The 57,671-nt window shown below is 67.1% G+C and carries 51 protein-coding genes (2 of these 51 running past the window's edge); 31 read left to right on the forward strand and 20 right to left on the reverse strand.

The annotated features are described in order from the left end of the window. Positions 1 to 47 carry the start of an acyl-CoA dehydrogenase family protein gene (locus VZC37_RS03470; protein WP_330431696.1) on the reverse strand. 1,105 nt of this gene lie to the left of the window's left edge, so the window shows 47 of its 1,152 coding nt (coding positions 1-47); the start codon lies at positions 45 to 47; its stop codon lies beyond the left edge, outside the window. Between the two features lie 248 nt (positions 48 to 295). On the opposite strand from VZC37_RS03470, the gene VZC37_RS03475 reads away from it, so the two are divergent. The 3 genes from VZC37_RS03475 to VZC37_RS03485 are packed head-to-tail and all read left to right on the forward strand — an operon-like array spanning position 296 to position 3,294. Continuing rightward, positions 296 to 1,141 carry an HpcH/HpaI aldolase/citrate lyase family protein gene (locus VZC37_RS03475; RefSeq protein WP_330431008.1) on the forward strand — a complete coding sequence of 282 codons (846 nt, stop codon included), beginning with the start codon at positions 296 to 298 and terminating at the stop codon, positions 1,139 to 1,141. Continuing rightward, positions 1,138 to 2,136: a MaoC family dehydratase gene (locus VZC37_RS03480; RefSeq protein ID WP_330431009.1), complete on the forward strand. Its 999-nt coding sequence runs from the start codon at positions 1,138 to 1,140 to the stop codon at positions 2,134 to 2,136. The genes VZC37_RS03475 and VZC37_RS03480 overlap by 4 nt, the downstream gene beginning before the upstream one ends. Before the next feature lie 15 nt (positions 2,137 to 2,151). Continuing rightward, positions 2,152 to 3,294, forward strand: a complete 1,143-nt coding sequence (locus tag VZC37_RS03485) for a CoA transferase (RefSeq protein ID WP_330431010.1) — start codon at positions 2,152 to 2,154, stop codon at positions 3,292 to 3,294. A gap of 218 nt (positions 3,295 to 3,512) precedes the next feature. Here VZC37_RS03485 and VZC37_RS03490 read toward each other — a convergent pair whose 3' ends face one another. Next, complete coding sequence (locus VZC37_RS03490; protein WP_431309344.1) at positions 3,513 to 4,667, reverse strand: CaiB/BaiF CoA transferase family protein; 1,155 nt, start codon at positions 4,665 to 4,667, stop codon at positions 3,513 to 3,515. Between the two features lie 183 nt (positions 4,668 to 4,850). On the opposite strand from VZC37_RS03490, the gene VZC37_RS03495 reads away from it, so the two are divergent. Genes VZC37_RS03495 through VZC37_RS03510 form a run of 4 tightly spaced genes read left to right on the forward strand, consistent with a single transcriptional unit; the run spans position 4,851 to position 8,578 of the window. Continuing rightward, positions 4,851 to 5,948, forward strand: coding sequence for an MBL fold metallo-hydrolase (locus VZC37_RS03495; RefSeq protein ID WP_330431012.1), 1,098 nt, complete (start codon positions 4,851 to 4,853; stop codon positions 5,946 to 5,948). A gap of 2 nt (positions 5,949 to 5,950) precedes the next feature. Beyond that, entirely contained in the window at positions 5,951 to 6,712 is a 762-nt protein-coding gene (locus VZC37_RS03500) for a crotonase/enoyl-CoA hydratase family protein (protein WP_330431013.1), read from the forward strand. 30 nt (positions 6,713 to 6,742) lie between these two features. Next, positions 6,743 to 7,657 carry a LysR family transcriptional regulator gene (locus VZC37_RS03505; protein ID WP_330431014.1) on the forward strand — a complete coding sequence of 305 codons (915 nt, stop codon included), beginning with the start codon at positions 6,743 to 6,745 and terminating at the stop codon, positions 7,655 to 7,657. Between the two features lie 3 nt (positions 7,658 to 7,660). Continuing rightward, complete coding sequence (locus tag VZC37_RS03510; RefSeq protein ID WP_330431015.1) at positions 7,661 to 8,578, forward strand: LysR family transcriptional regulator; 918 nt, start codon at positions 7,661 to 7,663, stop codon at positions 8,576 to 8,578. 102 nt (positions 8,579 to 8,680) lie between these two features. On the opposite strand, the gene VZC37_RS03515 is transcribed toward VZC37_RS03510, so the two are convergent. Both VZC37_RS03515 and fabG read right to left on the reverse strand, forming a co-directional pair. Next, positions 8,681 to 9,904: an acetyl-CoA C-acetyltransferase gene (locus tag VZC37_RS03515; RefSeq protein WP_330431016.1), complete on the reverse strand. Its 1,224-nt coding sequence runs from the start codon at positions 9,902 to 9,904 to the stop codon at positions 8,681 to 8,683. 48 nt (positions 9,905 to 9,952) lie between these two features. After that, the gene (fabG, locus tag VZC37_RS03520; RefSeq protein WP_330431017.1) at positions 9,953 to 10,711 is read right to left on the reverse strand and encodes a 3-oxoacyl-ACP reductase FabG; all 759 of its coding nucleotides are present in this window, start codon (positions 10,709 to 10,711) and stop codon (positions 9,953 to 9,955) included. A 118-nt stretch (positions 10,712 to 10,829) separates the two neighbouring features. On the opposite strand from fabG, the gene VZC37_RS03525 reads away from it, so the two are divergent. Together VZC37_RS03525 and VZC37_RS03530 are read left to right on the forward strand one after the other, a co-directional pair. Beyond that, positions 10,830 to 12,023: an acyl-CoA dehydrogenase family protein gene (locus VZC37_RS03525; protein WP_431309314.1), complete on the forward strand. Its 1,194-nt coding sequence runs from the start codon at positions 10,830 to 10,832 to the stop codon at positions 12,021 to 12,023. A gap of 150 nt (positions 12,024 to 12,173) precedes the next feature. Beyond that, positions 12,174 to 13,424: an HNH endonuclease gene (locus VZC37_RS03530; RefSeq protein ID WP_330431019.1), complete on the forward strand. Its 1,251-nt coding sequence runs from the start codon at positions 12,174 to 12,176 to the stop codon at positions 13,422 to 13,424. Between the two features lie 304 nt (positions 13,425 to 13,728). Here VZC37_RS03530 and VZC37_RS03535 read toward each other — a convergent pair whose 3' ends face one another. Then, entirely contained in the window at positions 13,729 to 14,862 is a 1,134-nt protein-coding gene (locus VZC37_RS03535) for a thiolase family protein (RefSeq protein WP_330431020.1), read from the reverse strand. A gap of 325 nt (positions 14,863 to 15,187) precedes the next feature. On the opposite strand from VZC37_RS03535, the gene VZC37_RS03540 reads away from it, so the two are divergent. Both VZC37_RS03540 and VZC37_RS03545 read left to right on the forward strand, forming a co-directional pair. Further along, positions 15,188 to 16,384 (forward strand): acyl-CoA dehydrogenase family protein, encoded by a 1,197-nt coding sequence (locus tag VZC37_RS03540; protein ID WP_330431021.1) that lies wholly within the window; start codon positions 15,188 to 15,190, stop codon positions 16,382 to 16,384. Positions 16,385 to 16,448: 64 nt separating this feature from the next. Continuing rightward, positions 16,449 to 18,482 (forward strand): NAD(+) synthase, encoded by a 2,034-nt coding sequence (locus tag VZC37_RS03545; RefSeq protein WP_330431022.1) that lies wholly within the window; start codon positions 16,449 to 16,451, stop codon positions 18,480 to 18,482. A 33-nt stretch (positions 18,483 to 18,515) separates the two neighbouring features. Here VZC37_RS03545 and VZC37_RS03550 read toward each other — a convergent pair whose 3' ends face one another. Further along, positions 18,516 to 19,916, reverse strand: coding sequence for a WS/DGAT/MGAT family O-acyltransferase (locus VZC37_RS03550; RefSeq protein WP_330431023.1), 1,401 nt, complete (start codon positions 19,914 to 19,916; stop codon positions 18,516 to 18,518). 141 nt (positions 19,917 to 20,057) lie between these two features. Here VZC37_RS03550 and gad point away from each other — a divergent pair, with 141 nt between their 5' ends. The 7 genes from gad (at position 20,058) to VZC37_RS03585 (ending at position 28,018) form a co-directional block, all read left to right on the forward strand. Continuing rightward, positions 20,058 to 21,461, forward strand: a complete 1,404-nt coding sequence (gene gad / locus VZC37_RS03555; RefSeq protein WP_330431024.1) for a glutamate decarboxylase — start codon at positions 20,058 to 20,060, stop codon at positions 21,459 to 21,461. 56 nt (positions 21,462 to 21,517) lie between these two features. Further along, the gene (locus VZC37_RS03560; protein WP_330431025.1) at positions 21,518 to 22,030 is read left to right on the forward strand and encodes a nuclear transport factor 2 family protein; all 513 of its coding nucleotides are present in this window, start codon (positions 21,518 to 21,520) and stop codon (positions 22,028 to 22,030) included. A gap of 242 nt (positions 22,031 to 22,272) precedes the next feature. Beyond that, positions 22,273 to 23,265, forward strand: coding sequence for an acyl-ACP desaturase (locus tag VZC37_RS03565; protein WP_330431026.1), 993 nt, complete (start codon positions 22,273 to 22,275; stop codon positions 23,263 to 23,265). Between the two features lie 77 nt (positions 23,266 to 23,342). After that, positions 23,343 to 24,527, forward strand: coding sequence for a tRNA dihydrouridine synthase DusB (gene dusB / locus VZC37_RS03570; RefSeq protein WP_330431027.1), 1,185 nt, complete (start codon positions 23,343 to 23,345; stop codon positions 24,525 to 24,527). Positions 24,528 to 24,709: 182 nt separating this feature from the next. Then, positions 24,710 to 26,890: an LCP family protein gene (locus tag VZC37_RS03575; RefSeq protein WP_330431028.1), complete on the forward strand. Its 2,181-nt coding sequence runs from the start codon at positions 24,710 to 24,712 to the stop codon at positions 26,888 to 26,890. Between the two features lie 101 nt (positions 26,891 to 26,991). After that, positions 26,992 to 27,654 (forward strand): phosphate signaling complex protein PhoU, encoded by a 663-nt coding sequence (gene phoU / locus VZC37_RS03580; protein WP_330431029.1) that lies wholly within the window; start codon positions 26,992 to 26,994, stop codon positions 27,652 to 27,654. A gap of 169 nt (positions 27,655 to 27,823) precedes the next feature. Next, positions 27,824 to 28,018 carry a hypothetical protein gene (locus tag VZC37_RS03585; RefSeq protein ID WP_330431030.1) on the forward strand — a complete coding sequence of 65 codons (195 nt, stop codon included), beginning with the start codon at positions 27,824 to 27,826 and terminating at the stop codon, positions 28,016 to 28,018. A 102-nt stretch (positions 28,019 to 28,120) separates the two neighbouring features. Here the strand turns inward: VZC37_RS03585 and pstB are convergent, their stop codons facing one another. Genes pstB through pstS form a run of 4 tightly spaced genes read right to left on the reverse strand, consistent with a single transcriptional unit; the run spans position 28,121 to position 32,111 of the window. Further along, on the reverse strand, positions 28,121 to 28,897 hold the full coding sequence (gene pstB, locus VZC37_RS03590; RefSeq protein WP_330431031.1) for a phosphate ABC transporter ATP-binding protein PstB: 777 nt from the start codon (positions 28,895 to 28,897) through the stop codon (positions 28,121 to 28,123). Between the two features lie 36 nt (positions 28,898 to 28,933). After that, positions 28,934 to 29,860 carry a phosphate ABC transporter permease PstA gene (gene pstA, locus VZC37_RS03595; RefSeq protein ID WP_330431032.1) on the reverse strand — a complete coding sequence of 309 codons (927 nt, stop codon included), beginning with the start codon at positions 29,858 to 29,860 and terminating at the stop codon, positions 28,934 to 28,936. Next, on the reverse strand, positions 29,857 to 30,948 hold the full coding sequence (gene pstC / locus VZC37_RS03600; protein WP_330431033.1) for a phosphate ABC transporter permease subunit PstC: 1,092 nt from the start codon (positions 30,946 to 30,948) through the stop codon (positions 29,857 to 29,859). The genes pstA and pstC overlap by 4 nt, the downstream gene beginning before the upstream one ends. Positions 30,949 to 30,989: 41 nt before the next feature. After that, a complete protein-coding gene (gene pstS / locus VZC37_RS03605; protein ID WP_330431034.1) occupies positions 30,990 to 32,111 on the reverse strand; it encodes a phosphate ABC transporter substrate-binding protein PstS in 1,122 nt (373 codons plus the stop codon). Between the two features lie 409 nt (positions 32,112 to 32,520). Between pstS and VZC37_RS03610 the strand changes: the two genes are divergently transcribed. From VZC37_RS03610 to VZC37_RS03635, 6 genes are all read left to right on the forward strand, one after another. Next, positions 32,521 to 33,747, forward strand: a complete 1,227-nt coding sequence (locus VZC37_RS03610; RefSeq protein ID WP_330431035.1) for a hypothetical protein — start codon at positions 32,521 to 32,523, stop codon at positions 33,745 to 33,747. A 197-nt stretch (positions 33,748 to 33,944) separates the two neighbouring features. Next, entirely contained in the window at positions 33,945 to 34,781 is an 837-nt protein-coding gene (locus VZC37_RS03615; RefSeq protein WP_431309345.1) for a glycosyltransferase family 2 protein, read from the forward strand. Then, positions 34,781 to 35,995, forward strand: a complete 1,215-nt coding sequence (locus VZC37_RS03620) for a 4-hydroxybenzoate 3-monooxygenase (RefSeq protein ID WP_330431037.1) — start codon at positions 34,781 to 34,783, stop codon at positions 35,993 to 35,995. The genes VZC37_RS03615 and VZC37_RS03620 overlap by 1 nt, the downstream gene beginning before the upstream one ends. A 161-nt stretch (positions 35,996 to 36,156) precedes the next feature. After that, on the forward strand, positions 36,157 to 36,984 hold the full coding sequence (locus VZC37_RS03625) for a 2-amino-3,7-dideoxy-D-threo-hept-6-ulosonate synthase (RefSeq protein WP_330431697.1): 828 nt from the start codon (positions 36,157 to 36,159) through the stop codon (positions 36,982 to 36,984). 52 nt (positions 36,985 to 37,036) lie between these two features. Further along, complete coding sequence (locus VZC37_RS03630; protein ID WP_330431038.1) at positions 37,037 to 38,236, forward strand: 3-dehydroquinate synthase II family protein; 1,200 nt, start codon at positions 37,037 to 37,039, stop codon at positions 38,234 to 38,236. Positions 38,237 to 38,247: 11 nt separating this feature from the next. Then, positions 38,248 to 39,426 carry an LLM class flavin-dependent oxidoreductase gene (locus tag VZC37_RS03635; protein WP_330431698.1) on the forward strand — a complete coding sequence of 393 codons (1,179 nt, stop codon included), beginning with the start codon at positions 38,248 to 38,250 and terminating at the stop codon, positions 39,424 to 39,426. Positions 39,427 to 39,433: 7 nt separating this feature from the next. On the opposite strand, the gene VZC37_RS03640 is transcribed toward VZC37_RS03635, so the two are convergent. From VZC37_RS03640 to VZC37_RS03650, 3 genes are all read right to left on the reverse strand, one after another. Continuing rightward, complete coding sequence (locus tag VZC37_RS03640) at positions 39,434 to 40,387, reverse strand: endonuclease/exonuclease/phosphatase family protein (protein WP_330431039.1); 954 nt, start codon at positions 40,385 to 40,387, stop codon at positions 39,434 to 39,436. A 61-nt stretch (positions 40,388 to 40,448) separates the two neighbouring features. Then, positions 40,449 to 41,384, reverse strand: coding sequence for a mycothiol synthase (gene mshD / locus VZC37_RS03645; RefSeq protein ID WP_330431040.1), 936 nt, complete (start codon positions 41,382 to 41,384; stop codon positions 40,449 to 40,451). Further along, complete coding sequence (locus VZC37_RS03650) at positions 41,353 to 42,180, reverse strand: winged helix-turn-helix transcriptional regulator (RefSeq protein WP_330431041.1); 828 nt, start codon at positions 42,178 to 42,180, stop codon at positions 41,353 to 41,355. Before VZC37_RS03650 ends, mshD begins: the two co-directional genes overlap by 32 nt. A 146-nt stretch (positions 42,181 to 42,326) precedes the next feature. Here VZC37_RS03650 and VZC37_RS03655 point away from each other — a divergent pair, with 146 nt between their 5' ends. The 4 genes from VZC37_RS03655 (at position 42,327) to VZC37_RS03670 (ending at position 45,683) form a co-directional block, all read left to right on the forward strand. Continuing rightward, positions 42,327 to 43,238, forward strand: coding sequence for an LmeA family phospholipid-binding protein (locus VZC37_RS03655; RefSeq protein WP_330431042.1), 912 nt, complete (start codon positions 42,327 to 42,329; stop codon positions 43,236 to 43,238). A 356-nt stretch (positions 43,239 to 43,594) separates the two neighbouring features. Continuing rightward, on the forward strand, positions 43,595 to 44,434 hold the full coding sequence (locus VZC37_RS03660) for a sulfurtransferase (protein ID WP_330431043.1): 840 nt from the start codon (positions 43,595 to 43,597) through the stop codon (positions 44,432 to 44,434). A gap of 2 nt (positions 44,435 to 44,436) precedes the next feature. Continuing rightward, on the forward strand, positions 44,437 to 44,742 hold the full coding sequence (locus tag VZC37_RS03665; RefSeq protein WP_330431044.1) for a DUF1416 domain-containing protein: 306 nt from the start codon (positions 44,437 to 44,439) through the stop codon (positions 44,740 to 44,742). A gap of 275 nt (positions 44,743 to 45,017) precedes the next feature. After that, positions 45,018 to 45,683: a heme-binding beta-barrel domain-containing protein gene (locus tag VZC37_RS03670; RefSeq protein WP_330431045.1), complete on the forward strand. Its 666-nt coding sequence runs from the start codon at positions 45,018 to 45,020 to the stop codon at positions 45,681 to 45,683. 15 nt (positions 45,684 to 45,698) lie between these two features. Here VZC37_RS03670 and VZC37_RS03675 read toward each other — a convergent pair whose 3' ends face one another. The 6 genes from VZC37_RS03675 to VZC37_RS03700 all read right to left on the reverse strand — a co-directional run bounded on the left by VZC37_RS03675 (position 45,699) and on the right by VZC37_RS03700 (position 54,880). Continuing rightward, a complete protein-coding gene (locus VZC37_RS03675) occupies positions 45,699 to 47,021 on the reverse strand; it encodes a hypothetical protein (protein WP_330431046.1) in 1,323 nt (440 codons plus the stop codon). Positions 47,022 to 47,509: 488 nt separating this feature from the next. Beyond that, positions 47,510 to 49,324 (reverse strand): thiol reductant ABC exporter subunit CydC, encoded by a 1,815-nt coding sequence (cydC, locus tag VZC37_RS03680; RefSeq protein ID WP_330431047.1) that lies wholly within the window; start codon positions 49,322 to 49,324, stop codon positions 47,510 to 47,512. Further along, complete coding sequence (cydD, locus tag VZC37_RS03685; RefSeq protein ID WP_330431048.1) at positions 49,314 to 51,062, reverse strand: thiol reductant ABC exporter subunit CydD; 1,749 nt, start codon at positions 51,060 to 51,062, stop codon at positions 49,314 to 49,316. The genes cydC and cydD overlap by 11 nt, the downstream gene beginning before the upstream one ends. After that, a complete protein-coding gene (gene cydB, locus VZC37_RS03690; RefSeq protein WP_330431049.1) occupies positions 51,059 to 52,141 on the reverse strand; it encodes a cytochrome d ubiquinol oxidase subunit II in 1,083 nt (360 codons plus the stop codon). The genes cydD and cydB overlap by 4 nt, the downstream gene beginning before the upstream one ends. Before the next feature lie 11 nt (positions 52,142 to 52,152). After that, the gene (locus tag VZC37_RS03695) at positions 52,153 to 53,709 is read right to left on the reverse strand and encodes a cytochrome ubiquinol oxidase subunit I (RefSeq protein WP_330431050.1); all 1,557 of its coding nucleotides are present in this window, start codon (positions 53,707 to 53,709) and stop codon (positions 52,153 to 52,155) included. A 301-nt stretch (positions 53,710 to 54,010) separates the two neighbouring features. Continuing rightward, a complete protein-coding gene (locus VZC37_RS03700; RefSeq protein WP_330431051.1) occupies positions 54,011 to 54,880 on the reverse strand; it encodes an aminodeoxychorismate lyase in 870 nt (289 codons plus the stop codon). A 73-nt stretch (positions 54,881 to 54,953) separates the two neighbouring features. On the opposite strand from VZC37_RS03700, the gene ygfZ reads away from it, so the two are divergent. The 3 genes from ygfZ (at position 54,954) to VZC37_RS03715 (ending at position 57,153) form a co-directional block, all read left to right on the forward strand. Then, on the forward strand, positions 54,954 to 56,144 hold the full coding sequence (gene ygfZ / locus VZC37_RS03705) for a CAF17-like 4Fe-4S cluster assembly/insertion protein YgfZ (RefSeq protein ID WP_330431052.1): 1,191 nt from the start codon (positions 54,954 to 54,956) through the stop codon (positions 56,142 to 56,144). After that, the gene (locus VZC37_RS03710; protein WP_330431053.1) at positions 56,141 to 56,809 is read left to right on the forward strand and encodes an MOSC domain-containing protein; all 669 of its coding nucleotides are present in this window, start codon (positions 56,141 to 56,143) and stop codon (positions 56,807 to 56,809) included. The genes ygfZ and VZC37_RS03710 overlap by 4 nt, the downstream gene beginning before the upstream one ends. 167 nt (positions 56,810 to 56,976) lie before the next feature. Further along, a complete protein-coding gene (locus tag VZC37_RS03715) occupies positions 56,977 to 57,153 on the forward strand; it encodes a DUF3073 domain-containing protein (protein WP_330431054.1) in 177 nt (58 codons plus the stop codon). Positions 57,154 to 57,439: 286 nt separating this feature from the next. Here VZC37_RS03715 and purM read toward each other — a convergent pair whose 3' ends face one another. Continuing rightward, positions 57,440 to 57,671: the 3' end of a phosphoribosylformylglycinamidine cyclo-ligase gene (gene purM, locus VZC37_RS03720; RefSeq protein ID WP_330431055.1), read on the reverse strand. The gene runs 890 nt beyond the window's last position; only the last 232 of its 1,122 coding nucleotides appear in the window; the start codon falls outside the window, past its right edge; it ends in the stop codon at positions 57,440 to 57,442.

Below are 57,671 nucleotides of genomic sequence, written 5' to 3' on the forward strand. Positions count from 1 at the left end.
CGTACCGTCTCGACCAGGAACGATTCCTCGGCATTCAGATTGGTCATGATCACCTCGTCGTGTCGGCTCGGAAGCCACGGCCGCGCCAGTCCGGCCTTGATTTGTACGGCCATATTCGCGTCAGTGGCCACGCTTGTCAAGCACCCATTCGGGACTTCCCACTTCGCAATGCGTCTGGTAAGTGTCTAGGTGCGCAATATTTGGCCGCACATTTTGGCTGGACGCTGGCCGGACCACCGCCGCGGCCCACGGCATCGAACCCCGAGAACGGACAGAACATGAGAGCAGACAGACCATGAGGGCGGACAGACGACGCGCGGTGCTCGTCGCTCCCGCCTCCGACGACCGGAAGGCCCGTAAAGCGCTTTCCTCGGCCGCCGACGAGGTCGTACTCGACCTCGAGGACGCCGTCACCCCGGACCAGAAGAGCTCTGCACGTGCGGCCGCGGCCGACCTGGTGGCCGAATTCGGTTCGCAGCGGCCGGTGTCCATCCGGGTGAACGCCGTCGACACCGAATGGTTCGGCGACGACATCGCCGCCTGCGCCGCGATGGGACCACAACTGTGCACGGTGGTGCTTCCCAAGGCGGAGTCACCAGACCAGCTGACCGAAGCGGACACGGCGTTGCGCGGCTCGCCCATCGGACTGCAGATCCTGGTGGAGACGCCGACCGGGATACGCGACGTCGCGGATATCTGTGCCGCCACCGACCGCCTGGTCACGGTCGTGATCGGCTATGCGGATCTGGCTGCGACACTGGGCCGCTCGGCGTCGATGCCGCGATCTGGCTGGCATCCGATCCAGGACCGCGTACTGATCGCCGGCCGTGCCGCCGGTGTGGCGGTGGTGGACGGGCCGCATCTCACCATCGCCGACGACGACGGATTTCGCGAAGCCAAGACCTGGGTCCGGGACCTGGGCTTCGACGGCACGTGGGTGATCCATCCTGCCCAGATCGACTCGGCGCACGCGATCTTCACGCCGGAGGCCGATGACGTCGCAGACGCGCGACGGGTCATCGCGGCACTTTCCGACGCAGCCGCGCGCGGTGACGGTGCGGCGAAGCTCGACGGTCGGATGCTCGACGAGGCGATGGCCGTTTCCGCACGACGCGTCTTGGCGAAGGCGGGTCTCTCGTGAGCGCCGCCATCTCCGTCGGCGGTCCGTACTTCGACGAACTCACCGTCGGACAGCGTTTCTCCGACGCCCCGTCGGTGACGCTGACGTCCGGGATGGCTGCGGCCCATCAGGCGATCCTGGGCGACCGGATGCGTCTGTCCCTCGACGCCGAACTGGCACGACGCGTGACCGGAGGCTCCGAGGCGGTTGCCCATCCCGGACTGGTGTGCGACCTGGCCATCGGCCAGTCCACTCTGGCGACCCACCATGTGAAGGCCAATCTCTTCTATCGCGGGCTCCGCTTCCTGCACAGCCCGCACATCGGCGACACCCTGACCACCGTCACCGAGGTCGTCGGATTGCGCGAGAACTCCCCGAAGCCGGGCCGCGCCCCCACCGGGCTCGCTGCGCTGCACATCGTCACAGCCGACCAGCACGACCGGATAGTGCTGGACTTCCACCGGTGCGCGATGCTGCCGTTGGGGCCCTCGGCGGACCCGGACCGCACTCCGCCCGCCGACGATCTGTCCACGATCGGCACCGCCGAGACAACCGAACTGACGCTGCCCGACTGGGATCTGGAGGTGTTCAGAGAGAAGGTTGCGGGACAACACTTCTCAACGGACTTGGCCGGCGCGACGTTCGATTCCAGCGCAGATGTGGTGTCGAGCGCACCGGAACTCGCCCGACTCACACTCAACATCGCCGCCACCCATCATGACGCACGGGTCGGACAGAACGGCCGCCTGGTGTACGGCGGGCACACGATCGGTTTGGCGCTCGCCCAGGCGACCCGCGCTCTGCCGAATCTGGTGACGGTGCTGGGCTGGGAGTCGTGCGATCACACCGGCCCGGTACACGAGGGCGACACACTCACCAGCGCACTCCACGTCGAACGCGCCACCCCACTCGAACGCGGCGGCGTCGTCGATCTCCGGTCGACGGTCGTGGCCCACGAATCCGACGGTGCCACAAGGTCCGTCCTCGACTGGCGCTTTCGCGCACTCATGGCCTGAGCCGAAGGAGCTACCGTGACCCCAACCGACAAACCGCTCGCCGGCCTCCGCATCGTCGAGGTCTCCAGTTTCATCGCCTCACCGTTCGCCGGACTCACCCTGTCGCAGTTGGGTGCCGAGGTAATCCGGGTCGACCCGATCGGGGGCGCCGCGGACGTGAATCGCTGGCCCCTGACCGCCGACGGCGAGTCGATCTACTGGACGGGGCTCAACAGAGGCAAACGCTCGGTGGAGGCAGATCTGCGCAGTGAGGCCGGGCAGGAGATGGTGCAACGGCTGGTCACCGAGTCAGGTCCCGGCGGCGGAATCCTGCTGACCAACCAGGCCGGCCGGTCGTGGATGAGCCACACGGTGTTGTCACGCATCCGCCCGGACGTGATCACCCTGGAGGTCCTCGGTCGCACCGACGGCACACCGGGCGTCGACTACACGGTCAACGCGGGCCTGGGCTTTCCGCAGATCACCGGTCCGGTCGACCACGCTGTTCCGGTGAACCACGTACTTCCGGCGTGGGATCTGGCGTGTGGACTGTATGCGGCGCTGTGCATCTCGGCTGCCGTCCGACGACGGGAACAGAGCGGTGTCGGCGCGCACATCACCCTGCCCCTCGAGGACACCGCACTGTCGGTGGCCGGCACCCTCGGCTATCTCACCGAGCCGCAGGTGAACGAGCACAGCAGGACGGGGACGGGCAACGACGTATACGGCACATACGGAACGGATTTCACCACTGCCGACGGGGGTCGGTTCATGATCGTCGCACTCACACCCCGCCACTTCCGCGATCTCGTCGACCTCACCGGTGTGCGCGATGCCGTCGACGCCGTGGAGAAGGCGCTCGGTGCGGACTTCCGTCGCGAGGCCGACCGGTTCACCCATCGTGCGGTGCTCAACGGCCTCTTCGAACCGTGGTTCGCCCGCCACTCCACCGCCGACGTGGCCGCGGTACTCGAGACGGCGTCGGTCCTGTCGCAGCAATACCGCACCTTCGACGATGTCGTCGCCGACGGCGTGCTCGCCGACAATCCGATGTTCGCCGAACTCGACCAGCCCGGGATCGGCCGCTATCTCGCTGCCGGTTTTCCCGCCGCGTTCGAGGGCGCGCACTACACGACCGGCCCGGCGCCGTCGCTCGGCGCCGACACACCCGCCGAGTAGCGCACAAACCCACCCCGTCGACTGGGTGCCATATCCCGTCGACTGGGTGCAACATCTCGTCGACTGGGTGCCATATCCCGTCGACTGGGTGCAACATCTCGTCGACTGGGCGCCACTTCCCGTCGACTGGGTGCCACATCTCGTCGACTGGGCGCCACATCCCGTCGACTGGGCACCCAGACACCCCCTTCCGCGCTGGATGCTTGAGTGCGGTCAGGTCACCTGCTCTCGTCGAGTTCGGCGAGGACCGCCTCGGTGTGTTGGCCCAGCGCGGGCACATCGCCCATCGGGAGTTCGATGTCGGCGAAGGTCATCGGCGGCAGCAATGCCCGAATCGGGCCCACCTCGGTGCCGACCTCACGCCAGCGATCCCGTTCGGCGAGTTGCGGATGCGCGACCACCCGGTCGAGTTCGCGGATCTCAGCGGCCGGTATCCCCGCGGCAGCGAGCACCTGGTCCAGTTCGGCGGTGGTGAACCGTTTCGTCTCGGTGGCGACGAGTTCGTCGACCTCGCTGCGACGCCGTACGCGCTCGATGTTGGTGGCGTAGCGCGCATCCTCGGCGAATTCCGGGCGTCCCAACACATCCGAGATCAGCACACGCCAGCCACGATCGTTCTGGACACCGATGAGCAACTCGCCGTCCGATGTCGGATAACGGTCGTAGGGCACAATCGCCGCGTGGCCGACCCCGGAACGCGGGGTCTGCCGGTCACCGTAGAGCCGCATGTACAGCGGATGGCCCATCCATTCCACGGTGGCATCGAACATCGACACCGCCACCGATGCACCCACGCCGGTGACGCCGCGGCGCACGAGCGCACTGAGCACGGCGGTCAGCGCGTACATGCCGGCCGCGATGTCGGACGTGGGGATACCAGTCTTGACCGCGTCGTCGGCGCTACCGGTCACCGAGATCAAACCGGCCTCCGCCTGCACGAGCATGTCGTAGGCCTTCCGGTCCCGGTACGGGCCGGCATCTCCGTAACCGGACATGTCGACCACGATGAGGCCCGGGTTATCGGTGCGCAGGTCGTCGGCCCCGAATCCGAGCCGGTCGGCGGCCCCAGGGGCGAGATTCTGCAGGAACACGTCGGAGCGCCCGATCAGCCGCCGCAGTGCGTCACGACCGGCCGGCGACTTGAGGTCGAGCTCCACGGACTCCTTGCCGCGGTTGAGCCAGACGAAGTGTGTGGCGAGCCCGTGGACCGCGTCGTCGTAGCTGCGGGCGAAATCGCCTTCACCCACCCGCTCGATCTTGATGACCCGTGCGCCGAGATCGGCGAGGTGGCGAGTGGCCAGCGGCGCGGCCACGGCCTGCTCGAGGGCGACAACGGTGATACCCGCGAGAGGTGGACCTGCAGAATCGTCGATCACCCGGTAACGATCACCCGTAGCAAACCGGGACGTCAAACGATGACCGGCCGGTACAGGCATAGGGACTCCCTCATCGAGTGTGAGTCGGACCCGCATTGAACGTGATCACCGTCGCATGATCGTATGGAAGTTGATCCCCGCAACTTTCTTGCTGGTGCGGGCGACGCCGCTGGAGGTGGAATGACGACGATCGAGGTCACCGGACATCGTCAACGCGAGGCCTGGGCCGACAAGGTACTGCCGCCGGTCGAGGAGGTCAGGCCCGGGCTGTGGTCGGTACCCGTGCCGATGGGCGCCAATCCGCTGCGGTATGTGCTGATCTACGTGCTCGCGCTGCCCGACGGGATCGCCCTGATCGACACCGGCTGGCCGTCGGAGGAATCCTGGCAGGCGCTGGTCGACGGCATCCGCGCGACCGGACACGACATCACCGATGTTCGGCACGTCTCGATCACCCATCTGCATCCCGATCACTTCGGGCTCGTCCCCCGGCTGCTCGAGCACGTCGATCCGGTGCTCGTGATGCACCGCAACGATGCCCGTCACCTGCGCCACCGCGATGACGCCGAGATCGAGCGGCAGATCGAGGAGTCGAGGATCGAGCTCGAGGCGCTCGGTGCGCCCGACGTGATCGACAACGGGTTCCGGCACATCGCTCGGCTCCCCTCCGGTCGCGTCATGGACGTCGAACTCGACCACGATCAGCCCCTCGACCTGCCGGGCTGGAATGTCCGCGCCCTCTGGACACCGGGCCACACCGCGGGGCATCTCTGCTTCGTCGACGAGCACGCCGGCGTCATCTTCACCGGCGATCACCTGCTACCCCGGATCAGTCCGAACGTGTCGACCAACGCGTTCCAGTCCCAGAACCCGCTCGCGGAGTATCTCGTGTCGTTGGCGCACACCGAGCGACTTCCCGACCTCGAGGCGCTGCCTTCGCATGAGTACCGTTTCCGGGGCCTCGCCGACCGGGTGAGCAACCTCCTGGATCACCACGAGGAGCGGCTCGGCGAGATCGCCACCGCCGTCGCCGAGAACCCGCAGAGCACCGCGTGGGAAATCACCCGGTCCGTCACGTGGTCGCGGCCGTTCGAGCAGTTGTCCGAGGATCTGGCCCGGATGGCGATGCGGGAGACGCATGCGCATCTCGTCGTGCTCGAGGAACGCGGCGTCCTCACGCCCAGTCAGGGCACACCGGTCCGCTGGAGTGTCTCCGGGCCGACGCCGCCTCTGGAGGCGAGCTCGACGCCCATCCCGACCACCTGCGACAGGAGCTGACGATGAGTGCCGTGACCACCGAGTACGCCGACGGCGTCGCCGTCATCACGATCAACCGACCCGAGGCGAAGAACGCGGTGAACCTCGAGGTCGCGGAGGGGATCGCGGCGGCCATCGACGAACTCGAGGCCCGCGATGACCTGACCGTCGCGATTCTGACCGGTGCGGGCGGGACGTTCTGCGCCGGGATGGATCTCAAGGCCTTCACCCGCGGTGAGCAGCCGTCGTTGCCGGGTCGCGGCTTCGCCGGATTGACCGAGGCACCACCCACCAAACCGCTGATCGCCGCCGTCGAGGGTTGGGCGCTGGCCGGTGGATGCGAACTCGCCCTGACCGCCGACCTCATCGTCGCCGCCGGGGACGCGAAGTTCGGCATCCCGGAGGTAAAGCGCGGCCTCGCCGCCGCCGGCGGTGGGCTGCTCCGGCTGGCGAAGACGCTGCCGTATCAGCTCGCGATGGAGTTGGCGCTCACCGGCGATCCGCTCAGCGCGACGCGGGCACACGAGTTCGGCCTGGTGAACCGACTGACCGAGCCCGGCGACGCACTGAGCGGCGCCCGCGAACTAGCCGCGACGATCGCGGCCAACGGTCCGTTGGCGGTACGGGCTACCAAGCAGGTCATGTCGATGTCGATCGGCTACACCGACGGCGATCTGTTCGCGAAGCAGTGGGACCATCTCGGCCCGGTGTTCGCGTCGCAGGATGCGCAGGAGGGCGCCCTCGCGTTCGCCGAGAAGCGGGCGCCCCGGTGGACCGGACAGTGATCGGGGCTTCCGCTCTCCTACGATGAGTCCGTGGACCTGCACCTCGTCACCTATTTCGTCGCGGTCGTCGACCACGGCGGGATCACGAAGGCGGCCCAGTCGCTGTACATATCGCAACCCTCGCTCTCGCAGGCCATCCGGACGCTGGAACGTCGCCTCGGGGTCACCCTGTTCGACCGGTCGGGCCGCAGGCTCGAACTGACCGACGCCGGGCGCAGGCTCGACGTCGCGGCGCGGCGGATTCTCGTCGATGTCGACCGCGCGAAGGCGAAGGTCGAGGCTGTGCGTGAACTACGTTCCGGCCGCGTGGATCTCGTGACCCACAGCGCGTTCGGCATCGACCCGATGGTGGGGATGGTCCAGGCGTTCCGCGATCGATTCCCGCACGTGACCGCCCGTGTACTCGCGGCCGACGGGCCGGCCGGCGTACTGGCGGCCTTGCGTAGCGGCGACGCCGAGATCGGATTGATGGACACCGCGGCCGACCGCGCGACATTCACCGCACTCCCCCTCGGGACGCAAGAGCTGGTCCTGGCCGTGCCGCCGGGGCTGGCCGGCGAGTTGCCGAATCCGATCCCGCGCGCGGATATACGAGCGATCCCGCTCGTGCTCGACATGGGAGACCCGGCCACCTCCGCGATGCTCGCCGACCTGATCGACGACGATGGCGGCAACGTCGTCGTCGACTGTGCTCACCCCACCGCAACGTGGGACCTGGTGTCGCGCGGCACAGGCGCCACCCTCGCGCCCGAAGTCGTTGCACAACAACAGATGCCATCCACCCATCGGTTTCGCATCGATCCGCCGCCGACCCGCGACTACTCCCTCGTGATGCGGTCGGGGCGACCATCGCCCGCCGGCATGGCCTTCATCGCCGTCGCCCGCGACACCGTCGGCGACTCGAGGACCGTCGCAGTCCACGCGACCGATTTCGACGAGAGCTAGGCCATGGAGCTACGTCAGGTCGAGTACTTCCTCGCGGTCGTCGAGAACGAAGGCATCGGAGGTGCTGCGGCCGCACTCGGGGTCGCGCAACCCACCGTCTCCCAGGCGCTTCGGGCGCTCGAGCGCGAACTGGGAGTCCAGCTCTTCCACCGCATCGGCCGCGGGATGGTTCTCAGTGCCGCCGGGCGGACGATGGTCGGACCGGCCCGCCAGATCGTGCGTGACGTCACCGCGGTCGACGATCTGCTCACGGTCGCCGGTGATGAGCTGACGGGTCGGCTGGACATCGTCGCCGTGCCCGCGGTCGCGCAAGGACCACTCATCGACCTACTGGTGCAGTTCCGGGATAGATACCCGAGTGTCGCTGTCCGTTTCGGTGAGCTGAGGGACGAGACCCTGGCCGCAACGATGATCGAGGACGGCCACTGCGAGTTCGCGGTCGCGCATCTGCCGATCGCCGGGGACGGCCTGGAGGTGATCGTCATCGGCGAGCAGGAGTACCTGCTCGTCTATCCCCCCGGCTCAGACGTCCCGGACGGACCCATTCCGTTGGAGCAGTTGCCCCCGGTGCCGATGGTCTTCGTGCCGCGGGGCCAGTCGGTCGCCGACGAGATCGAAGAGGCGATCCGCGTCGCCGGCACGCGGCCGCCCCTGGCTGTGCTGTCCGAGTTGCGCGAGCAACGACTTCCCATGGTGCTGGCGAGCATCGGCGGCAGCCTGCTGGAGAAGTCGATGGCCGAGTCCGTGGCCGACCGTGCCGTCATCCGTACCGTGGACCCGCGCTTCGTCCGCCCGTTCGCGATCGCCTTCGATCCGGCGACCCTCTCACCGGTCGGTCAGGCGTTCGTCGAGCTGATCCGGGAGGCCGTCGGTGCTGGACCTGACCAGGCACCGAGCCCCCGCTTACCGCTGATCGAGTAGGCGACGAGCCTTTTCCGCTGATCGAGTAGGCGACGAGCCGCTAGGCGAGGAGCCGTATCGAGATCCCCTGCCCGACAACGCCTCCCACAACGCACCTCCGCCCTACGCCACCCGCTCGAACACGGCCGCCAGCCCCTGCCCACCTCCGATGCACATCGTCTCGAGTCCGTAGCGCGCCGCCCGGCGCTGCATCTCGCGCGCCAGAGACGCGAGCATCCGAACTCCGGTGGCCCCCACGGGATGGCCGAGCGAGATCCCTGAGCCGTGGACGTTGGTGCGGTCGAAGTCCCCGCCGGAACCGAATCGACCGAAGCCCCACTCGCGGGTGACGGCCAGCGCCTGCGCCGCGAACGCCTCGTTCAGCTCGATGACGTCGATGTCCGCCAGCGTCAACCCGGCCTTGGCGAGCGCCTTCTCGGTGGCGGGTACCGGCCCGATACCCATGATGCGCGGCGGCACACCCGCGACGGCCCACGAGACCAACCGCACCAGTGGTCGCAGGCCGTGCTGGGCGGCCGCCTCCGGGGTCGTGACGATGCACATCGCGGCCGCGTCGTTCTGGCCGCTGGCGTTGCCGGCCGTCACGGTGGCATCCGGGTCCTGCTTGCCCATGATGGGCTTGAGTTTGGCCAGAGCTTCCACGGACACATCCGGACGCGGATGCTCGTCGGTGTCGATGATCTTCTCGCCGGCCCTCGTGCGGACGCTGACCGGCACGATCTCCTCCGCGAGCAGACCGTCCTTCTGCGCCCGGACGGCGCGCAGGTGCGATTCGACGGCGAGTTCGTCCTGCTCGTCGCGGCCGATCTCGTACTCCTTGCGCAGGTTCTCGGCGGTTTCGATCATCCCTCCGGGCACAGGATGATGTCGACCCCCGGCCGTCGAGCGGGCCCGTACGAGACTGTCGTGCATGGCGATGCCCGTCCGGGCGCCGCCCCACCGCATGTCCACCGAATAGAACGACGCGTTGCTCATCGACTCGGTGCCACCTGCGACCACGATGTCGTTGTCGCCGTTGGCAACCTGGAATCCGGCCTGGATCACCGCCTGCAGTCCGGAGCCGCATCGCCGGTCGATGTGCATACCGCCCGCGGTGGTCGGCAGCCCGGCGTCGAGTGCGACCACCCGCCCGATCGCCGGCGCCTCGCTGTTGCCGTTGCAGTGGCCGAGGATCACGTCATCGACGACGTCGGGCGCGAGTCCGGTTCGGTCGAGCAGCCCACGCAACGCCGTCACCCCCAGGTCGACAGCGGTCACGTCCTTGAACATGCCGCCGTACCGGCCGATCGGTGTGCGGACGGGTTCACAGACGACGATGTCTCTCATGGCAGACCTTTCGAGCGAGTCAGGTTCGGGGACAGCAGCGGCGGACGATCACATGAATCGCCCACCGGTGACGTCGAGGACGGTTCCGGTCATGTACGACGACATGTCCGACGCCAGGAACAGTGCGACCGACGCCACCTCGGCGACCTCTCCGGCTCGCTGCATGGGGATCTCCGCCATCTTCTGGTCCCATGCCTTCTGCGGCATCGCCTCGGTCATCGCGGAGCGGATGAGGCCTGGCGCGATCGCGTTGACCCGCACGCCATGGTGGGCCATCTCCTTGGCGGCCGCCTTCGTCATGCCGACGATTCCGGCCTTGGCCGCCGAGTAGTTCGTCTGGCCGACCATGCCCACCTTGCCGGACAGCGACGAGATGTTGACGATCGCACCGCGTTTGGCCTCCCGCATGATCGCGGCCGCCTTGCGTGTGCCATTCCACGTGCCCTTGAGGTGGACCGAGATCACCAGGTCGAAGTCCTCTTCCGACATCGTGCGCATCGTCGCGTCGCGCGTGATTCCGGCGTTGTTGACCATCACGTCCAGGGACCCGAACGCATCGACGGCATCGGCGAGCATCGAGTCGACCTGCGCCGGGTCGACGACGTCGCACCGCACCGCTCGCGCCACCTTGGCGCCGCCGAGTTCTTCGGCAGCGGCGGACGCGGCGTCGAGGTTGACATCGCCGATCACGACCCGGCCTCCGGCGTCGACGAATGCCCGCGCGATCTCGAAACCGATACCTTGTGCGGCCCCGGTGACCACCGCGGTCCGTCCATCGAGCAGTGCTCGAGGTGCAGATGAACTCATGGGTCGGAATCTACCGGCAGTTCCATCCGATCCGGCCCGATGTTCCATTCGAAGCGGCTAAGGGATCGGTAGGGAGTTCGTAGTGGACCGGCCACGCCCCGACGGCCACAGTGGGATGATGACCAGTGTCATGAACACAACCACCGCAACTCCTCAGGTCAGCGCTGACGACTTCGCCGACATCCTCGCCGCGACACGCGAATTCATCCGCGAGAGGGTCGTGCCACGCGAGCAGGAGATCGTCGAGACCGACGCCATCCCCGATGACATCCGCGCAACCGCGAAGGAGATGGGGCTCTTCGGGTATGCGATCCCGCAGGAGTGGGGTGGCCTGGGTCTCGACCTCACCCAGGACGTCGAGCTGGCCATGGAACTCGGTTACACATCCCTGGCGCTGCGCTCCATGTTCGGCACCAACAACGGTATCGCCGGGCAGGTCCTCGTCGGCTTCGGCACGGAAGAGCAGAAGTCCGCGTGGTTGTCGCGGATCGCGTCGGGCGAGGTCGTGGCGTCGTTCGCCCTCACCGAGCCCGGTGCCGGGTCGGATCCCGCAGGTCTGCGCACCAAAGCCGTCCGCGACGGCTCCGACTGGGTGATCAGCGGCGAGAAGCGGTTCATCACCAACGCCCCACTGGCCGATTTGTTCGTCGTGTTCGCCCGGACCCGACCGAAGGACGAGCAGGGCACGGGGATCGCCGTGTTCCTGGTGCCGGCTGACGCCCCCGGGGTGACCGTCGGCGCCAAGGATCGCAAGATGGGTCAAGAGGGCGCCTGGACCTCGGACGTCCACTTCGATGAGGTCCGCGTACCTGCCGAAGCCGTCGTAGGCGGCAGCGAGGATGTCGGCTACCGCGCCGCGATGACCTCGCTGGCGCGCGGACGCGTGCACATCTCCGCACTGGCGGTCGGTACCGCGCAACGCGCCCTCGACGAATCGGTTTCCTGGGCCGCGACATCGACTCAAGGGGGTCGGGCGATCGGCGAGTTCCAGCTGGTGCAGGCCATGCTGGCCGATCAGCAGACCGGCGTGATGGCGGGTCGGGCGATGGTCCGGGATGCCGCCCGTGCCTGGGTGGACGGAACCGATCGACGGATCGCACCGTCTGCCGCGAAGCTGTTCTGCACCGAGATGGCAGGTAAGGTCGCCGATCTCGCCGTGCAGATCCACGGTGGCAGCGGGTACATGCGCGATGTCCCCGTCGAACGGATATATCGCGACGTGCGGCTGCTGCGGCTCTACGAGGGCACGAGCGAGATCCAGCGGCTCATCGTCGGCGGGAACCTGGTGAAGCGGGCCCAGCAGTCGCGGTGAGCAGCGGGACGCGCAGTGCTCTGTTGCTCGTGTGATTTCTGTTCACTGCAGTCCACCACGGTCTACCACTGTTCACTGAAGGTGCTGGATGTGTTTGCACCACTTGATAATTCACCTTGAATCGAACATGTGTTCGTGTACTCTGGAGGCATGAGAACTTCGGGGGATCTCACCGCCATCAGCGATCTACTACGCGACCTATGTGTCGATGACCTGTCGGGTCATGACGCGTTCGAGGCGATGCAGTTCATGCTCATCGTCCGCAACCTCGTCGACCACCACGCCGCACGCCTCGCCGGCATGCTGGAACGGCTGGGCGTCGCCAAGAGTCAGGGTCGCAGTACCCGTGAACTGCTCATCGTGATGGGCTTCGCACCATCGGTCGCCCAACGGCTCCTGCGTATCGCCGGATCGCTGGAGGCGTTACCGACCCTGGACGCCCACGCCGCCGACGGCGCCATCTCCGCCGAACACGTCGACGCCATCGCCCGCGGAGTCAGCCACATCGCCGGCAGATCAGCGGAACCGATCGACGACGCGCTGCGTCTAAACCACGTGACCGATCTTCTCGGACAGTACTTCTCCGGCGCCACCCCCGCCGACATCGACAAACGTGCCCGCACCCTGGGCAACCAACTCGCCGACGACACCGACGGCCTGCCCGCCGCCGAAGACCGCGAACTCAACGAACTCGCCACCCACACCGACGACGACGGCCGCCTGCACCTCGAAGCCAGCCTCGACGTCGAAGTCGGCGAAAAACTGTGCGCCGCACTCAATGCCCTCGGCGCACCCCGCCCCCAACCCGACGGCTCCCGCGACCCCCGCAGCATCGCCCGCCGCCACGCCGACGCCCTGGACACCATCCTGGACATCGCGGCCCGCATGCCCAGCGACATCGCCAGCGCCGCACCCAAAACCCAACTCCTGCTCACCATCCCCGCCGACACCCCGACACTGGCCGAACTCGACCTCATGGGCTCGGTCACCCAGGCGACCCTGCGCCGACTGTCCTGCGATGCCGCGGCCACCACCCTGCTCATCGACGACGAACGCGTCCCCCTCGACATCAGCCGCGAGAAACGACTGGTACCGCCACACATCCGAAAAGCGTTGCACGTCAGAGACGAATGCTGCGTCAAATGCGGCGCACCCGCCAACCGCACCCAAGCCCATCACCTGACCCACTGGATCGATGGCGGGGACACCAGCCTCGACAACAGCTGCCTGCTCTGCAGTGCCTGCCACACCGACATCCACCACAACGGCTGGGAAGTGTTCCTCGGCAACGACCGCCACCCCTGGCTCATCCCACCCGCGGCCGTCGACCCGCAACGGCGACCGTTGCCCGCCCACAACCGGCGGACCCTGAATCTCGACAACCTGCCCGCAGCCGCCTGACCGTCACAGCACTAGCCACCCAACAGATCTCGATACGCCACCTCGCCTAGCGGCTCGGCGGCTACTCGATCAGCAAGACCGCACCCGACCTCGTCGGGACCGCATCCGTACCTTGACAACTCCACAGAGTGAAACACCCACGCCACCAACCGGTGTCACGTACCCGACGGCCGCCACCCCGACCTCACCAAGCGGCGAGGTGCGCGGTACACGACACCGGACGGCAGGATCACCGGACGGCAGGGTCACCGGACGACCGAGCCAATCGATCGACCAGCAGGCGGTAACGCCGGCCGAGCACCGTTCAGACAAGCTCGACGACGGTGGCGTTGGCCATCCCACCGGCTTCGCACATCGACTGCAATCCGTACCGGATTCCGTTGTCGCGCATGTGATGCACCATGCGGGTCATGAGGATCGCCCCGGAACCGCCGAGTGGGTGACCCACGGCGATCGCACCACCGAGGGGGTTGACCCGATCCGGGTCGGCGCCGGTCTCGATCTGCCACGCCAGCGGGACGGGCGCGAACGCCTCGTTGATCTCGAACACCCCGATGTCGTCGATGGTCAGTCCGGACCGCTCCAGGGCCTTCGCGGTCGCAGCGATCGGTCCGGTGAGCATGATGACGGGGTCGTCGCCCGCGACGGCGACGGTGTGGACGCGTGCGATCGGCGTCAGCCCGAATTTCTCTGCGGTGTCACTGCCCATCACGAGCAATGCCGCGGCTCCGTCGGAGATCTGCGAAGCGTTTCCGGCGTGGATCACCCCGTCCTCTCGGAAGGCGGGCTTGAGCGCAGACATGGACTCGACCGTGCCGCCGCGACGAATCCCCTCATCCCCTTCGAGCACACCGGCGATCGGGGCGAGCTGACGATCAAACGCACCTGCATCGGTGGCCTGTGCGGCGAGTTCGTGGGAGCGCAGCGCGAATTCGTCGAGAACGGTACGGCTCAGCGACCATTTCTCGGCCATCATCTCGGCACCGATTCCCTGGCTGAATCTGTCGACTCCGTAGCGGTCGAGCACTGTGGCGGGCTGGCTCTCCCCGTTGGGCGCCGCGCTTCCCATCGGCACGCGGCTCATCGACTCCACGCCCCCGGCGACGACCACATCCTGCTGGCCGGACACCACGGCGGCAGCCGCCATGCTCAGCGCCTGCTGACTCGATCCGCACGCCCGGCTCACGGTCGTGCCCGGTACCGACTCGGGCCATCCGGCAGCAAGAACGGCGGTCCGGGCCACGTTGCCTGCCTGCTCCGACGTCTGACTGACGCACCCCCAGACGACGTCGTCGACGACCTGCGGTTCGATACCCGTCCGTTCGGCAAGCGCTTCGAGAACATGGGCGGACAGGTCGGCCGGATGGATTCCGGACAGGGCGCCGCGGCGACGGCCGATCGGGCTTCGAACCGCGTCCACGATGACGGCATCCCGCATGTGCTGTTCCTCCTTGTCGGCGGGCAGATCAACGCTCTGGTCGAGTGACTTCTCCCAGATCGACTACACCCGGCGTGGGGGTCGATGACAAGAGGATTCGGACACACGGACCGATAGTCATCGCCTATGTGCCCGAACGCGGCGACCCGGCGCCGGATTGGCAGCCGCTAAGGCTCCGATAGCCGATTCCTGGTTCCACGACCGTCCGGTGCAGGGCATGCTGGGCTGAGCGCAGTCCGCCCGGTCACCGAGATCGGTCGCAGCAGAAACATCGATCACGCAGCTGGTCACCGGTTACGCAGCAGTCACACAGAAAGAGGTCAGCATGGCCCGCCTCGCCCAGACACTCGGTTTGACCGACGTCCAGTCGGAGATCGTGGCGAATGTGCGTCGGTTCGTCGACAAGCAGATCATCCCGGTCGCGCAGGAACTCGAGCGCACCGACACCTACCCCCAGGACATCGTCGACGGGATGGCCGAGATGGGGTTGTTCGGGTTGATGATCCCCGAAGAGTACGGCGGGCTCGGTGAGTCACTCCTCACCTACGCGCTGTGTGTCGAGGAACTGGCCCGCGGCTGGATGAGCGTCTCCGGGGTGATCAACACCCACTTCATCGTCGCCTACATGATCCGTCAGCACGGCACCGACGAGCAGAAGCAGCGGTTCCTGCCGCGGATGGCCACCGGCGAGGTCCGCGGCGCGTTCTCGATGTCGGAGCCCGATCTCGGTTCGGACGTCGCCGCGATCACCACTACCGCCAAGCGCGGAGCCGACGGCGACTACTCGATCACCGGGCAGAAGATGTGGCTGACCAACGGCGCGAGCTCCACCCTGGTCGCCGCGCTGGTCCGCACCGAGGAGGGCCAGGAACGCAAGCACAAGAACCTGACCACGTTCCTGATCGAGAAGCCCGCCGGCTTCGGTGAGGTGCTGCCGGGACTCACGATCCCCCGCAAGATCGACAAGATGGGTTACCGGGGCATCGACACCACCGAGCTGTTCTTCGACGACCATCGCGCCCCGGCCACCGACATCCTGGGCGGTGTCCCCGGACGCGGCTTCGCCCACATGATGGACGGTGTGGAGGTCGGCCGGGTCAACGTGTCCGCCCGCGCCTGCGGGATCGCCCAGCGCGCTTTCGAACTCGCCGTTCGATACGCGCAACAGCGTTCTACCTTCGGCAAGCCGATCGCCGAACATCAAGCTGTGGCGTTCAGCCTCGCCGAGATGGCGACCAAGGTCGAGGCCGCACATCTGATGATGGTGAACGCCGCGCGTCTCAAGGACTCCGGTGACCGTAATGACGTCACCGCCGGCATGGCGAAGTATCTGTGCAGCGAGTACTGCGCCGAGGTCACGCAGGCGAGTTTCCGCATTCACGGTGGCTACGGCTATTCGACCGAGTACGAGATCGAACGCCTCATGCGCGAGGCCCCCTTCCTGCTCATCGGCGAGGGCACCAGCGAAATCCAGAAGCAGATCATCAGCAAGGGGCTGTTGCACGAGTACCGCGAGAACTGAACACCTCCGACGGCGCGGGCCGTACAGGCGTCTGGTGGTCGCCGCGTCGGGATAGGCTCGGGGGGTGTCTGTCTACGACCACGGATTCGCACGGGTCACCGGTGCAGTGCCGATCGTCTCGATCGCCGACCCGGCGACCAACACCGAACGGACTGTCGAGTTGGTACGCGCGGCTGCCGACGACGGGGCAGCGCTCGTCGTCTTCCCCGAACTCGGGTTGTGCGGGTACAGCATCGACGACCTGTTCCACCAGGATGCGGTCATCGACGCGTGCCTGACGGGTCTGGCGTCGATCGTCGAGGCGAGCCGGGGTCTACGGCCGGTCATCACGGTGGGGCTGCCGATGCGCGTCGGCGACGGACTCTACAACTGCGCGGCCGTGGTGCACGACGGCGCGATCCTCGGTGTGGTGCCCAAGTCGTATCTCCCGAACTATCGGGAATTCTACGAACAGCGATTCTTCGCCGCCGCCCGCGACGCTCCCGTGACGACGGCAACCGTGCTCGGACAGCAGGTTCCGTTCGGCGCGGACCTCATCTTCGAGGCCACCGACGTCGAGGGCTTCAGCGTGCACGTCGAGATCTGCGAGGATGGCTGGGTTCCCATCCCACCGAGCACGTGGGCGGCCCTGGCCGGCGCCACCGTGCTGGTCAACCTGTCCGGCTCTCCGGTGACCGTCGGCAAAGAGGGTTATCGAAAAGCTCTGTGCACCAGCCATTCCGCCCGCTGCGTCGCCGCCCACGTCTACGTGGCGGCGGGGTTCGGCGAGTCCACCACCGATCTCGCCTGGGACGGTGATGCGCTGATCAGCGAGAACGGCACCCTTCTAGCCCGTTCGGACCTGTTCGCGATGGACGCTCAGATGATCACCGCGGATATCGATCTCGACCGTCTGCGCCAGGAACGGATGCGGATGATCAGCCTCCGCGATCAGGTCGGCGACTTCGCCGACGAGCTGAAACCGCTGCGCCGCATCCGGTTCACGCTCGGATCAGACACAGCACTCGGATCAGACACAGCGGCCGGCGACATCCTGCGCCGCGAGGTGCCGCGTTTTCCGTTCGTGCCGGCCGACTCCGCCGACCGGGACGCCCGCTGCCGGGAGGTCGGCAACATCCAGGTGCAGGGTCTGGCCGCCCGACTACGCGCCACCGGGATCGACAAGATCGTCATCGGGGTGTCCGGAGGCCTCGACTCCACCCTCGCCCTGCTGGTCGCGGTGGACACGTTCGACCGACTGGGGTTGCCGCGAGAGAACATTCTCGCGTACACGATGCCCGGTTTCGCCACGGGCACCGCGACTTTGCGCCGCGCCCACGTGCTGATGGACACGCTCGGTGTCAGTGGGAGCGAGATCGACATCCGGCCGTCGTGCGAACAGATGCTCGCCGATCTCGGACACCCGTACGCCGGCGGGGAGAAGGTCTACGACGTCACGTTCGAGAACGTCCAGGCGGGCGAGCGGACATCTCACCTGTTCCGCCTGGCCAACCATCACGGGGCGATCGTCCTGGGTACCGGTGACCTGTCCGAGCTCGCGTTGGGCTGGTGTACCTACGGTGTCGGCGACCAGATGTCGCATTACAACGTGAACTCGTCGGTGCCGAAAACGCTGATCCAGCACCTCATCCGGTGGATGATCGCGACCGGTGCATACTCGGCGGAGACGACAGAGGTGCTGACCGAGATCCTCGACGACGTCATCTCACCGGAACTGGTGCCCGCCGGCGACGACGGCCGCATACAGAGCACCGAGGACACGGTGGGGCCCTACGAACTCCACGACTTCTTCCTCTACTACGTCACCCGGTTCGGCTACCGGCCGGAGAAGGTGGCGTACCTGGCGTCGCAGGCCTGGGGAGACCGCGATCGAGGTGCGTGGTCGGAGCTGATCAGCGACCATCGCCGTAATCAGTACGACGCAGACACCATCCGGCACTGGCTCGGCGTCTTTCTCAAGCGGTTCATGGGCAATCAGTTCAAGCGCTCCGCGATGCCCAACGGACCGAAGATCGGCTCCGGCGGATCGCTGTCGCCGCGCGGGGATTGGCGCTCGCCGAGCGACGCGAGCGCCCGGGTGTGGCTCGACGCACTGTAGGCATCAACGGCCGGCGCGGGCTCGGGACCCGTTCTAGTCGCAGGCCTCGAGCAGACGCTTGAGCTCATGGTCGAAGGCGTGCGCGATGTCCCACACGTCAGGGGCGAGGTCCGTGCAGGTCAGGATGCCGATGTTGAGGTGGCCGTCGGCCGAGAACACCGTGATGTTGAGGCCCAGACCGTGGAAGACCGGCCCCAGCGGATACACGGCCGTCACGCGTGCGCCCAGGAAGTAGAGCGGGAAGTCGGGTCCAGCGACGTTCGAGACCAGCACGTTGAAGACCGGCGGATGCGACATCGCCAGCCGCCGGTCGCCGTAGAATTTCATGACGGTCGCCAATGTGGTTCCCGGAGCGAACTGCGCCCAGGCCCGGAGCATGTTCGCGTCGATGTCCGCGTGATGGTCCTTGGACGTCCGCGCCAGCTCCGCGGCCCGCTTCAGCCGATCCACCGGGTCGTCGAGGTCCGAGGCGAGCTTGGCGAACATGCCGGTCACCTTGTTGGTGCCACCGGTGACCAGCGAGCTCTCGTCGGCGCCGTGCACCGACACCGGGACCATGGCCACCAGGGGCTCGTCCGGTAGTTCGTCGTGACCTTCGAGGTAATCGCGCAGCGCTCCGGCGGTGATGGCCAGCACCACGTCGTTGATCTTCACGTCGAATTGGTTCTTGACCCGCTTGACGTCGTCGAGCGACAGCTGCGCCATCGCGAGGGCGCGATGCGGCGTGATCGGCGCATTGAATCTGGTGCGCGGCGCCTGGAACGGCGCCGGCATCGCCGACTTGGTGCGGCTGCGCCGGAACCAGTTGATCGGTACCTCGACGGTGCCGGGGATGAGTCTGGCCATCGCGATGGGTCGTTGCACGAAGTAGTTCATCGCGCCGGTGAGCGCCATCGTCGTTCGGGATGTCGGCCCTGCCGTTTCCTGCACCTTGTCCGGATCGAGCTCGGGCGCCTCGGGGCTGAGCGTGCACATCTGCGCCAGCATCTCGGCGCCGGTGACCCCGTCGACGCTCGCATGGTGTGTTCGCAGCATCGCCGCGACCTTGCCATCGGCGAGTCCCTCGATGATCCACAACTCCCACAACGGCTTACCGCGATCGAGCGTCTGCCCGGCCAGGTGTCCACACAGTTCGGCGAGCTCGGCCTCACCGCCGGGAGCCGGGACCGCGACTCGATGCACGTGGCGCTCGATGTCGAAGTCGTCGTCCTCGATCCAGACCGGGTGATCGATGTTGAGCATCGAATTGTCCAGTTTGCGACGAAAATTGGGCATCGCCGCGATCCGCCGCTGCAGTTCGTCACGGAGCTTGACGAAGCTGTAGCCGCCCGGCACGGTCGACGGATCGATCTCGATGAGACCGATGATGTGCATCATCTGGGATCGGGTCTCCAGGTACAGAAACGACGCATCGAGGCCGCTCAGACGCTGCATTGCCACCACCTCACTTGCTCGTCACCCACACCGCACGGTGACCCATGGCCGTTGGTTCAACTACCGACAGCGTCGATCATCCGGCCCAATCATGCCGGAAGTATGACCCGCCGACGCCGTGTTCGCCCTAGGTTTTGCCGTATGGATCATCATCTCGATGTCGACCGTAAAGATGTCGCCGATCTGCCGGTGAACGCCAATCCGCTCTTCACTCGTCCTGGTGAAGCCACCGAGTTCCCGCGCTTCTCGCTCCCCGCGACGTCGTCCCTGCCGGAGACCGTCTATCAGATCGTCCACGACGAGGCGATGCTCGACGGCAACGCGCGGCAGAACCTCGCCACGTTCGTCGGCACCTGGATGGACGAGCACGCCAACCGGCTCTACGTCGAGTCGGCGGACAAGAACATGATCGACAAGGACGAGTACCCGCAGACCGCGGCGATCGAGACACGTTGCTGGACAATGCTCGCCGATCTGTGGAACGCGCCCGACCCGACGCGTGCGGTCGGGACGTCGACGATCGGTTCGTCGGAGGCGGCGATGCTCGGTGGGTTGGCGCTCAAACGTCGATGGGTCGAACGCCGCAAGGCCGAGGGCAAACCCGTCGGCACACCCAACCTGATCATGTCGTCGGCCGTGCAGGTGTGCTGGGAGAAGTTCTGCAACTACTTCGACATCGAGGCCCGCTACGTACCGATCACCGAGGAACATCCTCTGCTCGACGGTCACGACCTCGCGTCGTACGTCGACGAGAACACGATCGGGGTCGTGCCGATCATGGGCGTGACCTACACCGGCGCCTATGAGCCGGTCGAGAAGATCGCGGCCGCGCTCGACGAGATCCAGGCCTCGACCGGCCTCGACATCCCGATCCATGTGGACGCAGCGTCGGGCGGCGCGGTGGCCCCGTTCCTTCAACCCGACCTGGTGTGGGACTTCCGGCTCGAGCGGGTCGCCTCGATCAACATGTCCGGCCACAAGTACGGGCTGGTCTACCCAGGCATCGGCTGGGTGGTGTGGCGTGAGGAGAGCCTGCTGCCGGAGAGCCTGGTGTTCCGCGTCAGCTATCTCGGCGGCAACATGCCGACCTTCGCGCTCAACTTCTCCCGGCCCGGCGCGCAGGTGCTGCTGCAGTACTACCAATTCCTCCGCCTCGGGTTCGACGGTTATCGCGCCGTGCAGCAGAACTGTCAGGACGTCGCGCTGTATCTGTCATCGGCGATCGGGGCGATGGAACACTTCGAGTTGCGCAGCGACGGTTCGGACATCCCCGTCTTCGCGTGGCAACTCGCTCCGGGACGGTCCACCAACTGGACACTGAACAACCTGTCGTCGCAGCTACGCGAGAAGGGTTGGCTGGTGCCGGCCTACCCGCTGCCCGACAACCTCGCCGACCAGTGGGTCCAGCGGATCGTGGTGCGCAACGGCCTGTCCCGCGATCTCGCCGACGTCCTGATGCGTGACATCCGGGTCTCGGTCGACTACCTCGACAGCCTCGACGGCCCGATGCCCGCACCGCACACCACCACCGGCTTCCACCACTGATCCGCGCCCGCGAAAGCAGACCTGGGTAGAACACGTTCTAGTACGCTCAGTCCTCGATGAGCAACTACAGCCACGCCGAGCTCGATGACGCGTTCCGGGAGTTCCAGAAGGCGGTTGCCGAGATCGCCGTCACCCGCGACTGGGACCGGTTCGCCGAGATGTTCACCGCCGACGCCCGCTACATCGAGCACGCACTGGGCACGATGTCCGGCCGCGAGGAGATCCGGGCCTGGATCTGGAAGACGATGACCGCCTTCCCCGGCAGCCACATGACCGGCTTCCCGTCGCTGTGGCATGTCGTCGACGCCCCTACCGGCCGGGTGATCTGTGAAGTCGACAATCCGATGCGGGACCCGGGTGACGGCACCCACATCACTGCCACCAACATCACCATCCTCACCTACGCCGGTGACGGCCTCTGGAACTGCGAGGAAGATGTCTACAATCCGATGGAATTCGGACAGGCAGCCATGCGGTGGTGCGAGAAGGCGGCTGACCTGGGCACTCTCGACGACGAGGCGAGCAGGTGGATGCAGACCGTCGGGAAGATGTTCGCCCGGCGCGGGTGACCCGCCTACCGGCGGCGCGCACAGATCACGTGCGGGCACGTGAATCACGCCAGCGCCCGGTGACCGGCGACACGCGATGAAGGCGTAACGACGCGCCGTGCTGGTTACGATTGCGTAGGTGCGGTGCTTGGGTCCACCGGATCAGGTGACGTACCCTGAACGACTGATCACCATGTCAGTCGGCCCGCCGAACCATTCAGACATGACATGCGGACCACGACCGTCACCGTTCGGAGGAAACTATGGCACGCCAGCTGAACCAGCTCGAACTGCTCAAGGAGCTGTCGCCGGTCGCCGAGGACAACGTCAACCGGCACCTGAAGATCGCCAAGGACTGGAACCCGCACGATTACGTCCCGTGGGACGAGGGCAAGAACTTCGCGGCTCTCGGCGGCGTGGACTACGACCCCGAGCAGTCGCAGCTCGGCGAAGTGGCCAAGGCCGCGATGATCACCAACCTCCTCACCGAGGACAACCTACCCTCCTACCACCGGGTGATCGCCGAGAACTTCTCGATGGACTCGGCGTGGGGCCACTGGGTGGGGCGCTGGACCGCCGAGGAGAACCGGCACGGCATCGTCATGCGCGACTACCTGGTCGTGACCCGCGGCGTGGACCCGGTTGCCCTCGAAGAGGCCCGGATGGTCCACATGACCAACGGCTATGACCCGATGCTCGCCGCAGCCGACCGCGCCGACGAGATGAAGGAGAAGGGCGAAGACGTCGGGCTGCTGCACTCGGTGGCCTACGTGACCTTCCAGGAGCTCGCGACGCGGGTGAGCCACCGCAACACCGGTAAGGCGTGCAACGACCCGATCGCCGACAAGATGCTGCAGCGTATCGCCGCCGACGAGAACCTGCACATGATCTTCTACCGCAACATCTGTGGCGCCGGCATGGACATCGCGCCCGACCAGACGCTGCGCGCGGTCACCGACATCGTCACCAACTTCCAGATGCCCGGTGCCGGAATGCCCAACTTCCGCCGCAACGGCGTGCTGATGGCCAAGCACGGCATCTACGACCTGCGCCAGCACCTCGAAGAGGTCATCATGCCGGTGCTGCGCAAGTGGAAGGTCTTCGAGCGCGAGGACTTCAGCAGCGAGGGCGAGCAGACCCGTGAGGAGCTCGGCAACTTCCTCGAGCAGCTCGAGAAGGACACACTCCGTTTCGAGGAGATGCGTGACCGGTCCCTCGCCCGCGAGGCCAAGAAGCGGGAGAAGCAGGCATCCTGAGCACCACCTCGACCCTTCGTGACGCCCGCTCGTTCCTCGCGGGCTCCTCAGGGATCGCTGGGGACTCACCGGCCACAATGTCGTTCCCTGAGGAGCGAGCTTGCGAGCGTCACGAAGGGCGACGCCCCCTCCGCATCGGCTCGATCGAACTCGCCAGCCCGGTGGTGTTGGCCCCGATGGCCGGCGTCACCAATGTCGCGTTCCGCACGCTGTGCCGTGAACTCGAACTGGCGCGCACCGGTACGGTCTCCGGGCTCTACGTCTGCGAGATGGTCACCGCGCGTGCGCTCGTCGAGCGCCACCCGGTCACGATGCACATGACCGCCTTCGGCCCGGACGAGAACCCGCGGTCGATGCAGCTGTACACGGTCGACCCGGACAACACCTACGCCGCGGCCAAGATGATCGTCGACGAGAACCTCGCCGACCACATCGACATGAACTTCGGGTGCCCGGTCCCCAAAGTGACCCGCAAGGGTGGTGGATCGGCGATTCCGTACAAGCGCAAGCTGTTCCAGCGCATCGTCGCCGCCGCGGTCCGCGCGACCGAGGGCACGTCGATCCCGGTGACGGTGAAGTTCCGGATCGGCATCGACGACGATCACCACACGCATCTCGATGCCGGCCGGATCGCGGCCGCCGAGGGCGCACAGGCCGTCGCACTCCACGCCCGCACCGCCTCTCAGCGCTATTCGGGTACCGCCGACTGGGACGAGATCGCGCGTCTCAAAGAGCACGTCACCGACGTGCCGGTCCTCGGCAACGGCGACATCTTCGAGCCCTCCGACGCGGTCGCCATGATGCGCCAGACCGGTTGCGACGGTGTCGTGATCGGCCGCGGCTGCCTCGGCCGTCCCTGGCTGTTCGCCGAGTTGGCGGCCGAACTGAACGGGCTGCCGGCCCCGGCGCAGCCGAACCTCGGCGAGGTGTCGCAGATCATCGTGCGGCACGGAGAGTTGCTGGCGGCGCATCACGGCGAGGACAAGGGCATGCGTGAGATCCGCAAACACGTGGCCTGGTATCTGCGCGGTTTCCCCGCTGGAAGCGACCTGCGCAATCGGCTGGCGTTGGTGAACACCCTCGATGAACTGCGCGACCTGGTCGCGACCCTCCCGGCCGACGCCGAGTTCCCCGCCGACGGCCACGGGCCGCGCGGGCGGCAAGGCTCTCCTGCCAAGGTCGCGCTGCCCGAGGGCTGGCTCGACGACCCCGACGAGGACGTGGTCCCCGCGGGCGCCGAGGTCATGCATTCCGGCGGCTGACGGCTGCCGGATCTCCGCTCGGTTACGACTGTCGGCTCCGCCGATGTGGCTGAGAGATGTTCTCAGGTGCCATCAGTACTATGACGCGGAGGTCCCGCACGCGCAGGGACGATGTCATGGTGCGCCGAAGCTGATGCCACCACGTGAGTCGCGCCGAGTCAGTCGGGGTCAAGGGGTAAGAGTTGAGTCGTAGGAGTTCGGAACCGGACGAGCCGGCCGACGAGGGCACAACGCCCCGCCGGAGCCGGCGAGCGGGCCGTTCCGGTGGCTCCCACGATTTCTCCAACATGTTCGGCGAGGCGCCGAACAATGCGATCCCCGCCCACGGAGCCCTGCACGAACCGCGGTCGACCGACCGCTATGTACGCGGCCGTACCCGTCTGACCGTTCGCGAGCTCATGGAGCAGATGAACGCTGCCGGTGAGGAGGCCCCGAAAGCGGGTGGACCGCACGACCGAGAGCCCCGGGATCGCGGCTCGAACGACCCCGCCGGCGAACGCACGACCACGCCGCCGGCTCCCGCGGGCGCAGGCCCACGGCAACCCTCGGCCGACGAGCAGCCCACCGAGGTCCACCGGTTCGACGACCTCACGCGCTATCCGCACGAGAACGACGTCACCCAGCAGATCCCGGCGGTCGGGCCGTCGCACGCCCCGGCCGATGCGGACGTCGACCTCTCCGATGGCGCCACCCGAGCGCGGGTCACCGAGGAATCGCGCGGGCAGGGCAGCCGGGTACGTCCGCTGCGGCCCACCCCCGACCTGTCGGACACGATCCCGCCGCGCTCGCGGCCGCGACGCCACCCCGGATCGTCCGCCGGCCGACGCAATCTGGGCCGCAACGTCACCACCACGGGCCGCATCCTCGTCGCGGTGGCCTGTGTCATGGCATTGGTGGGCACCGGATTCGTGTGGGGCTACCTGCAGTCGTGGGACGGCAGCTGGAAGACCATCAACGCCGTCAACCCCGAAGACGAGAACATCCGCAACAAGGACGCCCAGTACGGCGACGAGAACTACCTGATCGTCGGCACGGATACCCGAGCCGGCCAGAACGCCCGGGTGGGCGCCGGCACCACCGCCGACGCGGACGGAGCCCGCTCGGACACGGTGATCCTGGTGAACATCCCCGCCAACCGCAGTCGCGTCGTCGCGGTGTCCTTCCCCCGCGACCTGCAGGTGGATCGGCCCGACTGCCGGCAGTGGGACAACAACACCGGCACCTACGGCGCCGCGCTACCGGCCGCCTATGACGTCAAACTCAACGGCGTGTACGCCGACGGCGGGCCGGAATGCCTGGTCAGCGTCATCACGCAGATGAGCGGCCTCAACATCAACCGGTTCATCGCGATGGACTTCTACGGTTTCGAAAAGGTCGTCAAGGCGTTGGGCGGCGTGCAGGTCTGCTCCCCCACCCCCCTGTACGACTACGAACTCGGCCAGGTCCTGCGCAAACCGGGGACATCGACACTCACCGGCCGACGCGCACTCAACTACGTCCGCGCGCGCAACATCGCGTCAGAGGGCAACGGCGACTACGGCCGCATCAAGCGGCAGCAGTTGTTCATGTCGTCGCTGCTGCGGTCGACGCTGTCCGGCAACGTGCTGTCGAATCCCAACAAGCTCAACAGCATCGTGAACACCTTCATCGAATACAGCTTCGTCGACGGCGTGGACACCCAGTCCCTGCTGAATCTCGCCGAATCGATGCAGGGCATCGAGGCCGGCCGGGTCACCTTCCTGACGATTCCCACCTCGGGTACGTCCATGGACGGGCTGAACAACGAGATCCCGCGGACCGACGACATCAACGCGATCTTCAACGCGATCATCGACGACGACCCGCTGCCCGGTGAGCAGGCCAAGGAGAAGTCGTCGACGTCGACGTCGAGCAGCTCGGAGGAGTCGAGCACGCCGAGCACCGCGACGTCGGAGGCCGCTCCCACCCAGTTGGCCGCGACCGCACAGAATCCCGGCAACGTCGGTGTCCGCGTCCTCAACGGCACCGGCCGCACCGGCGCAGCGGGTGACACCTCAGATCAGCTGGTGTCGATGGGCTTCGACGTCCGGGGTGTCGCAGACGCCTCCGAGAACCGCGAGGACACCGTCATCCGGTACGGCGGCGGCGAGCAGGATTCCGCAGCCACCCTGGCCGCCATGTTCCCCGGAGCGTCGATCCAGCTCGACCGCACCGTGAAATCGGGTGTCGAGGTGATCCTCGGATCGGACTTCGACGGCTCGGTCGGTTCCGCTCCGGCGGTCGGCAGCACGATCTCGGTGCCTCAGCTCGCGCCCGCGTCGAACACGTCGAACCTGCCCAACGATCTCGCGGTCACCAACGCCGGCGACACGAACTGCCGCTGACCGGCACATTTGGCATAAATCGGGCCGATGCACGCCACGTTCACTGCCCGTTCACTCTCTCAACAACGGGTTGTACAAGTGAGCCACGTATTGTAGTAGGCATGCGTACCGCCTACCATGAGCAGCTCGACGCGCTCAACACCATCCTCGGCGAGATGTGCGAGCTCGCCGGCACTACGATGGCTCGCTCCACGCAAGCCCTCCTGCAGGCCGATCTGGCCATCGCGGAGGAGGTCATCACCGAGAACGACAAGATGCATGACCTGTCGGCCCGCGCCGAGGAGCAGGCCTTCGCGTTGCTCGCGCTGCAGGCCCCGGTGGCCGGCGACCTGCGCGGAATCGTCAGCGGATTCCAGATCGTCGCCGACGCGGACCGCATGGGCGCGCTCGCACTGCATGTCGCCAAGGTCGCGCGTCGCCGCCATCCGGCCAAGGCACTCCCCGAGGAGGTCAACGGCTACTTCGCGGAGATGGGCCGGCTCGCGGTGCAGCTGGCTTCGACCGCGCGTGAGGTGCTCAACACGCAGAACCCGCAGGACGCGCTACGGCTGCAGGAAGACGACGACGCGATGGACGACCTCCACCGCCATCTGTTCACGGTTCTGATGGACCGCGAGTGGAGCCACGGAGTGGCCGCGGCGGTAGACGTCACGCTCCTCGGGCGCTACTACGAGCGGTTCGCCGACCACGCGGTGCTCATCGGCCGGCGTGTGGTGTTCCAGGCCACCGGTCAGACCCCGGAACAGTTCCTCGAGGTCTCCTGACCGCTCTCGCACTTCGACGACACCGCCGTCCCGTTCGGGACGGCGGTGTCGTCGTCTGAGCGGACGGTCGGTGCGAGCTGAACCTCGCCGACCCCTCGGGTGAGAGTGCCCTCACCAAGCCGGACTTGGGATTTCGTCGCCCGACCTGCGTGGCGTTAAGGTGTCCCACATGGATCGGCACCCTAGCGTGGAACCCGGCGGCGTGGAACCCGGCAGCGTGGAACCCGGCAGCGTGGAACCCGACTTCAACGCCGTCGACGACGACGAGCCGACGGCTGCCGCGCATCGACGGCAGATCCTCACCTACAGCGGGGTCACGCTGTCGCTCATCGCACTTCTGGTGCTCCTGCTCGCGAACATGTGAGACCTGCGCAACCCCCGTACGAACCCGAAAAGAGATCGCGCCGCGGACCAGTGAACGGTCCGCGGCGCGATCTGTAGGGAGTGGGAGAACTCTGGCGCGAGCTCAGCCGAAGCGACCCGAGATGTAGTCCTCGGTCTCCCGCTTGCTCGGGTTGGAGAACATGGTCTCGGTGTCGTTGATCTCGATCAGCTGGCCGGGCTGGCCGACGGCCTCGAGGTTGAAGAACGCCGTCTGGTCGCTGACGCGAGCGGCCTGCTGCATGTTGTGCGTGACGATGACGATGGTGTACTCCTTCTTGAGTTCACCCATCAGGTCCTCGATCGCCAGGGTGGAGATCGGGTCCAGCGCCGAGCACGGTTCGTCCATCAACAGCACATCCGGGGAGACAGCGATCGCCCGGGCGATGCACAGACGCTGCTGCTGGCCGCCGGACAGGCCACCGCCCGGCTTCTCGAGACGGTTCTTGACCTCTTCCCACAGGTTCGCGCCGCGCAGGCTGCGCTCGCACACCTCGTCGAGCTGGGACTTGTTGCGCACCCCCTGCAACTTCAGTCCGGCGACGACGTTGTCGCGGATCGACATGGTGGGGAACGGGTTCGGCCGCTGGAAGACCATGCCGATGGTGGTGCGCACCGCGGTCGGGTTGATGCCCTTGGCGTAGATGTCCTCACCGTCGAGCAGCACGCTGCCGACCGCATATGCGCCCGGCACTTCCTCGTGCATACGGTTCAGCGTCCGCAGGACCGTGGATTTGCCGCAGCCCGACGGGCCGATGAACGCGGTGATGCTGCGCGGCGGTACCGCGAGGGTCACGTCCTTGACGGCGTGGAACTTGCCGTAATAGATGTTGAGGTCTTTGACGTCGAGGCGTTTGGCCATGATGATGCCTTTGCTGTGTGGCGGCGGTCGGCGCCGTTACTTGGTCTTGGGGGCGAGGAACTTGGCGGTCATCGCGGCGATGAGGTTCAGCACCGCGATGATGATGATCAGCGTGAGCGCCGCTCCCCAGTAGTAGAAGCCCGAAGCCGGCTGGGCCGCCGACCACATGTCCTTGATGAACAGCGGCAGCGAGTTCATCCCGCCGTCGAAGGGGTTCGTCTGCACCTGCGAACTGGCCGGACCGGCCAGGATCAGCACCGGCGCGGTCTCGCCCATGATGCGCGCGATGGCGAGGAAGATGCCGGACAGCATGCCCGACATCGCCGTCGGCAGCACGACCTTCACGATTGTCCGCCACTTGGAGATACCCAGCGCATACGACGCCTCGCGGAGTTCGTCGGGCACCAGTTTCAGCATCTCTTCGGTGGATCGGACGACGATCGGGATCATCAACAGGATCAGCGCAAGACTGACCATGAACGCACTCTGACCCATCGAGAGCCCGATCACGAAGACCGTGAAGATGAACAACGTGGCCACGATGGACGGGACACCGGCCAGGATGTCGACCATGAAGCTCACCGGCTTCACCAGCGGGCTGGTCGGGTATTCGACCAGCATGATGCCGGTCATCACCGCGATCGGCACCGAGATCACCGTGGCGATCAACGCCTGGATCAGCGTGCCGATGATGGCCTGCGAGATACCCGCACCGAACTGGGTGGTGGTGTCGACGCCGTAGGCGTTGCCGAACCACCAGTTCGGGTCCGACAGTGCCGGGGCACCTTCGGAGATGACGGTCCACAGCAGCCACACGAGCGGGATGACGCCGAGCACGAAGCACAGCGCGAAGGTCACCCGGGCCGCCTCGTTGCGGAACTTCCGGCTGGCCGACACCTCGCGGAACGCGGTGGGTGAGGACTTGACCGGCCCACCCGATGTCGTATCGACGGTCACGGTCATCCGTTCACCTTTCCACCGGCGATCACACGGGCGATCGCGTTGACGACGAATGTGAGGACGAAGAGGACCAGGCCGGCCGCGATGTACGCCCCTGCCGAGGCCTCACTACCGACGAACTCGCCGACGTCTCGGGCGATCTTCGAGGCGAAGGTGTCGCCGCCTTCGAACAGCGACCACTTGAGCTGGCCGACAGCGGCACTCAGGATGATCATCAGGGCGATCGTCTCGCCGAGTGCGCGACCGAGGGCGAGCATCGAGGCCGCGATCATGCCGGAGCGGCTGTACGGGAAGGCCGTCATGCGGATGACCTCCCACTTGGTCGCGCCAAGCGCCTGCGCGGCCTCTTTGTGACCGCTCGGCGTCTGGCGCAGGACCTCGCGGGTGATGGAGGTGATGATCGGCAGCATCATGATGGCCAGGACGATGCCGGCGGTGAAGATGGTGCCGCCACCGGTGATCGATGTCTTACCGCTGGAGAACAGGAAGAACCACCCGAAGGTGTCGTTCAGCCAGATCGCGAAGGGGGCGATCACCGGGGCGAGGACGTAGATGCCCCACAGACCGAAGATGATCGACGGCACGGCCGCGAGCAGATCGATGACCGCGGCCAGCGGTCGAGAAATGCTCGAGGGGGCGTATTCGACGAGGAACACCGCGATGCCGATCGCCACCGGCGTCGCCAGGAACAGGGCGAAGAACGATGTCAGGATCGTCGCCCGGAACAGTTCCCAGACACCGAACGAGGCGGTTCCGTCTGCGAAGGCCTGACCACTGGTGTTCCAGTCGGACGAGAACAGGAAGTTCGCGTTGTTGTCGGCGATGGCCGGGATCGCGTCGATCAGCAACGAGACACCGATGCCGGCGATCAGGATGATGACCAGAAGGCCGGTGCCCTGCGCCAGGTACGAGAAAACGCGGTCACCCATCTGCCCGCGACTGCTCTGCAGCCCCGGGTGCAATTGTTCCTCTAGCTCGCGGTCATCCGGTGTGCGGTTCGGATCTTGCTCGGGTGTCGGGGTCGGCGCCGAGCCGGACGAGTGTTTACCCGCCCGGCTCCGGCCGACACCGGTGGTGTCATCCACGGACATGATGTGTGATCGCTATTCTCTCGGTCGAGTTCGAGCCGCAGTTACTGAATGGCTTCGATCGAGCCCTGCAGCTTGGTCTGGAACTCCTGCGGCAGCGGGATGTAGCCCGCGTTCTGCAGATCCTGGCCCTGATTCTGCGGTGCCGACGCCACGTTCAGGAAGGTCTTGATCCCCTGGGCGGTTGCGTCATCCGCGTAGTCGGAGCACACCATCGTATAGGTTGCCATGACGATCGGGTACGAGCCGGCCTGGGTCGGCTTGTAGAAGGACTCGGTGTCGATCACCATGTTGTGGTTCTCGTCGCCATTGGCCAGGGTCGCCGAATCGATTGTCTGACCACCGGTCTCGGCGTTCAGCTCGACGCCCTCAGGATCCTGCTCGGTGATGATCTTGGCCATCGACAGGTCGTTGGACGTGGCGTATGCCCACTCGACGTAGGCGATGCTGCCCGCGGTGGGGCCGACCGCCGAGCCGACGCCCGGGTTGCCCTGCTTGCCCTCGCCGACACCGCCGTTGAAGGTCTTGCCGTCGCCCTTGTCCCAGCCGCCGGCGGCGGTCAGGTACTTCTGGAAGTTGTCGGTGGTACCCGACTCCTCGGCGCGGTAGATGACGCTGATCGGCAGATCCGGCAGTTCGACGCCCTCGTTCTCGGCGGCGATGGCCGGGTCGTTCCAGTTGGTGATCTCGCCACCGAAGATGGCCGAGATGGTCTGGGCCGACAGCGCCAGGTCGTCGACACCTTCGACGTTGTAGGCGACGGCGATCGGGCCGAAGACGAGCGGCAGGTTCCAGGCCTCGGAGCTGCAGCGCTGCTGGGCGGCCGCGGCATCCTCGCCCTCGAGCGCCGAGTCAGAGCCGCCGAAGTCGGTCAGGTTCTGGGTGAAGTCCGACACGCCCTGGCCGGAACCGCCTCCGCCGTAGGCGAGTTCGAATCCGGGACAGGTCTGGGCGAACGAGGTGGAGAAGATCGTCATCGCGTTGGCCTGGGAGGTGGCGCCACTGGCCTGCAGGTTCTGCTTGCCCTCGCACTGGATGTCCGCCACCGCCGACGCGGGTGCGGCGCTGCTGTCTCCCCTCTCCGAGTTGTCACTGCACGCACTCAGCACGAGCGCGGACGTGGCCAACAAGGAGCCCACTGCAACACCGGGACGACTCAATTTCACAGGATTCCTCCAGCATCAGATCATGGCGCGCCACAACGGTGACCACGCCCGGTCGCTCAGACACTAAGATTCGCTGGTGGACACTCCGCACCCCGAGGGTTAACGGAAGATGAATACCCACCCCCGTACCTTGGGGAATGTGATACGTCCCTCACGAATCCGGCCATCGTGTGCAGCAATGTGAAGCCGAGATCCGCGACGTTTCATCCGAATCTGCGCCCATCCGACATTCGTCACCCGTCCATCGGCAACCGACGGTGGACGAATGGTGAACTCGGAGTGAACCGTTTCACGGCCCGGTCACGGGGTGTTGCTACCCTGTGCATCGATCATCATGGGTATCCCGTTCGCTCGGCGACTATCTGTTTCGCGCCGTTCCGCTTTACGTGATTCGGCCGCGGGCGTCCCGATGACCTCCCTCGACCTCCAGCACAGCCGACGTCGATCGGCGTCGGTGTTCGGTCCGATGGCGGTGCCATCACGTGACGTAGCGGTCGAGCGTCTCCACGCGATGGCCGCCGCCGGCCCGGCATTCCGCCTCGGGCTGCGCCCATCTGCGCATGACAGACGATGGCACACGGTCGAGGCCGACGACGCCGTGTCGGTCACGGAGGTGGCACCCCTGTCCCGCACAGCCGATCCGCTCGATCTCCTCCGGACGGTGCGTGGCATGCCGGAGACCGGGCTTCGGGTGGTACTCGCGGGCGAGTGGGTTGCCATCGATTTCAGTCACGGGCTCGGCGACGTCGCGTTCTCGCAGGCCGTGGTCGACGTCATGCTCGGCGGGGTCGCCCTCACGGATCCACATTGGGCGCCCTACCGTCGTGGCCGACACCCGTTGGCCGCCGCAGCCGCCCGCACCTTCGGCGGCGATACGCGACGGCTCATCCAGCTCGCACGACTCCACCGGGCGGGCCGAAACGCAGCCGACAGCGGGCCGGAGACCCCGACACGTGCGGCGTCCCGGAGCACACCGAGCGCCCGGACAATCCGGATCGACGATTCCGAGATCGCCGAGCTGCGTGCGGCCCGCGACCGTCACCTGCCCGGGGTGAGCATGTTCGCCATCGTCACCTGCGCGCTGCTGCGGTCGTTGTCGCAGGCCGGAATCGACGTCCGGCGCGACGTCACGATCCCCTTCGACGCGCGCCCCTACCTCCCCCGACGGATGGACACACTGGCCTCGTTCTCGGCAGGCCTCACGTTCCCCCTCGACACCAAGACCCCGGCACCGGAACTGAAGGACATGATCACCGCCGCCTACCGAAGCGGCCGGCCGGTCGCGAACCTGGTGGTCAGCAGCACGAAACTGAGGATCGCCGGCTCCGCACCCGACGCCGAGAGCCCATGGCGGGTCGCAGCCGACCCGGCCGCGGTCCGCGCCGAGTTGCTGCACTCCTACGTGGGACGGATACCGCAGACGCAGTTCTCACCGTTCACCGATCCGGACCTCGCGTTCAACTACACGGTCAGCGATCCGGTGTCTCCGGCGGGGATCACCGTGACCTCCTCGACCGTGGGTGACCATGCTCTGTGCCTGTCGGCCGCATTCCACGCCGATGTCACCGACGGCGATCGGGTCTCCGACGCACTGGCGTCCGTGGTCGACCAGGCGTTGGCGGTCATCTCCGAATAGCGGTGAGGAGACCCACAAAACCTCCTGTGAATTAGGCAAGGTTATCCTAAGCGCCTAGGGTCACGAACAACCGATCACCAGCAACTCGCGTCAATGCGACATGCACCAGGTGCGGCGACGACACGGAGGGCACCTTGACCAACGCATCCGAGCGCCTGCGCGCGGCCACCGCCGTCGAGACGACATCGACCGGCGACATGAGGGAGTTCGAAGACGACCTCGACACCCGCACCGGCACCACCGACTCCGCTGCACCCGGCGAAGCCGCCACACCACGTGTGACGGTGGTGATCCCGACCCGCAACGAGGCCCTCAACCTTCCGTACGTCGCCGAACGGATGCCGCGGGTGGACGAGATCGTGGTCGTCGACGGATCGTCCGTCGACAACACGGTCGACGTGGCGCGTCGACTCTGGCCCGAGGCGCTCATCGTCCAGCAGACCCGCGGCGGCAAGGGCAACGCCCTCGCATGTGGCTTCGCGGCCGCGACCGGCGACATCATCGTGATGATCGACGCGGACGGATCGACCGACCCGGCCGAGATACCGATGTTCGTGAACGCGCTCGTCGAGGGGGCCGACCTCGCGAAGGGCAGCCGCTTCTCCCTCGGCGGCGGCAGCGACGATATCACCCTGCTCCGACGGCTCGGCAACAAGGCGCTCAACGGGCTGGTCAATCGCCTGTTCGACACCGACTTCGCCGACCTCTGCTACGGCTACAACGCATTCTGGCGCCGACACCTCGCGATCATCGACCTGCCCGACGTCGACGCCACCGAGGCCCAGTGGGGCGACGGATTCGAGGTCGAGACCGTGATCAACGTGCGCATGGCGCGGGCCGGGGTGGTGATCCGCGAAGTCGGGAGCCACGAGAGTCGACGAATCCACGGCCGCAGCAACCTGAATGCGTTCAGCGATGGTGTGCGCGTTCTGCGCACGATCGACCGTGAGCGCCGTTCACGTCGCGCCGGACAGCGCAGCAGCAGACGGTCGGGCGCCCCGGCAGTCACCGATCAGGCGCGTTCGGCACGCTGATGAGCATCACCGACATCCGGTGCCAGGTCGCCATCGTCGGCGCCGGCCCCGCCGGCCTGACGCTCGCACACATGCTGCACCTGCAGGGCATCGACACCGTCGTCGTCGAGCGGCAATCCGAGACCCATGTTCGGGCGCGGGTGCGTGCCGGGGTCGTCGAACAGACCACCGTCGACCTTCTCACCGAGATCGGCCTCGCGGATCGCCTTCATCGAGAGGCGCTGGTGCACAACGGTTTCTATGTCCGATTCGATCGCCGGACCCACCACCTCGACTTCCATCGGCATCTCGACCGGCACGCGTACGTCTACGGTCAGACCGAGCTGGTGGCCGACCTCATCGACGCACGGCGGGACACCGGCCGTCCACTGTTCTTCGACGCGACCGATGTCGCCGTCCACGACATCGACACCGACCATCCCCGGGTCGAGTTCACCGAAGCAGGGGTACACCGCCGGGTGCGCGCCGACTTCGTGGCCGGATGCGACGGTTTTCACGGGATCTGCCGCCAGGTCGTGGATTCCTCGCGGTTCCGGGTGATGGATCGGACGTATCCGTTTGCGTGGCTGGGCATTCTGGCACACACCACGCCCGTCACAGACGAAGGTATGTACTGCGCGCACCCGGACGGCCTGTCGGTGCACAGCATGCGTGGCGCTCACCTGACACGGCAGTATCTGCAAGTACCCGCGGACACCGATCTCGCCGCGTGGACCGACGATCGGATCTGGGCAGAACTGCGACGACGCAGCGCCGCCGACGATCACCCCGAGCTCGAGACCGGCGAGATCATCGAGCGTTCGCTGGCGCCGCTGCGCAGCGTGGTCACCGACCCGATGCAGCAGGGTGCCCTGTTCTTGCTGGGCGACGCCGCGCACATCGTGCCCCCCACCGGGGCCAAGGGGCTCAACCTGGCGATCTCCGACGCGTGCGTGCTCTCGCACGCGCTCGGCGCCTTCTATGCGCACGCCGACCGCACCGGTCTGGAGACGTACTCGTCGACCGCCCTTCCGCGAGTGTGGCAGGCACAAGCATTCTCGTGGAACCTGACGACGACGCTGCACCGTCTCGGCGACGATGACTTCGATTGGGAGATCCGGCGTGCACGGCTACAGCGGTGGACGACGTCGGCGGACGAGGAGCGCGCGCTCGGCGAGGTCTACCTCGGACTGCCGTTCCCGACCCCGTGGCAACCCGCGGCGGTACCGGCGTGATCGACCACCAAGAAACCTGGAGCCGACCGTCGTCCGACCCCTCCAATTGCCCACCAACCTAGGCGAGGCTACCCTTACCTGAGGCTGCCGGCCGCGTCGACACATCCGCGTGTCGCAACGGTGGCGGCCACGCTCAGTGATCGGAGAAAGCTGTGATCGACATGCACGTGACCCGCCGGCATCTGCCGCAGGGAAAGCAGATCCGCCTGTCGAGGATCTTCGGCTCCCCCAGCCGTCGCGCCCTCGTCGTGCCGCTGGATCACTCGGTCACCATCGGCCCCCTCGGCGCGGCCGGACATGCCGATCAGACGGCCGCGATCCTGCATCGTGCCGGCGCTGATGCCGTCATCGTGCACAAGGGGCGCGCGCGGACCATCGCACCGACCCGATTCGGATCGATGGGGCTGATCGTGCATCTCTCCGCGGGCACCAACCTCGCGGTCGACCAGACCCGCAAGGTGCTGGTGGGCTCCGTCGAGGAATGCCTCGCGCTCGGTGCCGACGCGGTGAGCGTGCACGTGAACGTCGGTGCGCCGACGGAGGCCGAACAGCTGGTCGATCTCGGGGTCGTGGCGGCCGAATGTGATCGGCTAGGCGTTCCGCTGCTCGCGATGATGTATGCGCGCGGCGGGGTGGCCGACGCCGGCAACACGTCGGTGGCGACGCTGGGGCATCTGGGTGCGATCGCCACCGACCTCGGCGCGGACATCGTGAAGCTGGACTATGCCGGATCCTCGGATCGGATGGACGAGGTCGTCGACAGCTGCCCCTTACCGATCCTGGTCGCCGGCGGGCCGACGACCACGTCCGACGACGCCGCCATCACCTTCGGACTCCAGGTCGCCGAATCCCGGGTCGCCGGACTCAGTTTCGGCCGCCTCATCTTCGGCGCCGACGATCCTCAACGAGTCGCCACGGCACTCGCCGACGGCCTCCATTCCGAGCCCACGTCCAACCGCCCGCTCGCCGCGACCCTCGAACTCGCCTGAGACCGAACTCGCCTGAGATCAGCCAGCTCGTCCCGACAGCAGAAAGACCATCGTGAATTCCTCCACCGATATCGTCACCGACGACATCACCCCGCTCGCCGCAGTCCCCGATGCGGTGTCGAACACCGCCACTCAGGAGCAGCGCGCGCACTTCGCCTGGATCGATATTCGAGGCACCGCAGGCGACGAGCGGGATGCCCTCGTCCAAGCCGCGATCCATCACCGCATCGACGGCATCGTCGCCGATGACGTCGATCTGTTGCGCGACCTCCCGCCGACGGTGCGTCGGGTGTTCGCGACCACGAGCCCTGCCGTCGACGCCGACGTGGCCACCTCCGTCGACATCGTCCTCGCCGATCATTCGGGTGACGACACGAATCGGATCGTCGACGCCGGACCGTCCGCAGAGGCCGGCGTGCACGTCGTGGTCTCCGACGCCGACACCCTTCGCCACGCATGCGAGACCGTGCGCCGGGCGCCCTGGACCCTGCTCACCTTCACCGACCCCACCAAGATCCCGCTGGAGATCGTCATCGCGGCGGCGGAGAACTCGGGCGGGCGCACCGTCACCATCGTCAACGACATCGAGGACGCCGGCATCGTGAAGCTGGTCCTCGAACACGGGTCGGACGGCCTACTGCTGCGTCCCCGCAACGCCGACGACGTCGGGACCCTCGCCGAGGTCATCCGCCCGAGCGCCGACCGGATCGAACTCACCGAGCTGACCGTCACCAAGGTCGAGCACATCGGCATGGGCGAGCGTGCGTGCATCGACACGTGTTCGCTGTTGGAGAAGGACGAGGGCTGCCTCATCGGGTCGTTCTCCACCGGGATGTTCCTGTCCTGCAGCGAGACCCACCCACTGCCCTACATGCCGACCCGCCCGTTCCGGTGGAACGCCGGTGCCGTGCACTCGTATGTCCTGGTGCCCGACAACCGAACCCGCTATGTCAGCGAACTGCAGGCCGGGCAACCGATCCTGGCCATCCGCAGCACCGGTGAGGTGCGCGAGGTCCGCATCGGCCGGGTCAAGATCGAACGGCGCCCCCTCATCTCGGTCACCGCCACCACCGCCGACGGCAGAGTCGTCAACGTGATCGCCCAGGACGACTGGCACGTCCGCCTGCTCGGCCCCGGCGGCTCGGTCAACAATGTCACCGACCTGAAGCCGGGCGACACCCTCCTGGGTTACGCGCCCCCGGAGTCCCGCCACGTCGGCCTGCCCATCACGGAATTCTGCGACGAGAGGTAGCCGACGTGAGCATCTCCGCCCTCGTGCCCGACCTCGGAACCCAGTCCGATGGCGTTGCCCCGCAGGTTCTCTGGTACATCAACCCGACCGACGGCGACGTGCCGTGGGAGCCGGAGCGCCGGGTGGAGCCGACGTTCGAGGCGATCCGGCATCAGGCACGCACGCTCGACCGTCTGGGCTACTACGGGGCGCTCACCACCGCCCGTGAGGCCATCTCCCTCGTCGGGGACACCGAGCACCTCCGGTTCCTCATCCCCGAGTATCCGGGCGTGAAACCGCCTGTCCTGCTGGCCGAGGAAGCCCAGATCTTCGATCAGTACTCGGGCGGACGGCTGATCTACAACCAGGTCAACGGAGCCGACCCGGTCCTGCACCGGTACGGCCGATTCGGCTCCAAGGCGGAACGTTACCGGGTGTCGGCGGAGTTCTGGCGGCAGGTGAAACGTCTCTACCTCGATGACGCCGAGCCCTACGACGGCGAGTTCTTCTCCTACGGACCGCGATACAAGCCACCGATCCCCGGGCCGCGGCAGCCCGACGGCATCGAGGTCTGGGGCACCGGGGCATCGCCGGAAGGTATCGCGCATGCCGCCGAGGTTCTCGACGTCTATCTGTCCTTCATGTCCGAACCGGCCAAGCTCACCGGGCTGTTCGACCGGGTCCGCGCGGCGGCGGCCGACCGCGGCCGCACACTTCGGTTCGGTGTGCTGGCCAGCGTCATCGTGCGGGAGACCGACGACGAGGCGTGGGAGCGGTTCGAGTGGCAGCTGCGGCAGACCCGACCGGAGACCGTGCTCGCCACCGCGGACCGTAATCTGCGCAGTTTCGGCTATCCCGGTCTGGACGAGATCCGTAGCGACAACGCACAGGTCCAGGCGCGGATCGATGCCCTGCGGGCCGGCCGTCTGCCCGGGCGGGCAGACCTGGAGTTCGCGCCCAACATGGCCGCCGGCCTGACGACGTGGACCGCGGCCGAGCCGCCGTTCGACATCGCGGGCAAGGGAACCGGGACGTACTTCGTCGGCAGTGCGGAGAACGTCGCCGCCGCGATGTCGTCGGTGGCACATCAGGCCGGTATCGACATCTGGATCCTGTCCGGCTGGCCGCTGGCAGCGGAGGCGGAGATGGTCGCGGACCTGCTTCTTCCGCTCCTGAAGTCCGCTGCCCTGCGGGGAGTGCGGTCTCAGTAACGCGGTCTCAGTGACGCACCGTGGCGATCACGCCGTGGTGATCTGATCCGGCGATCTCGAAGCGCCGCAACGAGGTCGGCGTCGGTCCGTTGCGGGTGAGCACCCGGTCGAGCGCCAGCACGGCCGGGTACGGCCTATCTGCGGGATATGTGGGCACGATCCCGGAGCCGAGATGTTCTGCCGCGTCGGTCAATTCGGGTGAGTCGTCCGCATCGGCTCCGGACAGCAGCGCCCGGAACGGGCGGTGGTCGTAGGTGGAGTTGAAGTCCGCACCGATCACCAGCGGGTCCTGATCGGCCGACAGCACCGATCGGAGCTCGCGCAGCTCGGCGTCCCAGCGCCACGACGGCTCCGGGTACGGCGGCAGCGGGTGCAGTGCGTACACCGACAACGGCTCCCGTCCGGGAATCGACAGCCGGGCATGCAGATTCGAATGCCGCATCCGCTCGAGCACGCGACCGTCGGTCAGCGACGCTCGGGCGTAGATCCCGGCCCCGCTGCCGCCGTCGCGGGGGTTCACGAAGGCGAACGGCAGCACCTCGCGCAGGCCGGCTCGCTCGAGTGCGGCGGTCGATTCAGGAGTCAGTTCGATGACGGTCAGGACATCGACATCGGCCTCGCGGACGCGGGCGACCAAGGACGCGGCGTCGGCCTCGCCGAGGAAGATGTTGGCCTGCATCACGGTGAGGTCGGATGGTGAGACCTGCTCGTCCACACCGGCATACAACGGAGCCTGCGACCCCAGTCCGACGGCGACGACGACCGCCGCGACCGCCGCAGACACCCATGCCCGGGCGACCAGGAGCAGGATCAGTCCGATGAGCCCGACACCGATGAGGACCGGTGTGAACGATGCGATGCGGGTCGCGATGTTGCTGACCAGACCCGAGAAATGGGCCCCGACACCGATCGCGCCGAGAAGCACTCCGACCCAGCCGACCACCCACAGCACGCGACGCATGGCTCGATCCTGTCATGCTCACCCTCAACGACTTTCACCGGTTGCGGGCGCCTAGCTCTGGTCAGCCGTAGGCGACGTCGATCGCGTAGCGGGTGAAACCCAGACGTTCGTAGGTGCGCAATGCCGCCGTGTTGTCGCCCTCCACGTAGAGCTCCACCTCGGCCATCGCGCGGTCGGCGAGATGATGCAGGCCCGCAAGGGTGAGCAGCCGACCCAACCCCCGTCCCTGCGCTGCCGGGTCGACCCCGACGATGTAGACCTCACCGAGTTCGGCGTTCTGCCGCTTCGTCCAGTGGAAGCCCAGCAGCCGCGTCGGTTCTCCGGCGTCGAAGGCCAGGAACAGCCCTTCCGGGTCGAACCATTCACTGCGCACCCGGTCGGTGATCTCCGCCGGCGACCACCCACCCTGCTCCGGATGCCAGTCGAATGCGGCGTTGTTCACGCGCAGGATCTCGGCGTCGTCGGCCGGTCCCGCATAGGTACGGAGCACGATGTCGTCAGCGACCTGCAACGGAGGCAGTTCGTCGGCTTCGGGACCCAACGGGCGGCGGAGCTGGAGGAGTTCCCGACGTCGCTGCAAACCCATTGCACCGGCGAGCGCCACCGCTCCCGGCAGATCCCCATGTGCCCACGCTCTGGGCCCCGGCTCGGCGACGAGCTCGCGCGCGGCCGCGAATGCCGTGTCCAGCAACGCACGTCCGTGCCCGCGACGGCGTGCATCCGGATGGACCACGGCCTCGATCATGGCGGGCTCCCCGGGCCGGCCCGCGATGACGTTGGCGTAGCCGGCATCGGTCAGCACGTGCCGGACGCCGGAATCCGCCGATGCATCGATCGCGTGCAACGCCTGCTCGGCCAGGGGCGCCACCCCGTCCGCGGCAGTCGCGGCCGCGGCGAGATCGTGTGCCTGCGTGGCCTTCTCGGGGGTGAGTACGTCGAGGACGACGGGGTCGCCCACGCTGGGCTCAGTTTCCGGCACTCGCGCTGAACTCCTCATCGAACGGGCCGTCGAGATCATCCGGTCCGAGTTCGTCCGGTCCGAGATCGTCACCGCCGAGGTCATCACTGTCGAAGTCGTCGCCGGCCACCGTACCCAATGAGTTGTCACCGCCGGTGGAGCGACCGCGACTCGGCCGTACCGCCTTGTAGCCGACGTTGCGCACGGTGCCGATCAACGATTCGTGCTCGCTGCCGAGCTTGGCGCGCAGGCGCCGGACGTGAACATCGACCGTGCGCGTGCCGCCGAAGAAGTCGTATCCCCAGACCTCTTGCAGCAGTTGCGCTCTGGTGAACACCCGGCCGGCGTTCTGGGCGAGGTACTTGAGGAGTTCGAACTCCTTGTAGGTGAGGTCGAGCGGACGTCCCCGCAGCCGGGCGGTGTAGGTGCCCTCGTCGATGATCAACTCGCCCAACGTGACCTTGCCGCTGGCCTCTTCCGAGGTCATCCCCCGTGTCCGCACCACGAGCAGTCGGAGCCGGGCATCGAGTTCGGCGGGACCGGTCGCGGGGAGCAGGAACTCGTCCAGACCCCAGTCCGCATTGACGGCCACCAGGCCGCCCTCCGTGAGCACCGCAGCCACCGGAACCGACGACCCGGTACTACCGAGAAGTCGACACAGCCCGCGGGCGGCGGCGAGGTCGGTGCGCGCATCGACGATGGCGACGTCGGCGTTGCCCGCCTCCATCAGCGACGACACCTCGGTCGGTGCGGTCCGGACGGTGTGGGCGAGCAGTGACAGAGAGGGCAGAACACTCTCCGGATTCGGGTCGGCCGTCAACAGCAAGAGATCCATGAACCACTCCGATCCCGTCGTTCCCCAACCCACGTTCACGCCCTCCCGGACTCACCGATGAGCCCCGGTCCGACGCCGGTTCTGCGGTCGGCGATTGTTTACGCCGCCTTACCAACGTGTGCGCGATAGATGACAGAATAGCGCCAATGTGGCGTTCTGCTGTTAACAAGGCGCCCGAGGAGCGTCGACAGCATGCGTCGGACCGTACACATCGCCGGGCACGCCGGTGGGTCGGCGTCGGAGTTCTCGGGCTCGTCGTGGCGATCGGGGTGGCGCTCCTGGCCGACACCGTCGTGGCGATGCGCGCCGAGCACTCGTTTTCCCGCGCACTGCTGGCCTCGCCCCGTCTGACCTTCGATCCCGAGGTCACGATCAGCGGTTTTCCGTTCGTCGGTCATGCCCGTACCGGCGAGTTCACAGGCGTGGTCATCACGGCGCGCGGCGTCGGTGTCCCGTGCCCGTCCGCCGGCGGGTGCCGCGCTGAGATGGGCGCCACGCTCGGCGCGACGACGGTCCCCGACGGCTTCCGGATCGAGGAGAGTGACATCGTGCACACTTCGTCGGTCGACGGATACGTGCGCCTGGATTCGGTGAACCTCGGCCGCATGCTCGGCATCACCGACCTCACCGTCAACACCCCGGCACCGACCGACCGCGCGGGTGCCGGTGGTCCGGGCGACGGCCTGCTGCGACGGTCGAGCGGCGTGTTGCTGACGGGCACCGTCCCGCTGTCGCCGCCACCTCCCGACAGCGACGTCCCGCCGTCGGCGTCTGCCTATCCGGGTCCCGCGGTGAGGGTGAGCGTGGTGGTCGATCTGTCCGTGGTCGACGGTCGGATGCACATCGAGGCCACCGATTTCTACCGCGGTCCCGAAGAACACGTCGAGGCCGACGTCGCCGACGATCAACGGGACCAGGTGCTGTCGCAGTTCACCGCCACCCTGCCGCCGCTGCCCATGCCGTGGGGGACCGCGCCGACACAGGCCCACAGCGAGGGCAGTGACGTCGTGCTGGCCGGGGACTCCGGGAGCCGCGACCTGCGTCCGGCAGATTTCTGAGGCAGGTTCTTGACCGGCGGTTACGTACCCGAGGCGGGGTTTGGGAGCCACCCGGCGTCCCTGTAGGGTGGGGCGCATGCAACTGCGCCGTGAGTTCTTGCTCACCCGCCGTCGTGCAATCGACTTCTGTCGTGTCGCCGACTGTTGCTGTCGTTAGACGGTGGACGTGGCGTCTTCGCGACGCGTCCGCTTCACGATGGCGGCCGGGCAGTTCTCTGCACCTCTGACATCCCGGGTCCGATCCGGACACCAGGTCTGTCGACCGCATCCGCGCCGAATCGTTCGGCCCCATCATCCCGCTTCACATCGCACAATCACCGATAGTTCGGGCCTCAATGTTCGGGAAGGAACACAACATGGCACGTTCGGACGTCCTGGTCAGCGCCGATTGGGCTGAGCAGAATCTCAACGCCGACAAGACCGTTTTCGTCGAGGTCGACGAAGACACCACCGCGTACGACGGCGGCCACATCGAGGGCGCCGTCAAGCTCGACTGGAAGACCGACCTGCAGGACCCGGTCCGTCGCGACTTCGTCGACGCCGACCAGTTCTCCAAGCTGCTCTCCGAGCGCGGCATCGCCAACGACGACACGGTCGTTCTCTACGGCGGCAACAACAACTGGTTCGCCGCCTACGCGTACTGGTACTTCAAGCTGTATGGCCACAACGACGTCAAACTGCTCGACGGTGGCCGCAAGAAGTGGGAACTCGACGGTCGCCCGCTGTCGGCCGATGCCGTGAGCCGCCCGGCCACCACCTACAAGGCCGCCGAGCCCGACACCTCGATCCGCGCCTTCCGCGACGAGGTCGTCGACGCGATCGGCAACAAAAACCTCGTCGACGTGCGCAGCCCCGACGAGTTCACCGGCAAGATCCTCGCCCCGGCGCACCTGCCGCAGGAGCAGAGCCAGCGACCCGGCCACATCCCCGGCGCCATCAACGTGCCGTGGAGCAAGGCCGCCAACGAAGACGGCACCTTCAAGAGCGACGACGACCTCGCCGAGCTGTACAAGGAGGCCGGTCTCGACGGTGAGAAGCAGACCATCGCCTACTGCCGCATCGGCGAGCGTTCGAGCCACACCTGGTTCGTGCTCAAGGAGCTGCTCGGCCACCAGAACGTGAAGAACTACGACGGCAGCTGGACCGAGTACGGCTCGCTGGTGGGCGTCCCCGTCGAGCTGGGAGAAGGAAAGTAATCATGTGCGGAGCACCCAAGCAGGGACAGAAGCTCCCTGCCGGCGTCGACGTCGAGAAGGAAACCGTGCTGATCGGCACCGTCAACGACGAGTCGGGCACCCCGGTGGCCGGCGCGTTCGTGCGGCTGCTCGACTCGACCGGCGAGTTCACCGCCGAGGTCGTGGCGAGCCCCACCGGCGATTTCCGCTTCTTCGCGGCACCCGGAACGTGGACGCTGCGTGCACTGTCGTCCGTCGGCAACGGTGATGTGACCGTGTCGCCCGAGGGCCCCGGCGTGCACGAGAACGACATCGTCGTCAAGAAGTAGGTCGTCGAAAGACAGACGACACCAGAAGAAGACCTCCGGCTGGTTCGCCGGGGGTCTTCTTCGTCATTTCCTACCGTCGAAAGATCTCGACACGCACCTCACTCCGTTCGCCGCCATTACGATCCACGGGTGGCGAGACCGGCCGCGCGGACCGCGTGAGGCTGGCGGTAGAATCCACGCGTGGTCATCTTCTTCGAGATTCTGCTGATCCTGGCGGCAATCCTCATCACCTGGTTCGGCGTCTATGTCCTCTACCGTTTGATCACCGACGAGTCGTGACCTCCGCAGACGCGGACGGCACCGACCCTCGGGAGCGCCCGGCCGGACGACGCTCCGGCGACGAGGCGATCAACTCGGCGGCCGAGCGCGCCAAGGAGACCGGCGCCCGCAACCTCCCCGAATGGGGCGATCTCCCGCTCCCCCACGACACCGCCAATCTGCGCCTGGGTGCCGACCTGCATTCCGGGCTGCTCGCGCTGCTGCCGATGGTGGGTGTGTGGCAGGGCGAGGGCGAGGCGAATGACCCCGACACCGGGACCGATTACCACTTCGCCCAACAGATCATCGTCAGCCACGACGGGCAGAACTTCCTGAACTGGCAGGCACGGTCCTGGGTCATCGACGAGGACGCCCGATTCGTCCGCCCCGACCTCCGCGAGTCCGGCTTCTGGCGCATCGGTGAGGACGACTCCATCGAACTGCTGCTCGCGCACGCCGAGGGGTCGATCGAACTCTTCTACGGCAGCCCACTCACGCAGACGTCATGGGAACTGGCCACCGACGTCGTCATCAAGGCCGACTCCGGACGCCGCACCGGCGGGGCGAAACGGCTGTACGGACTCGTCGAGGACGGTGACCTCGCCTATGTCGAGGAGCGTGTCGACGCGGACGGCGATCTCATCCCACGGCTCTCTGCGAAACTCCGCCGCGTCGTCGGCTGACCTGGCGTTACCGCGTCAGTGATGCGGCAGACGCAGCCAGCGTCGGCGATCCGACCAGGCCAGGTACAAGTTCTTCTTCGGGATCGCGCTGTAGACGACGGTCCCCAACATGATCACCACCGACCCGTAATTGGTCGGCGTTCCCGGTTGACCGGACGAACCCGGGATCACCACGCCCGCCGAGTCGAGCGTCGCGGCACGACCGGGTCGGCTGTCCACCCGCTCCCCCACCACCGAGAACACCTGGCCGGTGTCCGCATCGGCGCAGACGGGGAATGTTCGCTTGCCGTGCGGTGCGATCTCGGCGACGGCGCGGTCCTCGCCGCGGTTGTAGATCACCGCGATCGCCGCATCGCCGGTGTTGCGGATCGTCATGGTGTCCGCACCCGTCCGGTATTGGTAGGTCACCCCGTCGGCCTCGGCATCGAGGTGGACCTGCTCCGGATATCCGCAGTCCCAATCGGCGCTCCACGGCGTCAGATAGTGATGATCGAGGTGATCCCGACGATCCGGGATGGGCAGTGACGTGGGCATCGCCTCACCGTCGACGAACCACAGCACACCGAGAAGCGTTGGGCAGCAATCTGTCCGCGGAGCCTGGACATAGCAGACCTGGTCACCCGGCGGCACCGGGACGCTGTGGCCGGGCTCGGCCACCACGAGGTCGCGGGGTCCGTCGGCCCCGACCGTCAGCACTGCGATCGGACCGTCGCCCCGGTTGTGGATGGCCACCTCTCCACCGACGCGGGTCTGGTGCACACCGTGCGCCATCGGGTCGGCGAAGACGAACGCAGGCGTCTGCGGGACCCCGAAGTCGACGTCGCCGGGCCGCCAGAACCTGGCGTCGGGATCGCGTTCGTCCCAGTCGACCTCGCCGGCGGCCGGGCCGTCGAGGGTGAATTCGGGTTCGTTCTCCCCCGACGCGGATTCGACGATCTGCCCGACCAGCACCGGACGTCCGGCGACACGCTCGGTCTGTAGTGCGTGAAACTCCGCCGTCGGCAGATCCACCGACGCACCCGCCGGCAGGTAGGTGAACACCGCGCCTGCGGTGTCGGGCAGTTCGGGGACCGACAGCACGCCGAGGTCGTCCGCCGACCCGTTGTGCAGGACGATGTGATCGGCACCGGGACCACTGGAGTAGGTCAACCCGGAGACGTGGCCGGTCACGCAGTTGACTGCGCCGTCGTTGGTCCAGTCCGGGTCGTCGGGGGTCAGGAACCGTGCACGAACCTCGTCCTCGACGTGCGGGGCGACCTCACGGGCGGCGGGTGAACGCGTGTCGTGTGCGGTCGGTTCGTCCAGGACGGACACCACGTGAGCGTGTGTCGTGGTCATGGCGGGCTCCCTTGGCGAGTCGGTTGTTCGTGTGTGGTTCGCGTCCCGGTCCGCAACGGATTGGGCCGGTCTGATCGACGCCTGGACCCAGTTCACGCCAGACGAGGATCAGGGGCACGAGTAGTCGACTACTTGAATTAGCGATCGCGGTTGCGGTGAGGCGCGTTACACACCGCCGGATCACGCACCGCGCTGCACCAGGGCCACCGGCGAACGGAAACGGCCCCCGTACCACCCCACGCAGGGGCCGATGCCGATCGGACAGGATCGGGGTACGAGGGCCGGGTGACCATCTGGGATTCGCCGGCACGGACGGTGCGACGTCGCGGAACGGGATCCGATCCGGCGCGCACTCCGTGGAGGTGAATGCCTCGGTCCGCGCTAGCGGATGGTCACCTCACGTGTCCAATAGTCATACAACTTCGAACCACCTCCTTCCTCGTGTACCGACGAAGATACGCCCGGCCGCAGGGACCGGCAACCGGTTTTCAGCCCGCGGAGACCGGATGGAGATCGACCACGCGACATCGCGAATTCTTCGCGGAAAGCTGTTGCGCGGCAGCATGATGCGTGATGATGATGACGATCCGCTGCTCGTCGAAGAGATTCGCCGCAGGCAACACCAGCCGTTCCAGGATCGCCTCGGCGTCGTCGGCGTCGAGGTGTTCGGTCGGCTCGTCGAGCGCGACGACCGGCGCCGGGTGCAGCAACGCCCGGGCCAGCAACAGTCGCCGACGTTGCCCGCCGCTCACCGCTTCCGAACCACCTGCGAGTTCGGTGTCGAGGCCGTGGGGCAGCGTGCGCAGCCAGCCGCCGAGCCCGACCGCATCGAGCGCGTCGACGAGGTCGTCGTCGGTCGCATCGCCCCGCGCGACAAGCAGATTTTCCCGCAGGGTCGTGGAGAACAGGTGACCTTCCTCGGCGTGATAGCAGGTCGCTGCCCGGATGTCCACGCTGTGTCCGTCCGGATCGCGCACGGCGACAGCTCCCGAACAGGGTGCGAGTAGGCCCGCGAGGGTCAGCGCCAGGGTGGACTTGCCCGAACCGCTCGGCCCGACGACGACCAGCCGGTCTCCCGGCGCCAGCCGGCACCGCAATCCGTCGGCCGGCCCCAGCGGCCGGTCGGGTGACCATCCCCAGCGCAGGCCGTCGACCGTCATCGTGACGGGCCCGCGGTGGACGATGCGGTCGGCCGTTGTGTCGGGCTCGGCGGGTTCGGGTTCAGCGGGTTCGGTGTCGGGGGACTTCGATGCGCCCGCGCCGTCGACGAGCGCCATCACGCGCCGAGCACTCTGCCTGCTCCGTTCCAGCTGGATGCCGGCCTCGGTGAGGGGGCCGGTGGACTCGAACGCCGACAACGGCAACAGGATCAGCACGCCGAGGATCATCGGCGTCAGACCTTCGCCCGAGGCCACCGACGCGAGCGATCCCGGCACCGCGGACGCCAGGTGGATGCCGATGAGGCAGGCCGCCACCAGCGACACGCCCATCGACAGCGGCGTCGCGGCACTCGCCGCCGCCTCGTAGCGCAGGCCACGATCGGCCGCAGCGAGCGCGTCGGCGTCGGATCTCCGCGCGGTCGCGAGCACATCGTCGCGCCGCCGGGCCACGATCAACTCCGGGGCGTGCCACAGCGCGGTGACCGTCGCCTCCTCGGAACGCCGAGTGGCCGACGACGAGTCCGCGATGGTGCGTACCGATCCCCGGGCGGCCAGCCACGGGGCCACCAGGCCGCTCACGACGAGGGCCACAGCCAGCACCACCGCCGCCCACCACGACACGAACGCCATGATCACCACCGCCGCCACACTCGTCACGGCTCCGACCGCGATGGGGATGACACCGCGGATTAACGCGTTGCCGATCTCGTCGATGTCGTCGCCGGTCCGTCCGAGCAGGTCGGCGCGGCGCAGGCGCACCGAGTACGCCGGCGACCCGGCGGCCAGCGTCTGATAGACGCGCTCCCGAGCGGTGGCCATCGCACCGAGTGCCAGGTCGTGGGTGGCGAGACGTTCGAGATAGCGGAACACGCCGCGGGAGATGCCGAGCGCGCGGACCGCCGTGATCGATACGGACAGGTACAGCACCGGCGGCATCTGCCACGCCCGCGTGATCAACCACGCCGACAATGCGGCGAGCCCGAGCGCGGACAGCGACCCGCCGACTCCGAGCAGGATCGACTTCGTCAGCGGGCGACCGCGCAGTCCGAGGAAGACGAAGGCCCGACGCAACGGGTCCCCGGAGGATGTGGCCGCGGACTCGGCGGCGTGCTCAGCGGCGGGTCGGGACAGTTCAGTCGACATGGGCACCTCCCCTCACGTCCACGATCGCGTCGGCGAACGACCGCACCAGCGGCTGGTGTGCGATCACAACCACGGTGTCGCCGTCGGCCGCGCGTGCCGACAACGCCTCGAGCACCGCGCGGGCCGACCCCTCGTCGAGATGTGCGGTCGGCTCGTCGAGCAGGACCAGCGGCGCGGGGGAGGCCAGCGTCCGGGTCAGTGCCAGGCGCTGTCGTTGTCCGGCCGACAACCCGACACCACCCGCACCGACCACGGTATCCACACCCGCGGGCAGATCATCGATCACGTCGTCGAAACCTGTTGCGGCACAGGCACGTCGCAGGTCCACTGGGTCGAGTGCACCGAACATCGCGAGATTGTCGGCCACCGTTGCGGGGACGACGACCGGCTGCTGCGGCAGCCACGCGATCTGCTCGTGCAACGCCGCCGGCTCGAGTTCGCCGACCGAGATCGACCCGATCAGCACCGACCCCTCGTCGGGTCTGGCGAGGCCCATGACGGTGAGCAGGGCGGTGGACTTTCCGGCACCGTTCGGGCCGGTGAGCATCGTGAATTGTCCCGGCTCGATCACGGCGTCGAGATGCGCCGGTGCCCAGCCGTCCCGGCCGTGGACGCCGACGTCGAGCAGGGAGATGGCCTGGCCGGCGACCGCGCAGGTCCGGGTACCCGACGTCGCGGCGGACGTATCCGGCTCGGCCTCGATCAGGTCGATCACCTCCCCCGCCGCCACCACCCCGTCGGCGGAGTTGTGGAACTGGGCGCCGACCTGCCGCAGCGGGTGATACGCCTCGGGCGCCAGAATGAGCGCGAGCACCCCCGCGTACAGGCTCATCTCCCCGTACACCAGCCGCAGTCCGATTCCGACGGCCACGAGCGCGACGCACAGGGTGGCGAGCAGTTCGAGCACCGCCCCGGACAGGAACGCGACACGCAGCGCCGACATGGTGCTGCGGGTGTGCGCCCGGCCGAGTTCGGCGACCCGCGCGGCGGGCCCGCGATACCGGTTGAGAGCGCGCAGGGTGGGCAGCCCGGCGATCAGATCGAGCAGCTGCGCCGACAGCCGGCTGGTCGCCTCCAGCTTGCGGGTGGTGCGGTCGCGGGTCATCAGGCCGATCAGCACCATGAACACCGGGATGAGCGGCAGGGTGACGACGATGATGAGCGCCGACGCCAGGTCCGTCAAGGCGATGACCGCGACGACCGTGGGCGTGACGGTCATCGTCACGATCAATGCCGGAAGATAGCCGGACAGATAGGGGCCGAGATCGTCGAGCCCGCGGAGGACCACGGTCGTGGCGTGATCACGGCGCGTCACCAATGTGCGCGGTGAGGTGTGCGCGGGATCCGTGAGTACGTCGAGCGCCCGCGCACGCAGTTGCGCGATCACGCGGGCGGCCGCGCGATGGGCGTAGCGGTCGTGCAGGTAGGTGACGAGTCCGCGTGCGATCAACGCCCCGGCGAGCACGATCAGATGGGTCTGCTGCGCGGCGAACGTCCGGCGGTCCGCGTCGACGATGATCTCGGAGACGATGGACGCCGCCATCGCCGCGGTGACGATGATGGTGACCACCGAGGCGAAGGAGAACAACGCGGTGACGACCACATAGCCACGGGCCACAGATGAATGGCGCAGTAGTCGCGGGTCGATCGGGCCGGACCGACGGGGCGCGGCGGCATCCGACGGCTCGGGGCCGATCTCGACAGCCTGCGTGGACGACCCGGCGATCGGGTTCGTCATTCCGACGGCACGCGCAGCGAGGACAGACCGGTGTTGGCCGGGATCTGCTCTACGGAGATGCGCTTGCGGAACACCCAGTAGCTCCACGCCTGGTAGCCGATGACGACCGGCGTGATCAGCACGGCGGCCCACGTCATCACGGTCAGGGTGTAGTCGCTCGACGACGTGTTGTCGATGGTCAGGTTGAACGCCGGGTCGGTCGACGACGGCAGCACGTTCGGGTAGAGCGCGCCGAAGAGTGTCGCGACGGTACCGCCGACGGCGATGAACGTCGCCGCGAAGGCGATCCCCTCACGTCGCACCTGGGTGGCACCGACCATCACGACGGCAGCGACCGCCGCGATCAGAACCGGAATCCAGGTCCAGCCGTTCCCGTAGGCGAACTGCGTCCACAGCAGGAAGGCCGCGGCGACGACCAGCGTCGGGATGGCCAGCCGCGCCGCGTACTTCATCGAATCCTCGCGCAGGACCCCGGTGGTTTTGAGCGCGAGGAAAACGGCGCCGTAGGTGAGGAAGGCCAGCAGCGTCGTCAGTCCGCCGAGTAGCGCATACGGGTTGAGCAGGTTGAAGAACCCGCCGGTGTACTGGGCGTCGCCGTCGATCGGCAGGCCCCGGATGACGTTCGCGAATGCGACGCCCCACAGGATCGCCGGAATCCATGACCCCAGACCGATCCCCACGTCCGCCCACATGCGCCAGCGCATGTTGTTGATCTTGCCGCGCCATTCGATCGCGCAGACGCGGGTGATGAGTCCCACCAGGATGAGGAACAACGGGAGGTAGAACGCGGTGAACATGGTCGCGTACCAGCCGCCGAACGCGGCGAACATCGCGCCGCCTGCGGTCAGCAACCAGACCTCATTGCCGTCCCAGACCGGGCCGATCGTGTTCAGGATCGCCCGTCGGCGGGCGTCGGGATCGGCGAGTTCCTCGCGCGGACCGACCGATTCGTCGCCGCCGGTGTGGCTGCTGCCGAGGATCGGCATCAGCATGCCGACGCCGAAGTCGAAGCCCTCCAGGACGAAGTAGCCGACGAACAGGATCGCGATGATCAGGAACCAGAACTCGGGCAAACCCATCGGAGATCTCCTCAGTAGGCGAACGAGAGTTGTTTGGGCTCATCGGTATCCGACGGTTCGTCCGGCGGTACCGCATCGTAGGTCGCCGGCCCCTCGATGATGTAGCGGCGCTGCAACATGAACCACACGACGCCGAGCGCGCCGTAGAGGATCGTGAACCCGATGAGCGTGACCCAGACCGTCGCGGCGACATGGTTGGACACACCGTCCTGGACCAGCATGTGAATCCGCAACGGATCTAGATCATCGGCCCAGTTCGGCACCACCACCCACGGCTGGCGTCCCATCTCGGTGAAGATCCAGCCGGAGCTGTTGGCCAGGAACGGCGTCGGGATCATCCACAACGCGAACAGGCCGAACTTGCGTGACTCCACCACCCGCTTCTTGCGGGTCAGCCACAGCGCGGCGAGAGCCAGCGCCGCCGAGCCGAGGGCCCAGGTGATCATCGCGCGGAATCCCCAGTAGGTGACGAAGAGGTTCGGCGCAAAATTCTGGCCGGGCATGTTGAACTGCGCGGCATACTGCTCCTGCAGCTGGTTGACGCCCTGCACCGTGCTGTTGAAGTCGTGATCGGCCAGGAACGACAACATGTTCGGGATCTCGATGACCTGGGTGATGCTGTCGCAGTTGTTCTGCCGGCCGATGGCGAGAACGGAGAACGGCGCGCCGGTCTCGGTGTTGCACAACGACTCCGCCGATGCCATCTTCATCGGCTGCTGTTCGAACATGATCTGGGCCTGGATGTCCCCGGTGATGAACAACGCCACGCCGGACACCATGGTGACCCACAGCGCGAATCTCGTGACCGGGCGCCACATGCCGCGTGCGTCGCTCTCGAGGTCCTCCGGAGTTGCGTCGATGTGGCTGGGCGAGGACGACTTCGGCATCTCGGTGGTGTCGCCGGTCTCGATCGCCTCGCGGAGCTTCCTAGCGCGGTACATGTTGCGGGCCATCCACCAGCAACCGATTGCCGCGACGAATGTACCCGCGGTGAGGAAGGCACCTGCGATGACGTGCGGGAATGCGGCCAGCGTCGTGTTGTTGGTGATGACGGCGACGAAGTCGTTCATCGCCGGGCGGCCGCGTTCCTCGTCCCAGGCCACGCCGACCGGGTGTTGCATCCACGAGTTCGCGGCGATGATGAAGTACGCGGACGCGTTGACGCCGATCGCGGCCAACCAGATACACGCGAGGTGCACGCGGCGCGGCAGCCGGCCCCAGCCGAAGATCCACAGTCCGATGAACGTCGACTCGAGGAAGAAGGCCACCAGCCCCTCGAGTGCCAACGGGGCCCCGAAGACGTCGGCGACGAACCGGCTGTACTCACTCCAGTTCATGCCGAACTGGAACTCTTGCACAATGCCGGTGGCCACACCGAGCGCGAAGTTGATCAGGAAGAGCTTGCCGAAGAATTTCGTGGCCCGCAGCCACTGTTCGTTGCCGGTCACGTGCCAGACCGTCTGCATCACCGCGATCATCGGCGCGAGGCCGATGGTCAGCGGCACCAGGATGAAGTGATAGACGGTGGTGATCCCGAATTGCCACCGAGATACATCAAGAGCGTCCATGTCGCCTCAATCGAGAGTCGGTGCATCGGGCTACGGATGCACGGGCCGGTCCGGGCTGTGCGAACTCCTGACCTCCGAACCCCGCCCTGAGCACTACGAACCGAGAACCACCGGAACCGTGTACACGACAACCGTGGTACTACGAAGCGTAGTAGGGCGTGGCGTCCACGCTACGCTGCACAGATCGTTCGGATCAATCACTTACAGCAATGTCGCACTCGATATTCAATTGTGGGCTGCATCTCGCTTGTCGGCGCGGCGAACCGAATTGCCGCGGAATTTCCCGACTTCGCAATCATTCTCAATCAACGCAAATCGCACGGTCCACCAAATCGACGAATTCGTGGTCGTTCGGTGACAACGGCATGACGTAGCGGTTCAACGACGTCACGCGGGCCGCCAGCGCGACACTGCTGATCAGCCACACCGAGTCCGCTGCGATCAGATCGGCCCGGCGGATCACCTCGGTGCGGGTGGTCCAGCCCTCTTGGGCCGCCGTCTCGAACACCGCCCGCTGGGTGGTGCCCGGCAGAATCCCCGCCTCGGTCGGTGGGGTCGTCAGGGTCCGGCCGGTCACGGTGACCACCGTCGAGCGCGGCCCCTCGAGCACGGCTCCCTCACTGCTCAGGTAGATCACGTCGTCGAACCCGTTGGTGGCCGCATGCCGCAGCGCGGCCATGTTGGTGGCATAGCTCAGGGTCTTGGCGCCCAGCAACTGCCAAGGGGCACGTTCGGCGAGGTCGGTCGAGAAGCCGCGCTCCAGCGTCACCACGGAGATGCCCTCCGACCGGGCGTGCGAGACCCGATCGGCAACGGCGCCGGCCATCACGTAGGCCGTCGGACCCGCGTCGGGAGCGCTCTCCCGGCCGCGGGAGTACACCAGCCGCAGCCACGCCTCGGCGTCACCGTTGTCGGCGGTCCACTGCTTCTCGGCGACCTCGATGGCCTTGGCCCATGCGTCGCGCTCCGGGGTCGGCAGCTCCATCATCTCGGCGCTGCGCGCCAACCGATCGAGGTGCGCGCCCACCTTGCGGGTGCGCCCGGTCCGGATCAGCAACGTCTCGAAGACCCCGTCGCCGCGAAGCGCGGCCAGGTCGTCGGCGTGCAGGAAGGGTTCGTCCGGATCATGCACCGTGCCGTCGAGGGTCACCAGAATCTGCGCTGCAGCCATGGTCCGAGGCTAATGCCGGGCGGCACGGTTGCGCCCCCATCGACGTGTCCGTGTCGACCCGTAGAATCGACACGTGACCGCGTCACCCATTTTGACCAGGTATTCCGACCGAGGCGCCGTGCCCGGTCCCGCACGTTCGGACGATCCGTCCCGGCCCGACACCGTCGATGTCGCCTGGCACTACGGCGATCCGCTCGGCGAGCAGCGGGCGGCCGAGCGCAGCGCCGTCATCGTCGACAGGTCCGATCGAGCGGTGATCGAACTGCCCGGGGCCGAACGCCTGAGCTGGTTGCACACCATCTCCAGCCAGCATGTCGCCACCCTCGCCGACCGCACCAGCGCGGAGAACCTCTCCTTGGACGCCAACGGTCGCGTCGAGGAGCATTTCGTGCTCACTGACATCGACGGCGTCACGTGGATCGACTGCGAAGGCCCGCGGGGCGCGCCGTTGCTGGATTTTCTGACCAAGATGGTGTTCTGGGCCAAGGCCGAGCCGGCCGCCCGTCCGGACATGGCCGTGCTCACCCTCATCGGGCCCGACGTGACGACCGGACCCATCGCCGAACTGCTCGAACTGACGCCCGACGCCGGCGTGTACGCGGCGGGGAGCCTGCCCGAACTTCATCACGAGGACGAGCCGCTCGGGTTCTGGCGGGTGATGCCGTCCCTCGGTGACGGTGCCGGACTGCCGACGGTCGACCTCGTCGTCCCGGAGTACACGGTGGACACGTGGTGGAGTCAGATCGTCGAGGCGGGCGCGCGGATGGCGGGCAGCTGGACGTACGACGCGATGCGCGTGGCCGCGATCCGACCGCGCCTGGGCATCGACACCGACGAACGAACCATCCCGCACGAGGTGAACTGGATCGGCGGACCCGAGGTCGAGGGTGCGGTGCACCTCGACAAGGGGTGCTACCGCGGACAGGAAACGGTCGCGCGCGTGCACAACCTCGGCAAGTCGCCTCGCCGTCTCGTGCTGCTGCACCTCGACGGCAGCACCGACGAACGACCCGTGCCCGGTGATCGTGTGACCGCGCGCGGTCGCGCGGTCGGGCGGGTCGGTACCGTCGTCGATCACTTCGAACTCGGACCCATCGCCCTGGCCCTGGTCAAGCGGTCGGTCGGGGCCGACGTCGACCTGATGGTCGACGGCGAGCACCCGGTGAGCGCCCGCATCGATCCCGACTCGGTCCGCACCGACGACCACGTGCAGGCCGGCCGCGCCGCCGTCGAGCGTCTTCGCGGCGGCGGGAACGGCTCGTGACCGCCGGCTCGGCATCCGAGCAGGTCGGCGACATCGGGAGGGTCTTGGCTGTGTGCGCAGCCGACGACGACGTCGTCCTCGGCAACGTCGGCGCCAGCGGGATCGACAAACGACCACGATCGGGGCGCGTGTCCGTCACCGAGATGGGCCTCGTCACCGATCACGTCGTCGACACCAAGCATCACGGCGGCACCGACCAGGCCGTGTACGCCTACAGCGAACGAGAGGCGCATCGCTGGGCCGACGAGCTCGGCCGCGAGCTCCCCTTCGGCTGGTTCGGTGAGAACCTGCGCATCGATGGACTGCCGATCACCGATGCCATGGTGGGCGAACGATGGGAGGTCGGCGACGACGGGCTCGTCCTCGAGACGACGATCCCCCGCATCCCGTGTCGCACCTTCGCGGCGTGGGCCGGCGAACCGCAGTGGGTGAAGAGATTCCTCGCACGCGCCGACACCGGCGCCTACCTGCGGGTTCTGCATCCGGGCACGGTGGCCGAAGGCGATCGTGTCCGAGTCGTCCATCGACCCGAGCACGGCGTCCGGGTGCGTCATCTCGTCGCCGGCACCGACGCCGACGGGGAACAACTCACCGCGCTCCTCGCCGAGGACGGAATCGCCCCCAAGGTGCAGCGGGAGGCATCGCGGAAGCTCTCCCGCGTCTGAGTGACGCGCGTCCGAACGGCGGATTCGTGTGAGTCGCGGCGTGTACGGCAGGGCGATCCGCATTATCGGGACGAGCGCGCTAAACTGGGTCCCACGACAGATTCATTACCTAGAGAACGGGGCCGCCAAGCGTTTGGCCGCCCCGTCATTGTGCGAGGGGGTCCCATATGGGCCGCGGCCGGGCAAAAGCAAAGCAGACGAAGGTTGCTCGTCAGCTGAAGTATTCCACTCCCAACACCGACTTCGACAGCTTGCAGCGCGAGCTGTCCGGGTCGGAGGACTCGGCGGAGCGCCGGGATTCGGTGGATGAGTGGGCCGACGAGGACGAGTGGCGCCGAGCCTGACGCTCGTTCGCCGTCGGCACACCCTCATACCTCCGCACCTTTCGGTGCGCTCCACGTGAACCACACCTGAGCAGGTGACCGCGGGCTCCGCGCCCGCCTCCGGCACAGGTGTGGTTTCGTGCTGCCCGATCAGCCGGTCGACTAGCCGAGCCCACACGCGACCACCACCCGCCGGTCGAGTAGCCCGATCCACCACCAACCGCCGGTCGAGTAGCCCGAGCCGCTAGGCGAGGGCGTTATCGAGACCTCGGGAGATCGCTCCAGAACCCGATTCGGGCCAGACCGCTCAGAACCGCGGGTGTTCGCCGCTCAGGACGACGCGCGGCAGGTCATGATTCTTCGGCTCCGACGACCGCTTGATGGAACCCAGCACCCAGTTGTCGACGTGACGGGCGGTGAGCACGGCCTGCGCACGCTCGGTGTCCTCGGGCGCCACCACGGCGACCATGCCGACACCCATGTTGAAGGTGCGCTCCATCTCCTCGCGGGCCACGCGGCCGCGTTGCGCGATCAGCGCG

It is taken from the genome of Gordonia sesuvii, assembly GCF_036350415.1.
Lineage (GTDB): Bacteria > Actinomycetota > Actinomycetes > Mycobacteriales > Mycobacteriaceae > Gordonia > Gordonia sesuvii.

Bases quoted from the DNA above. Each gene is read 5' to 3' on its own strand.
- VZC37_RS03535 (WP_330431020.1), bottom strand. From the start codon at position 14,862: ATGCGGGATGCCGTCATCGTGGACGCGGTTCGAAGCCCGATCGGCCGT.
- VZC37_RS03650 (WP_330431041.1), bottom strand. From the start codon at position 42,180: ATGGATCTCTTGCTGTTGACGGCCGACCCGAATCCGGAGAGTGTTCTG.
- VZC37_RS03495 (WP_330431012.1), top strand. From the start codon at position 4,851: ATGACGACGATCGAGGTCACCGGACATCGTCAACGCGAGGCCTGGGCC.
- pstB (WP_330431031.1), bottom strand. From the start codon at position 28,897: ATGGCCAAACGCCTCGACGTCAAAGACCTCAACATCTATTACGGCAAG.
- cydB (WP_330431049.1), bottom strand. From the start codon at position 52,141: ATGGGTTTGCCCGAGTTCTGGTTCCTGATCATCGCGATCCTGTTCGTC.
- pstC (WP_330431033.1), bottom strand. From the start codon at position 30,948: ATGTCCGTGGATGACACCACCGGTGTCGGCCGGAGCCGGGCGGGTAAA.
- VZC37_RS03610 (WP_330431035.1), top strand. From the start codon at position 32,521: ATGACCTCCCTCGACCTCCAGCACAGCCGACGTCGATCGGCGTCGGTG.
- VZC37_RS03715 (WP_330431054.1), top strand. From the start codon at position 56,977: ATGGGCCGCGGCCGGGCAAAAGCAAAGCAGACGAAGGTTGCTCGTCAG.
- VZC37_RS03640 (WP_330431039.1), bottom strand. From the start codon at position 40,387: ATGCGTCGCGTGCTGTGGGTGGTCGGCTGGGTCGGAGTGCTTCTCGGC.
- VZC37_RS03540 (WP_330431021.1), top strand. From the start codon at position 15,188: ATGGCCCGCCTCGCCCAGACACTCGGTTTGACCGACGTCCAGTCGGAG.
- VZC37_RS03560 (WP_330431025.1), top strand. From the start codon at position 21,518: ATGAGCAACTACAGCCACGCCGAGCTCGATGACGCGTTCCGGGAGTTC.
- fabG (WP_330431017.1), bottom strand. From the start codon at position 10,711: ATGAGTTCATCTGCACCTCGAGCACTGCTCGATGGACGGACCGCGGTG.
- VZC37_RS03615 (WP_431309345.1), top strand. From the start codon at position 33,945: ATGAGGGAGTTCGAAGACGACCTCGACACCCGCACCGGCACCACCGAC.
- VZC37_RS03550 (WP_330431023.1), bottom strand. From the start codon at position 19,916: ATGCAGCGTCTGAGCGGCCTCGATGCGTCGTTTCTGTACCTGGAGACC.
- VZC37_RS03510 (WP_330431015.1), top strand. From the start codon at position 7,661: ATGGAGCTACGTCAGGTCGAGTACTTCCTCGCGGTCGTCGAGAACGAA.
- VZC37_RS03585 (WP_330431030.1), top strand. From the start codon at position 27,824: ATGGATCGGCACCCTAGCGTGGAACCCGGCGGCGTGGAACCCGGCAGC.
- cydD (WP_330431048.1), bottom strand. From the start codon at position 51,062: ATGACGAACCCGATCGCCGGGTCGTCCACGCAGGCTGTCGAGATCGGC.
- VZC37_RS03700 (WP_330431051.1), bottom strand. From the start codon at position 54,880: ATGGCTGCAGCGCAGATTCTGGTGACCCTCGACGGCACGGTGCATGAT.
- pstA (WP_330431032.1), bottom strand. From the start codon at position 29,860: ATGACCGTGACCGTCGATACGACATCGGGTGGGCCGGTCAAGTCCTCA.
- cydC (WP_330431047.1), bottom strand. From the start codon at position 49,324: ATGTCGACTGAACTGTCCCGACCCGCCGCTGAGCACGCCGCCGAGTCC.
- mshD (WP_330431040.1), bottom strand. From the start codon at position 41,384: ATGAGGAGTTCAGCGCGAGTGCCGGAAACTGAGCCCAGCGTGGGCGAC.
- dusB (WP_330431027.1), top strand. From the start codon at position 23,343: ATGTCGTTCCCTGAGGAGCGAGCTTGCGAGCGTCACGAAGGGCGACGC.
- phoU (WP_330431029.1), top strand. From the start codon at position 26,992: ATGCGTACCGCCTACCATGAGCAGCTCGACGCGCTCAACACCATCCTC.
- VZC37_RS03530 (WP_330431019.1), top strand. From the start codon at position 12,174: ATGAGAACTTCGGGGGATCTCACCGCCATCAGCGATCTACTACGCGAC.
- VZC37_RS03565 (WP_330431026.1), top strand. From the start codon at position 22,273: ATGGCACGCCAGCTGAACCAGCTCGAACTGCTCAAGGAGCTGTCGCCG.
- VZC37_RS03675 (WP_330431046.1), bottom strand. From the start codon at position 47,021: ATGACCACGACACACGCTCACGTGGTGTCCGTCCTGGACGAACCGACC.
- VZC37_RS03655 (WP_330431042.1), top strand. From the start codon at position 42,327: ATGTGGCGTTCTGCTGTTAACAAGGCGCCCGAGGAGCGTCGACAGCAT.
- VZC37_RS03515 (WP_330431016.1), bottom strand. From the start codon at position 9,904: ATGAGAGACATCGTCGTCTGTGAACCCGTCCGCACACCGATCGGCCGG.
- VZC37_RS03660 (WP_330431043.1), top strand. From the start codon at position 43,595: ATGGCACGTTCGGACGTCCTGGTCAGCGCCGATTGGGCTGAGCAGAAT.
- VZC37_RS03695 (WP_330431050.1), bottom strand. From the start codon at position 53,709: ATGGACGCTCTTGATGTATCTCGGTGGCAATTCGGGATCACCACCGTC.
- VZC37_RS03620 (WP_330431037.1), top strand. From the start codon at position 34,781: ATGAGCATCACCGACATCCGGTGCCAGGTCGCCATCGTCGGCGCCGGC.
- VZC37_RS03525 (WP_431309314.1), top strand. From the start codon at position 10,830: ATGACCAGTGTCATGAACACAACCACCGCAACTCCTCAGGTCAGCGCT.
- VZC37_RS03475 (WP_330431008.1), top strand. From the start codon at position 296: ATGAGGGCGGACAGACGACGCGCGGTGCTCGTCGCTCCCGCCTCCGAC.
- gad (WP_330431024.1), top strand. From the start codon at position 20,058: ATGGATCATCATCTCGATGTCGACCGTAAAGATGTCGCCGATCTGCCG.
- VZC37_RS03500 (WP_330431013.1), top strand. From the start codon at position 5,951: ATGAGTGCCGTGACCACCGAGTACGCCGACGGCGTCGCCGTCATCACG.
- VZC37_RS03665 (WP_330431044.1), top strand. From the start codon at position 44,437: ATGTGCGGAGCACCCAAGCAGGGACAGAAGCTCCCTGCCGGCGTCGAC.
- VZC37_RS03625 (WP_330431697.1), top strand. From the start codon at position 36,157: ATGCACGTGACCCGCCGGCATCTGCCGCAGGGAAAGCAGATCCGCCTG.